Below are 57,671 nucleotides of genomic sequence, written 5' to 3'. Positions count from 1 at the left end.
CGCTTATTCTCCGATAGGCCTTTTACTTTACATATCAATATATCATAACCGCTCTAACTTCGTAACTAATCCAAATAAAAAAAGTGCAAGAAGAATACCCCTATTCTTCTTGCACTTTTTACTATTATCACAGTGATTAAAGCGTTTACAAATTATTTCAAAATAATTAGTAAATCCATTCATTCATTAATTTTGAGTAGTCTACCAATTCTTCTTCTTTAAAGAAAATAGCAATCTCGCGCTCTGCGCTTTCTAAAGAATCAGAACCGTGGATAATGTTTTTCGCAACAGTTACACCGAAATCTCCACGAATTGTTCCAGGAGCCGCTTCATGTGGTCTTGTTTTACCCATCATATTACGAGCTGTATCTACTACACCTTCACCTTGCCATACCATTGCAAATACAGGTCCAGATGTAATAAAGTCTACTAATTCACCAAAGAAAGGTTTTTCCTTATGCTCACCGTAGTGTTGTCCAGCAATTTCCGGAGTGACTTGCATTAATTTTGCACCAACTAATTGAAAGCCCTTTTTCTCAAAACGAGCTACAATTTCCCCAATGAAGGCACGTTGTACACCGTCTGGTTTTACCATTAGAAATGTTTTTTCCATAAAAAATCTCTCCACTTCTGAATTATGTATGTAATTGTATATCCCCACACACATATTAACACCCTTATCACAATTGTGCAATAGTTTTGAAATAGAGAGATTATTTTATTTTTTAGAATAAACACTAAAATTTTCGTTTTCCAATATACTTTGCAACATTTTGTAATGCATACTTTGCTTGCCCACGTGGGAGTGGTTTTATTATTTCCAATGCTTTATGTAAATAACGTTCGCTAAACGCAAATGCTTGATCAATAGCTGTACTATTTTTTACAGCATCAATAATTTCTTTCATTTCACTTGCTGTTGTATTTTCATGTACAGAAGTGATTTTCTTGCGGAGTATTGGATCTTCCATCGCATATAAAGCAGGCAGCGTAATATTTCCTTGTAGTAAGTCACCACCAGCAGGTTTTCCAAGTTTCTCTTCTGTTGAAACGAAATCTAAAATGTCATCAATAATTTGATAAGACATTCCTACGAAATACCCATACCAAAACAAACGATTTACCATATCGCGATTAGCACCAGCAGCAATCGCCCCTAGCTGACAACTCGCAGCAATTAATAATGCTGTTTTTCGCTTTATCCTTCTTAAATACGTTCGTAAATTTTGGTCATAGTTATATTTATCTTTAATTTGTTCAATTTCACCTTTACATACTTCTAAAATTGTATGCGACAGTGCCTGATGCGCCTCTGGAATTTCGATATTTGTTACACATTCAAGAGACTTAGCAAACAGATAGTCTCCTGTATACATTGCAATACGATCTCCCCATTTCGCATTCACAGTCGCACTACCGCGTCGTAAAAACGCTGCATCAATAACGTCATCGTGAACGAGAGAAGCCATATGAATAAGTTCCAACGCAACAGCGACGTGCTTAATTGCGTCTAACTTATAATCCCCGAATTTCCCTGCAAGCAACACGAATACAGGACGAATTCGCTTCCCACCAGCTTCAATGAGTTGTAATGCCGCCTCTTCTACTAATGGCTGTTCAGAAGCAACTGTCTTTTTTAATTCTTTTTCTATTACATTAATATCCGATCGTAAAAAAGAGTACATAAGTTGTAACTTCATATTGTTCACCTTAACCTAAAACTTCTTTTTTCTATTTTGATTCTGGTTTCATACCTAAATGCATCGCTGCTACTCCAAAAGTAAATGGTTTCACTTGTACACGTTCAAGTCCAGCTTCCTCAAACATTTGAGCCAATTCTTTCATCCCTGGGAATGTACTAGCGGATTCTTGAAGCCATGAATATTCTTTATAGCTTTTCGCAAACATCTTTCCAAATAACGGCATGATATATTTAAAGTATAAAATATACCCTTGTCGAAAACCAATCATTGTTGGTTGCGATGTTTCTAGGCAGATTACTTTACCACCTGGTTTTACTACACGTGTCATTTCTTTTAATACGTGTAAATAATCTGGTACGTTACGTAAACCAAATCCAATCGTTACATAATCAAATGTATGATCTTCAAATGGAAGTTCCATTGCATTTCCATGTAGAAGTTCTACTTGCTTTAATTGTAACGCCTCTACCTTTTGTTTACCGACAGATAACATGTTTTCACTGAAGTCTAGGCCAACAACCTTCCCCTGCTCACCTACAGCTCCTGCTAGCGCAATTGTCCAATCCGCTGTCCCGCAGCACACATCAAGCGCTTTACTGCCAGGTTTTACATCCATAATACGCATCGTCTCTTTACGCCATGCTTTATGTCTTTGAAAACTAATTACAGAATTCATCACATCGTATTTATCTGAAATTTTCTCAAATACATCATGTACTCTTTCTTCTTTTGATTGTTGCATGCTCGTACCTTCTTCCAATGTAAAATTGCTTATGTCTTCGATTTATCTCTTAACACAGAATTTATTTCACTTATGTCTGTGTGATCTTCTAAAAATTGATCTTCTTTCTTTCGTAATTCCATCATCCATTCATTAATAACTGTTTCTGCATCAGCTTTATCCCCTAAAGCCTCTTGCACTGCTTGAAAAACAGGTGAATGTTGTTTATCAGCATACAGTTGACATTCTTTTTGGAGACGATTTTTCCCTAATACATACGTTATAAATGGTTTCCAATGTGATAAATGGAAATGATCACATGTTTTTTGAAGGAGCGCAGATTCAATCGTTACTACACTCTCCATTATGTTATCCATCTTGTCATGCGCTTTTTGGTATAGCATAATTTTATGTTCATTAATCTCTTTAATTCCTTCAGCAAGCGCGCGAATTAAAACAATATCACGATTCATAGACAATAAGTAATAATATAGCCCACTATAGTAATCACCTGCAAGTACTGTTAACTGGCGGCGTTTATGCGATTCAATCGCTTCTTCCCCCGCTTTGTTTGATACTCTTTCATGTGTATCAAGCGCAATTTGCACAAGCATAATCGTTACTACATAATGCTCAATTTGTTCTATATGTAAATTTTCACTTTTTAAAGCTCCATATAACAATGCTATTTTCTCTTCATCAATACATGGTTCTTCAATATAGTTTATAAAATAAGGATGGCGTAATTTCTCCATCAATTTCTCTTTTATACCCGCATACCCTCCGTAGATGTCACACACAAAAAATCACCCTTGTTTTCTAATTCATAAAACTTATTATAACACATACATTCTATTTTCTATAACCAAAACTTGGCTACACCTTCCATTGATGTAAGCAATCTTTCTATTCTCACTCTGCCCAACTAACACTATATCATTTATTTACTTGTAAAAAAAAGAAAAGCAGTTTCCCGCTTTTCTTTACTTCGTTTTAATAAAAGATAAAATTTCACTACGCGCTGCAGCATCATTTTCAAGCACACCACGTACTGCCGTCGTTATCGTTTTCGCACCTGGTTTTTTCACACCACGCATCGTCATACACATATGTTCTGCTTCTACTACTACCATTACACCATGCGGCTCTAGTACTTCCATGATAGAATTAGCCACTGTTGATGTAATACGTTCTTGTAGTTGTGGACGACGTGCAATTGTATCTACAGTACGAGCTAATTTACTTAACCCCGTCACCTTTCCGCCTTGCGGAATATATGCAACGTGAGCAACTCCATAGAATGGAACTAGATGATGCTCACACATCGAATAAAATGGTATATCTTTTACTAGTACAAGCTCTTCGTGATCTTCTCCGAATACTTTATGCAAATGCTCTTTTGGATCTTCATGCATCCCCGAGAACACTTCTGCGTACATTTTTGCAACGCGCTTCGGTGTATCAAGTACTCCCTCACGATTTGGGTCATCTCCGATTGCCTCTAAAATAAGGCGTACTGCGTGTTCAATTTGTTCTAAATTAACTTTTGCCATCCGCTAGCCCTCCCGAAAACCTAAAAGTGATACGAACACATTCTAGCATATTTATGTTTTTAAAAGCAAAAAGAAGAGTTCCCAAAAAGGAAACTCTTCTTCCCTGTTAATATGTAAGGATTATTTAACCGCATCTTTTAACGCTTTACCAGGTTTGAATGCAGGTACTTTACTTGCAGCGATTTCAATCTCCTCACCTGTTTGTGGGTTACGACCTTTACGAGCCGCACGCTCACGAACTTCGAAGTTACCGAATCCGATCAATTGTACTTTATCACCTTGTTTTAAAGCTTCTAAGATAGAATCAAAAACAGCGTCTACTGCTTTTGTTGCGTCCTTTTTAGAAAGGGAACTTGCCTCTGCAACAGCATTGATTAAATCTGTCTTGTTCATGCCATTCACCTCCTCCCAAAGATAAGACTGTATAATGATCATAAAATGAGTCTTACTTTCATTTGTAGGCAATTTTTACAAATTCTATACTACAAAGATGTAGATAAATCATTATCAACGCCTATATTATACGATTCTCCTTTATAATTCAATATTTTTAAGGAAATTGTTACTCTTAAAATGTGAAAATCTGATGAAACTTGACAATTTACAACAATGTATTAGATAATGACTGTTTATTTTTCTATTCCATACGTAAAAAATAAAAAAATCCCTCTACAATGAGAGGGATTTTTTCTTATAATATAATCGCAATTAATCCGCCAGATCCTTCATTAATAATTCTTTCTAGTGTTTCTTTTAATTTATATCTAGCATTTTCTGGCATTAAAGATAGTTTTGCTTGAATTCCTTCTCGAACAATAGAGCTAAGCGAACGTCCGAATATATCGGAATTCCAAATTGATAATGGATCATCTTCAAAATCTTGCATTAAATAACGAACTAATTCTTCACTTTGCTTTTCAGTACCAATAATCGGCTCAAACGTCGATTCAACATCTACTTTAATCATATGAATAGATGGAGCTACCGCTTTTAATTTCACACCAAACCTTGAACCGTGACGTATGATTTCCGGCTCATCTAAGCTCATATCAGCTAGTGCAGGTGCTGCTACACCATATCCTGTTTGCTTTACCATACGCAGGGCATCCGCCACTTGATCATATTCTATTTTCGCATGAGATAAGTCGAGCATAAGCTTCAGTAAATGATCTTTCCCTCGAATTTCTACCCCTACTACTTCTTTTAAAATTTGATCGTACAATTCATCTGGCGCATATAAATCAATCTCTGCCACACCTTGCCCCATATCAATGCCAGCTAGACTTGCCCGATCAATAAATTCATATTGACTAAACTGCCAAACGACACGGTCCACATCACGAAGACGTTTTATATCCTTCACAGTCTCTTGAACTGCTTCTTGATAACTTTTGCGTAACCAATGCCCTTCATTTAGCACCATTACCCAACTAGGAAGGTTTACATTCACCTCTAATACTGGGAACTCAAATAACGCTTCTCGAAGTACATTATATACATCTGTTTCTCTTAAACTCTCTACACTCATCGCAATTACTGGTATATCATATTCTTCAGATAAACTTTGGCGTAATTGCTCTGTATCCGGATGATACGGCTGTACAGTATTGATAATCATAATGAAAGGCTTTCCAACTTCTTTTAACTCATTTACAACGCGTTCTTCTGCCTCTATATAATCTCTTCTTGGTATTTCGCCAATCGTTCCATCCGTTGTAATTACAACACCAATTGTTGAATGTTCTTGAATTACTTTGCGCGTGCCGATTTCTGCAGCTTCATGGAATGGAATAGGCTCTTCATACCAAGGAGTATTAATCATACGCGGGCCATTCTCATCTTCATAGCCTTTTGCTCCTGGAACCGTATATCCAACACAATCTACTAATCGAATATTTACTTCAAGTCCTTCATCTACTTCGATAGAAACCGCTTGGTTTGGAACAAACTTCGGTTCCGTCGTCATGATTGTACGACCAGCAGCACTTTGAGGCAGTTCATCCTGCGCTCTTTGGCGGTCAGATTCATTCTCAATGTTCGGAATAACAACAAGTTCCATAAATTTTTTAATGAATGTTGATTTCCCTGTTCGAACAGCTCCTACAACTCCAAAATAAATATCACCGCCTGTGCGTTCCGCAATATCTTTAAAAATATCTACCTTTTCCAAGTGATTCCCTCCCTCAAAATTTTTGGGAATAATTCCGCGTATATAGTCAACTAATACCTTCTCTAACGTTGCCTATAATATCTGATATAATATAATGGTATTCTAGAAGTTCGGACAATATATCAAATAATTTTGTCCAATTTCATATGACTATTTAAAAAATACTTTTTGTTTGCATCACAAGTTGTATAACATAAAAAACCTTTCTTCTAGAACTTATTCGCTAAAAGAAAGGTTCATGACTTATGATTTAAAAAAAATTGGTTCTCCGTCCTTCACCGTATACGGTAAAGAATATGCGGGAACAAATGGGGAGTCTTTCGATAGTATATTTCGAATATCTTCTCCTTCCTTATATTGCCCTTCATTTTTTTTCAACACTTCATATAAGTCGATTCTGTAGTCAACAAATACTTCTCCTTTTTCATTGATTACAAAAGGAAGTCCTTTACCAGAATACGGACTTGTCACTTGCGGTACATCTTTATATCCTAGTTTTTTGTAATCCAATTCATATACCCCGTCTGAAATTACTTTTTTAAACGGTGGATATCGATGTTCATCACGGTACATCCTTAGTTTTAATGATAATTCCTGAATTTGTTCAACCATCCTTATATCAATTAACTTTACGGTCGGATTTGTTTCAACATCTATTAATACGTATTGGTATACCCCTCCACTTTCATACGCATTCCCTGGTGCTTCTTGTATGTAGCGCGGAGCAATTTTTTGAAAATCGATTGGATACTTTTGATAAATAGGTGTACTCATATCACGCGTTTTAATTGGCAATATCCCGCCATTTTGTTCCTTATATGTCGTAATAGCTTTTTGAACAACTTGTAACTGATCTTCATAAGGAACAGCATTTTGTTTCATATTCTCTTTCGGATACATACACCCTGTTAAAACGCTGATGCAACAAAATATTAAAATAATATGGATTTTTTTCACTGACAATCACCTTTTCACGCTAGTATAACTTACTTCTTATGTAACATTTTGAGATACACTCCTCTTACTGCTCCACAGGTCCACTAAATACAACAAGAAAAATAACAATACCCGACACAATCATGAGGGTGTACGCTACTAACGCTGTAATCCCTTTCAGAAATTTATTTTTCATTTTATGCCTACTTAATAAAATAAAAACTACTGCAACAAACATAAATCCCATTGCCCCTAAGGAAAACCACATTTTTATAAGCCCTTCTGACATATATACACCCCTTTACTTTTAATCTATTTTTATACTATTTTAACAAATTAAAATCTTTAAACAAATACAATTCATCATTTTAATGTAAATTTACAAAATTTATGTACAAAAATAAAACCGAAGCGCATTATTTTGCGCTTCGGTTGACCAAATATGCCCTTACCAGCTCTATTCCCATTCTTTCATGGCTATCATATGCAATCTACAATCTCTTTGTTTCTCATAATTTATTTTTTAAACATTTTGCTTAACGAGCCAAAATCTGCTGGCATATTATTGTTAATAATCGCTTTTACAATTTGATCCTCTTGCTCTTTCGGCACCTCACGTCCTGCCATAAGAGCTACTTGATGAATCAATTGACGAAGCACAGTTTCATCACGTAAATTCGCATTTTGTACAGATGACGCTAATTTAAAAATATCCTCTTTGTTCACTTTCGCTTCCTTCTCAATATTATTAAAAATGTTATTATCCATTCTTTTCACCCTCTCCTCAAGTTACACTTCATCCTATGCAAAAATAAAAAAATGGTGAAAAGACCCAATCAAAAAATAAAAAAGCGACAGGAGTACAAATTGTACTTCTGTCGCTTTTATTTAAAGTAAATCAGGTATAGCTTCCACTTCATGTTTTCGAACGCGCCCCATCAATGAGCCTACTGCATCCTTTACATTATTCCCATTGAACAACACGTCATATAAAGCAGCTGTAATCGGCATTTCAACTTCCATCTTCTCTGCCAATTCATGAGCAGCTTTCGTTGTTCTTACGCCTTCTACAACCATCCCCATACTTTCTAACACTTCTTCTAAAGAGTGCCCTTTTCCAAGCATATTTCCAGCGCGCCAATTTCGGCTATGAACACTTGTACAAGTTACTATCAAGTCTCCCATACCAGTTAGACCAGCGAACGTTAAAGGATTTCCGCCCATTTTTCTTCCTAAACGAGCAATTTCCGTTAAACCACGTGTCATTAATGCCGCTTTCGCATTATCACCTAATCCAAGACCATCCGTTATCCCTGCAGCTAATGCGATAATATTTTTTAACGCACCACCAAGCTCAACTCCAACAATATCAGGATTTGTGTATACACGGAAGTAGCTATTCATAAACAAATCTTGTACTTCCTCAGCCGCTTCCATACGCTTCGCTGCCGATGTAACAGTTGTCGCTTGACGTAAGCCGACTTCTTCAGCATGACTCGGTCCAGACAGTACAACAACATCTTTAATCAAGTTCTCTGGAATTTCTTCCTCAATCACTTCCGAAATACGTTTTGACGTACCTGGTTCGATCCCTTTACTTGCATGAATCCACGTAACTGGTTCTGTAACAATTTCTTTCATCTCTTGTAATACATCTCTGTACGCTTTCGTCGGTACTACTAACAGTACTGTATTTACATCTACTAATGCTTCTTCTAAAGAAGAGTAGGCTACGATTGTGCTTGGCAATGTAATTCCTGGAAGATATCGACTATTCTCATGTTTCGCATTAATCTCATCCATAAGTTCAGAACGATTTCCCCAAATACGTACATCATGTCCATTGTCAGCTAATACCATCGCTAACGCTGTTCCCCAGCTACCTGCTCCTATTACTGTGATTTTTGTCATAAAATCACATCCTCTCCATTAGTCTCTTGCTCTAGCGATAATGTGAATCGGTGTTCCTACAAAACCGAACGCTTCACGTAAACGATTCTTTAAGAAGCGCTCATATGAAAAGTGCATTAATTCTGTATCGTTTACAAACACAACAAATGTCGGTGGTTTTACCGCAACCTGTGTCGCATAGAAGATCTTCAGACGGCTACCATTATGAGTCGGCGTTGGATTCATCGCTACAGCATCCATAATTACATCATTTAATACATTCGTTTGTACACGGATACTATGACTTTCATTTACTTCATTAATAACTGGTAACAATGTTTGTGTACGTTTTTTCGTTTTCGCAGATAAGAATACAATCGGTGCATAGTCCAAGAATTGGAAATGAGCACGAATATTTTCTTCAAATGCTTTCATTGTTTTCTCATCTTTTTTCACTGCATCCCATTTGTTTACAACGATAATAACAGCTCGTCCTGAATCATGAGCATATCCAGCAATTTTTTTATCCTGTTCAATAATTCCTTCTTCTCCGTCTAAAACGACTAAAACAACGTCAGAACGTTCAATCGCTCTAAGCGCACGAAGTACACTATATTTTTCTGTGCTTTCGTATACTTTCCCTTTTTTACGCATACCAGCTGTATCGATAATTACATAATCTTGACCATCTTTGCTATATGGTGTATCAACAGCATCACGTGTCGTTCCTGCTATATTACTTACAATTACACGTTCTTGACCAAGAAGTGCATTTACAAGTGATGATTTCCCTACGTTTGGACGTCCAATTAAAGAGAAACGGATTGTTTCATCGTCATACGCTTCTTCTTCAATCTTCGGAAAATGATTTGCAGCTTCATCTAACAAATCACCAAGTCCTAAACCGTGTGTACCTGAAATCGGGAATGGCTCACCGAATCCTAATGCATAGAAATCATAAATGTCACTACGCATTTCTGGATTATCAACCTTATTTACCGCAAGTACAATAGGTTTTTTAGAACGATATAAAATTTTAGCAACTTCTTCATCTGCTGCAGTTACACCATCGCGACCATTCGTCATAAAAATGATAACATCTGCTTCATCAATCGCTACTTCCGCCTGTTGACGAATTTGTGTCAAGAACGGCTCGTCTCCAATATCAATTCCACCTGTATCAATAATGTTAAACTCATGATTTAACCATTCTCCCGCACTATAAATACGGTCTCGCGTTATACCTGGTATATCTTCTACGATTGAAACTCTTTCTCCAACAATTCTATTGAAAATAGTAGATTTTCCTACGTTCGGGCGGCCTACTATTGCTATTACTGGTTTCGGCATATACTTTCATCCTTTCAACTTGCTTCTGTTTATTATGTAAAAAACCCTTCTTTGTGCAAGAAGGGATTTGCATTCCAGAATATTTCTCAACGTATCAAAACACCTCATATTATAACACACGTTGCTAATGTTTCACAATAATATATACATTCTCTTGTAAGCGATGCGCAATACCATCTAATATCGCCTCTAAATTATTTGCAACAAATTCTAGTTCCTCTTTCGTCTCACAAGTAAATAAGGGAGCTCCGCCTGCAAACTTTTCCGGTGTCGTTGTAATTACTGCGAGAATAACACTTTCTAACATCATCTTTTATCTCCCCTTCCTTTCGGGGCTTCCGATGACATATGAACGGCACTTTCTAGCGTTGGCACATTCCCTATGACACCTATCGCTTTCTCGGCATCTTGGTCTTGCGGCAAGACAAAGATGCCAACTCTTCCATCTTCTAAATCACGCTTTGCTAACGGTACAAGTGCTGGTGTACCTGAATCCCTATATATCCCTAGAGCAACAGAGACATCATGTATAATAGCTTGCCGTTGTCCTAAATTTGCAATTGTAACCATCGCATCAATTGATTTCGGTTTTAAAATAAAACCCATTCCATATTTCATAATTTCTTCTTGCCTTGCCGGCAATCCAATATTCATAATATAAATATTATCAATATAAAGCCCCGCTCCTTCAAAGCGAAGCGGTACATGCTCGATATCAACAAGATCATGTAACCTTTTGCCTGACATTAATTTTTTCGCAATAAAAAATGCTATTATAGCCATAATTACTCCAGCAATCCATGAATGGAACCCTATATACGCAAACGTCGTTGCAAACGACGTTAACATCGCCAAATAGTTGCGACTTTCAAAAACTAATGCAATTCCTTCAATGTATGTATTTCCACGCGGTACGAGCTCATATCCATCTAATTGTTGAAGCGTATTTCTTTCCATATTACGCACATCACGAAATTGCGTCGCTGCTAACGTAAGAAATGTAATGGCAGAAAAATCTTTTTTCAAAATAGACGGGATTGCAATCGCTCCTAAAGCTGCGGCAATTAACCCCATCGCAATATGAATAATTTTCCCATGAAGCCTCGTTGGATATTGCCGCGTATCCGTGCGAAGCATTAACACTCTCGTTACCGTCCCTGCTATTACGCCACATAAAATGGCTGGTGTATATTCAGTCATGTATTACCCTCGCCTTTCTTTTACGTGTTTTCCGCTTAAACTGTTCCATGTATACTGATACTTTTGCAATCCAAAATAAAATTGTCATAAACAATGTAGAAACGGCGATGATATCAAAAAACGCTAAACTACCGTAATCATAAGGGAAGTTTAGTTTTCGAAAAATAAGTGTCACTAACAACTCTCCTTGCAACATCCCTATATATAAAGAACATAATCGCAGGAAACGATCTCCATGCAATAAAACTGATGCATACACAAGGGCACCACTTAACAGAAACAACCTATCCACCACAATCCAAATCGGGTCATATACTTCTAACAAATGAAAACTTGTATATAACATTGCAATAATAAGCGCCGAAAGTAAGGTATATATTTTTTTCCAAATAGAATATAGCGTAATCCCTATAAAAGAAATAATACAAAGTAAAAGAGCATTTATTGATACCGTGAATGAAGCAATCGTTACATGTAACGGAGAGCAAATTATAAAAATCAATATACAAGCACTTAACTTCCATCGAATAGATTCCTTTTTCATAAAGAAAGTTACGATAACCCACCCTATCCAAGCTACAAAATAAAAAGTACTCCCATCCATCATTTCACCTCCTATGTTTTCCATTATGGGAACTTTTTATGAAAGTTAATCCCCCTTTCTTTACGCATAGTTTTTTCATATAACAGCAACACTTTTAATAAGGAGGTGCTATTCACAATGGGTAAAGATCGCCAAGAACGAAAACTAAGAGAATCACGCCGCGTTGAATCGGATCGCGACCAATCACTTCAATATCCTGGTGCAACAAGTCTTGATACACCGGAGCAAGCTCGCAAGCAAAATCAGCACTAAACACACAAAAAGACGGTTTCGATATTGTCCGAAACCGTCTTTTTTCATAATTATTTTAATGATTTTTATTTATATTGAAATAATATTTTATATACTAATCTTCCCATGACTTAATTTCACCTTCACCTATTTCCCATAGGAAATTTAAGATCTCTCTAATAATTCAGCATCACCGCTTCTATATTTTTTCATTTTTGCAACCTCATTTTCAATTGCAAATTCCGCCGAATAATATTTTTATATACACTTAATCTTATTAAACGTCTGTTTTTTATAGAATACTAATTCCGTTCCCTACTTTATATTACAAAAAAGAATAAAAAACAAAAAACCAACCGTTCGGTTGGTTTTTTATCTCCTACTATAATGCGTTGTATCAATACCACGCTGCATTAACCAATGATACGTTTCGCCCTTTACAACAAGAGGTACAGATTGCAACTCTTCTATCGTCTTCGCACCAAGAGCTGTCATAATAAATTTTAAATCTGTATGTAAAAGATCAATTTCATCCACTAACTTCTCGATACCATCTTGCATTAAAATACGTAAAAAGTATCCAGCAAATGCGGTTGTATTCGCCCCTAATGCGATTGCCTTCGCCACGTCAAGCGCTGTTTGTATGCCCCCAGATGCAATAAAAGAGAGGTTGTTATTTGTAGAGGTTGCTTCAATAATCGAGGTAGTTGTTTGTATGCCCCAGTTATTAAAATAAGAAAGCATTCGCTGTCTTCTTTCATTTTCAACAGCAGCAAAATTTGTACCACCTTGTCCACCAATATCAATTGCCGTTACACCTATACTCACTAACTGTTGCACTGTTTCCTTACTCATCCCAAATCCAACTTCTTTTACAATGACAGGAATTTTACTCTTTAAAACAATTTGTTCAATCCGCTGAAGTACCCCCGTAAAATCACGATCTCCTTCAGGCATCGTTAACTCTTGTATAACATTTAAATGAACTTGTAGTGCGTTTGCTTCAATCATATCAACGGCACGCTCTGCCTGTTCGACAGTTGCCTCACTACCTAAATTCGCAAAGAAAATCCCATTTGGATTTTTCTTTCTAACGACCTTATAAGAAGCCGCCTCACGCTCATCTTTTAACGCTGCCATTTGCGAACCTACAGCCATAGCGAGATTATGATGTTTCGCTACATATGCTAGTTGCTCATTAATGTGTAACGTTTGCTCTCCTCCACCACCAGTCATCGCATTGATAAAAATCGGCGAACTTAGTGAAAGTTCGCCGATTTTTGTTTCACATGTTATAGTATCATAACTTGAATTTGGCAAGCTTTGATGCACAAAATCAATATCATGAAAGCCATGCGTACGAGACTGACCAGTAGAAAGAGCATATTCAATATGATCTAATTTACGTTTTGCCCTTACCACTCGTACCCCTCTTTATTTCTTTAATTTTTTCAGTTGTTCACCAATAATATCACTTAATTGGAAAGTAGCAGAATCAGCATTTGGCTCATATTTGCTATAGTCTTCTGTTACATTATTTTCTTCAAGTGCTTCTTTTATACTTAAAGAAATACGTTTTTCCGCTACATGTACTTCAAGTACTTTCACTTTTACTTCTTGTCCCATTTCCAATACTTCATTTGGATTTTTCACGTGACGATTTGCAATTTGAGATACGTGCACAAGCCCTTCAACGCCAGGTAAAATTTCAACGAAAGCACCGAATGTAACTAGACGTTTTACTACTCCCTCACGAATATCACCAGCTTTTATTTCACCAGCAACATTTTCCCAAGGTCCCGGCTGAGCTGCTTTAATTGATAAAGAGATACGTTGCGTATCAGCATCAACAGATAGCACCTTTACCTTTACCTTTTGACCTTGCTCTAGCACTTCAGATGGTTGCTCCACACGTTCGTGTGAAATTTGCGAAATGTGAACTAAACCGTCCACACCACCAACGTTAACGAAAGCACCAAAATCCGTTAATCGTTGTACTGTTCCTTCAACAATATCCCCTTCTTTTAACGAAGAGATTGCTTCTTTTTTCTTAGAATCTAGTTCTAATTCTACTACCGCTTTATGCGAAAGGATTACACGATTTTTTTCGCGGTCTAATTCAACAATTTTTACCGCTAATGTTTTTCCTTTATAGTCAGAAAAGTCTTCTACATAATGTACTTCTACAAGTGAAGCTGGGATAAAACCACGAACGCCTAGGTCCACAACTAATCCACCATTCACGATATCTTTTACAGTAACATCAAATACATGACCAGAAGTAAATTTCTCTTGTAATTCTACCCATGCTTTTTCTGCATCAACAGCACGTTTAGATAAAACAAGATCATCTTCTTCTAATTTAATAATTTTCAATTCTAGTGTTTGATCTAATTCTACAACATCGCTTGCTTTTTCAATATGAACGTTAGCTAATTCACTAATTGGAATTACGCCATCTGTTTTGTATCCAACATTTACAAGCACTTGTTTTTCTTCAACCTTCGTTACAGAACCTGTAACAACGTCACCAACTTGTAATTCTTTTGAATCCATAACTTCTTCATTCATTTTCTCTACCATGGAAATACCTCCCTACAGAATTGACAAAGCATTTTTATGTATATACGAAATGAAAACAAATGTTTTCATTTGCATGTTTAAGAATTTATCATCACATACTCTTTTTCAATAGCATTCATAAGAAAATATATTAATCCTATATAAATAGTATACAGCAAAATCATCTTGAAGAAAGTATGTTTTGAAATATAATAGCGAATATATTCTGACAGTTTTGTTCCTCTTTAACTAACTTCTTATAAATCGGCTCATTTGTCAAGGAAAGAGACTCACAATTCACGTATCCTTTACATTTCTATACAAACAAAAAAAGAAAGAGGATAATCCCCTTTCTTTATTTCGCAAATACTCCTGAAACAATACCCATAATTTTTTGGACAACTTCTTCAATTGATAAAGAAGTTGTATCTAATTCCAATGCATCATCAGCCTTTTTTAAAGGAGAAACTTCGCGTTCTGAATCCAATTTATCACGCTGAGCAATTTCTTCTTGTAACTGCTCTAAATTAGAATCGAAACCTTTATTTATATTTTCTAAATGTCTTCTTTCCGCTCTTTCTTCTACAGAAGCAAGCATAAAGATTTTCACTTCAGCATCTGGTAACACATGTGTACCAATATCACGGCCATCCATTACAACGCCGCCTTTTTCCGCTAATTCTTGTTGACGACGAACCATTTCTTCACGAACGAGACGATGCTTTGCCACAATAGATACTCGATTCGTCACATCAGGCGTACGAATAACTTCCGAAACATCTTGTCCATTTAAAAATACAAGTTGTGTATTTTCTCCTTGTTGAAATTCAATATTCACATTTTTTACAACTTCCATTAGCTTTTCTTCATTTTCAATATCCACTTTTTGTTCAAGGGCTGCATATGTAATAGCACGGTACATTGCGCCTGTATCAATATAAACGTAAGAAAGCTTCTTTGCCACAACTTTTGCAACTGTACTTTTCCCAGCAGCTGCTGGACCATCTATAGCAATTGAAATTCGTTTATCCATTGTAACACCTCATTTTTTCACTTATAAAACAAAACGAAAAGCAGGTATTCATCCCTGCTTCTTCTCATTTGCTTCACGTCATTAAATCCTCAATTATTGTAGCATAATCCTTCCTAGAAGAAAACGAAAACTACCTACTCACCTGTAAGATTTCTTCTTTATTTTTCGCGACGACACCTTCATAGTAAACAATTTTAGATAGATATTTTATTGATGACTTATGTATAAATAACAATTGCACAACACAAAGACAAATAAATTGAATTATTAATATACGAATGATAATTTTCTCCACCTTCTTCAAGATATCCACTCCTTCCCACCATATACTTACACATTACATTTCATGATTTTATACAACGTACATAGCGCAATTAAATTTATTGTCATATTCCAAGCACGCTTTTATACATTTTCATTGTCGAATTTACTCAAAACATGTTATGTTCTAAATGTATTTTTCAACTTGAAAGGGGTATAAGCATTGAAAAGAATCCTAGTTTTACACACAGGTGGAACAATTGCAATGGAGGAAGATAAAGAAACTGGGGTCGTACAACCAGGAGAAAAAAATCCTCTTTTAAAATTCATTCCTGATTTAGAAGGCGATGTTGATTTAATCGTTGAAGATGTGTTCCATCTACCATCTCCTCATATGACACCAAGCGAGATGTTACAATTACAAGTCATCATTGATGAAAGAGTAAAACAAGACAACATTCATGGCGTAGTCATTACGCATGGTACGGATACATTAGAAGAAACCGCATATTTCCTAGATTTAACAGTCAAAGCAACTATTCCAATCGTAGTAACAGGCGCAATGCGTTCTAGTAATGAATTAGGTGCTGATGGTCTATATAACTTCTTATCAGCTGTAAAAGTAGCTAGCAGTAATGAAGCTGCAGAAAAAGGTGTTCTAGTCGTATTAAACGACGAAATTCATTGTGCTACAAATGTAACGAAAACACATACAAGTAATGTTGCAACATTCCAAAGTCCACAATATGGACCAATCGGAATGGTAACAAAACGTGGTGTTGTCTTCCATCACGCTTTAGTACATCATGAAACGTATACAGTAAATAACATCTCTAAAAACGTAGTTGTTCTAAAAGCATATGCTGGTATGGATGATACATTGTTAGCAGCAATTGAAAACCTTCCAGTTGACGGAATTGTCATTGAAGCGCTTGGACAAGGTAATTTGCCTCCACGTACACTCCCTAGTTTAGAACGATTAATAAGCAAAGGAATTCCAGTCGTATTAGTTTCACGTTGCTTCAATGGTATCGTTCAAGACGTATATTCATATGAAGGTGGCGGCAAACAATTAAAAGATATGGGCGTTATATTCACATACGGCTTAAACGCTCAAAAAGCACGTATTAAATTACTAGTCGCATTAGAGAATACAAAATCACATGAAACAATCCAAAATATGTTTATGCACGAATAAAAAAGCTGTCGAATTTTTCGACAGCTTCTTTTTATTTTTCTCTCGACGCAATGGTTTGCGCAATCGCATCTCCATGAAATCTACCGTTCTCGATAAATATTTCATTTGCATTATTCCCAGCGGCAATTACACCTGCAATGAAAATATTTTCAGTGTTTGTTTCCATTCTATCCTCTGTATAAATCGGACGCCCAGTTTCTTCATCAATTCGAACGCCCATCTCCGTTAAGAAACTATGATCAGGATGGTAACCCGTCATCGCAAATACAAAATCATTTTGGATTGTAAATGCCCCGTCATCAACGGTATACGTTAATGTATGTTCAGTAATTTCTTTCACATGAGCCCCAAAATGCATTTGAATTGTACCGTTTCGTACTAACGCCTCAAATTCCGGTAAAATCCACGGCTTAATGCTCGGCGAGTACTCACTTCCACGATACAGTACCGTTACACGCGCTCCTGCTTTAACAAGTTCCAACGCAGCGTCTATACTTGAGTTTTTTCCACCTATAACTACTACATCTCGATCAAAATAAGGATGTCCTTCTTTAAAATAGTGAGCTACTTTCTTCAGTTCCTCACCTGGAACATTCATATAATTTGGATTGTCATAATATCCAGTGGCTACAACAATATATTTCGCTATATATATTTCTTTATGTCCGTCACGTTTCGTCGTCTCAACCTTAAAAACTTCTCCATCTTTTTGAACTTTCTCTACTCGTTCGAAAGCATTTATGCGTACAGATTTACGCTTTACTACTTCGCGATAATACGCAAGTGCTTGATTTCGAACTGGCTTACGGTTTTCGGTAATAAAAGCTACTTCACCAATTTCTAATTTTTCACTAGAGGAGAAAAATGTTTGATGAGTTGGATAATTATAAATCGCATTTACAATGTTTCCTTTTTCAATTACTAACGGATTAATCCCTACCTTTTGCAACGAAATTGCTGCTGCTAATCCGCACGGACCGCCTCCAATTATGATAGCTGTTTCTTTCTGCATACTCGGTTCACTCCTAGTCTTCTACCTCTGCACTATTTATAAAAACAAGAAAAAACCTACTTACAACAGTAGGCACCTATCTTTATTGTATTCATTTTTCATACGTTTGTCATCTAAACGAAACGTACATCCGATAGACATCTGCTAAAAACTGTTGAAATCTAATACCTTGTTTCCCTAATACATTTTCAGGATCAATCTTTCTAGCTGGATCAAGTGTTTTATGTGATACGATATCTTTTTTCGGATTCAAGCCAAAGTTTTGACATAAATAAGCATGATACCATGTAAAACGCGTATACGCTTCCCAAAAGTTAACATCACCGCCATAACAAAGTTCCACACCAATGGCAGCCTTATTCGCATCATAACCATATAAGTCATTATCCGTCGACACACCATATCGAACATGATACGCAACTTCATTTATAGGAACAATTTCCAATATTGTTTTGTCATCTATAAATGTATGCGCCGAAGCTTTCGGTTGTATTTCATTAAAGTAATCCCGATTTCCTATTGCATTGCTACCAGGATTCCCTGTATCATGACTTACAATAAACCTTACTTTAGAAAGAGGAATTCCCGGTCGTGAACTTCCATATCCAATATAGTTACGCTCTATAGGAAACATCGCCATTACTACCAACTCCCGCTTTAGAAAATTACCTTACTTCCTTATATATGTATTCGGTAGGAATGTCCTTATCGCATATTTCTTACACGAAGAGAAAATCGAAAATATTTGATGTGAACACCATAAATAACAAAATACTTACAGCGACTCCATAAAAACCGTAAAACCAAACACAATCTTCTTTCGTATCTAAGCCGAAAAATTCATTTACTGATTGTAATAATGTGCCACGCTTACTTTGTTTGTTTCGTAATACTTCCACTCGTTCTACAACATCTGCTGGCATCATAAATCTTTGGTCTACTGTCATTTTCATCATTTATCTCTCCTTAAAATCACTTCCGTTTTGTTTATCTAAGGAGAGTATAGCACGTTTGTTCGTATGGAACAAGCGTTCTTTTATTTTTTTATTTTATTTTTCAACAAGCCAAGTAATAATCGTGAATATAACAGCGATAATCGGCCCTACTACAACCAAACCAAATATTAAAAACAATAAGCCTTCTGCGAACATCCGAACGACACTTGTTTTTCGGGCTTTCATCGTTCTTGAGAGTTCTCCCTCTAACCTCTTAACCTTTTCTTCTAATTGTTCTACTCGTTCCATCATTTCATTTTCCATATACAACACCTCACACTAATACTCCAACAAAAAAACGTGATTCCCTCGAAAGGAATCACGTTTTTTCACGATATAATATTATACCCAACCTCTGAAGCGACTTGCTTCAGCCATTTTACGAACACCAACCATATAAGCTGCTAAGCGCATGTTCACTTTACGAACTTGTGCTGTTTCATAAATAGAATCAAATGATCTTACCATTACTTTTTCTAAGCGTTGTTCTACTTCTTCTTCTGTCCAGTAGTAACCTTGGTTATTTTGTACCCACTCAAAGTAAGATACTGTAACTCCACCAGCACTTGCTAATACGTCTGGAACAAGTAAAATTCCGCGATCTGTTAAAATTTTAGTTGCTTCTAAAGTTGTTGGACCGTTTGCAGCTTCAACAACAATTTTTGCTTTAATATTATTAGCATTTTCTTCTGTAATTTGGTTCTCAATTGCAGCTGGAACTAAAATATCGCAATCAAGTTCTAACAATTCTTTGTTTGAAATTGTATTATTAAATAGTTTTGTTACTGTACCGAAGCTATCACGACGGTCTAATAAATAATCAATATCTAATCCATTTGGATCATGTAATGCACCGTAAGCATCTGAAATTGCAATTACTTTCGCACCTGCATCATGCATAAATTTAGCTAAGAAGCTACCCGCATTACCGAACCCTTGAACAACAACACGCGCACCTTTAATATCAATGTCGCGTTTTTTTGCAGCTTCGCGAATACAAATTGTTACACCTTTCGCTGTTGCTGTTTCACGTCCATGTGATCCACCTAATACAAGTGGCTTACCTGTAATAAATCCTGGTGAATTAAATTCATCAATACGGCTATACTCATCCATCATCCATGCCATAATTTGAGAGTTTGTAAATACGTCTGGAGCCGGAATATCTTTTGTAGGACCAACGATTTGGCTAATTGCTCGTACATAACCGCGGCTTAGTCTTTCTAATTCACGGAATGACATTTCACGTGGGTCACAGATAATTCCACCTTTACCTCCACCATACGGTAAATCAACAATACCACATTTTAAACTCATCCAGATCGAAAGTGCTTTCACTTCATTTTCTGTTACATTCGGATGGAAGCGAATTCCACCTTTCGTTGGACCAACAGCATCATTATGTTGCGCACGATATCCTGTAAATATTTTAACAGTCCCGTCATCCATACGAACTGGTATTTTCACTGTCATCATACGAATTGGTTCTTTTAATAATTCATATACTTCGTTTGGATAACCCAATTTTTCTAATGCTTCACTAATAACAATTTGTGTCGAATTCAATAGTTCAAAATGTTGTTCCCTTTGTTGTTGTGTTTTTGTTTGAGTTCCCTTTTCGGCTACCATAGTAAGTAAACCCCCTGTAATTTCACTTGTTTAGTAAACCTTCATTGCCTAGTATACACCGTTAAATTTGGAATGCAATAGAAAACGCTAACAAATATATACAACTTATTTCGTATTGCAAGCGTTTTCACTATTATTATAGTCCTTTTATTGCTTTTAGAAAAGTAAAATACTTAAATATTTAAATATTTTTTATCTCACTCGAATACAGCGTCGCGAAACGGTATATTTAATTAAGAAAACGTTTGTTTAAATATTTATAATTGACCCTAGCCTTACTCCTCTTATCCAAATAAAATACAAAACCCCAGCTATGTTATATTAGCTGAGGTTTTGCTTTTTCACAAAGTAATTGTATACTTGTTCAATTGCTTGAGAAGCCATTAATTCTTTACCATACTCCATTACACGGTAAATGGTTGCCGTAGACGGATTACCGTATTCTGCTAAAATAGCTATAAAATCCGCCTTCAATAATTGTATTTGCTCTTCTTCTTCCATCCAAAGATAGAAACGCCCATCCCACGTATATAACTTTCCGCCAGTTACACCAAGGTTATATAAGCGATTCGACAGGTTAATTACGTCGTCTAGTGTAGCAAACTCATAAAGTATGTGCTCGCTCTCATCTAGAGTCACTTGCATTTCAATAAACTCGTCACGGAACTCATCATCTGTATCCACTTCTTGATTTTCCTTCGTTACTATTACAACCATGCCTTGTGCTTGTAGAGAAAATACTTCAACTGCAATCGGACCATCTGCTTCAAATCCTAATTCTTTATTTGCTTCTTGCATCATATCACGAAATAGTTGCTGTACTTTCGGTGCATTTCTCCATAAATCCTCTTTCGTTAATCCTCGTTCAGATAAATCATCAAATGTTAGGAAAATTTTTATCTTATTATAATTTAATCGTTCCAGCCTCATCTCATACCCTCCCTACGTAACCATTGAATCTAATTTTTATTATATGAAATAGAAAATAGATGGTTCTTTCCGAACAACTATTCTAACATTTTTAACCATTCATCCCATTCTTCTTTCGTATCGCCGATTAGGATTGTTTGAATGTTCAACTGATCTCGAGCGCTTATTTCCCCTATAACTCCAGCAGAAAGGTTTCCATTTTTTTCTTGCAATAAATCCCCAACATTCATCGCCCTTTTCAGTTCTAGGCCATTTTCAAAAGAGACAAATAAATATTTTGGCTGTATTTGCTCAACCGCTAATAACATGCCATCTCCCTCTAAACTTGTCCTAATATGTATCGCCTCATATCCTTTTAAACGTAAATACATTGAGAAAATAAATCCTTTCAACGCATTATTTTCTAACACAATTACTTTGTGTATGGAAGAAAACGTTGAAGCATTATGATACACCATTCCTAGACGAGTTTGTAAAAATGATACGGCATATTGGAATTGCGTCATTGCAATCTCATTGTTATTTTTTAGTGTCAACAATTTGTTTGTCACTTGAAGAATAATACCGGTGATAACTTTTTCTGTTGAATAAATACTAAAAGCCTCATTTATTAATGCAGAAGTTGTAATTTCATCAAATTCTAACAAAGCTTGTAGTAAATCGTCCACTAAAACAACTTCTTTATCGTAATGTATTTCTTTTTGGGCATTACTCTGCAAACGATTCCCTTCTAATAACTGCACTGCTTGTCCAATCATCATACCGGAAGAAACCTTCTCCATTAACCATTTCAAAATTCGAATATGCTCTTCTGTATATAATCGATGCCCAGCTTGATTCCGCTTTGGGGCAATAATCTGATATCGCCTTTCCCATGCACGAAGCGTACTCGGTTGAACTCCAATAATATTCGAAACAGCTTTTATATTATATTTTCCATTTAGAGTTGGCATCATTTCCCTCCACATAACGTAATAATATGTGTTTGAGCAGGTGCTCGAAAACGAAGTGGAATCAATGTTGTTCCGTATCCATTACTAACAAAGAGAGTCGTATTTGAATGATTATATACGCCACCTTTTAAATATTTTTCAGATGGGAATAATCGAATCTGTCCTCCATGTGTATGTCCACTTAACACAAGTGAAATTTGTTCTTTTCCAGACATTTTTTTTATTATATCAGGGTTGTGACTAATTAAAATACGAAATCCCTCTTCTTTACAATCAGCCAATGCTAAGTCTAAACGATCACGTTCCAATCCAACATCATCTACACCGAGTAAGCAAATTTTCTCTCCTAACTCAGATTCAAATACAACTCTTGTATTATCTAAAACTTTCACATTATTTTCTAATAGCAACGCATCTAATTCATGGTATTCAATCTCATAGTCATTATTTCCCCATACAAAATATACAGGAGCTATCGCTCTTAACTTTTGAATATTTGCAGAGATTTTTGATAAAGGTACGCCCTTTTCCGCTAAATCACCACCAATAATAACGAGATCTACTTTTCCCTTTATTCGCTCAATTAACGAATCTGAAACGACTCTTCTATGAATATCAGAAATAAAAAACATATTCATCTGTTGAAAACTTTGCGGAAATTCTTTAAATTCTAAAGTATGTTCCAATACCGTATTACGCATCGCTTCTTTATACATTACAAGAAGAAATATTATACCTATACATATGAGAGTACTTAATATTGTAATCCATATCATATTTTTACTCCCTACTCATAAAGATAATCCTCAGTTTTTATAACAAGCTACGAATTGCTTAATTTACTAGCTCTCTTGTTTTACGGACTTATCTTTTATCGGAATTTTTAATTCTTGACCTGCACTCACTTCATCTTCTTCTAAGTTATTATACTTTTTAATAACTTCAATCCCACTTTCATCTGAAAAATATTGCTTCGCTATACTTTCTAAAGTTTCTCCCTTTTTCACAGTATGCGTTACCACCTTCTCAGATTGTTTCTGAGTTTCAGATTTGGCTGAATCAAAAAAAATTACTTCAAACGCACTTTTACCAGCATTACTACTATCACTTTTCACCTGAATATATTTATCCGTATACCATAAAATACTAATTGGTAGTAATATGAATAGACACGTTAATACTCGGACAAAAATGTGATTCATTTTAAACTTTTGCTTTTTCTCTTTATTTCTATGAAGTTCACTTCGCGGCGGTAAACTTTCATCTTCTTCCACTTGCTCAACTTCTAATTCCTCTTCAAAATCAGGAATTCGTTTCCTCATGTTGTTCACCACCACCTTCCATTTATTTTCTTAGTTGGAGTCCCATTATAAAATCAACAAGAAAGTGTGCAAAGATTGTTATAAATAAATTCCCTGTCCATTCAAATACATAACCAAAGACAAAACTAATAAAACAGACGAAACAAAACAAAAATGGCTTTGTTATATACCGAATATGTAACACTGCAAATACTAAACTTGCTATTATAATTCCGAAATGAGTCTGCATTACACCTCTAAATAAAAATTCTTCTGCAAAGCCAATAACGAACGTAATAACGAGTAAATGCATAACTGACATTCCTTGAAACATCTTATCATTAATACCACCATCATCAAACCAAGACTCTGGAAATACTCGCATTGCAACATAATCTAATAACACAATACCAATCGCTAATAAACTACCTACTATAAGTATTCGTACAGGTTCCCACTTCCAAAGACTAAAAACTTCTTTTGTATCTCGAAATAATATATATGCTAGCAAACAACCAATACCAATAATAATTAGCTGTGTTATATACAGATTCAGCCTTATTTCTTTCGGACTCATATCTTCAACATTATGCCTTTGAATGTTCATCATTCCTCCATCTTTTCTAGGCCGAAAAGCTTTTGTAACTCTGTTTCCCAATTATAGTCGAAATCGGATTGTTGCGCTCGTCTTTTTTTATACTCCGTTTTTGTAATACCACAATAATCGCAGCAATTTTTCAACTCTGTCTCTTTTCTATAACCGAACTGTTGAAGTACATATTCACGCCTACATCCTTTAACTTGTATCCATGACTTCATGTTTTCTAGCTCACTATATTTATTACGCAATCTTATTTCTACTTCAGCTATTAATCTGTTCATGATTTCATCTGACAAGCTCTCTAATATTAGTTTTCGCCGTTGTATGATCCCAAGCCGTTCGAGATGATAGCGGATGAAACGCCAATATTGTTCATTAAATCTTGCTGCATTATAACAAATTTCTTCTACATCTTCTATTGGTAATTCTTTCGTTTGAAACATTCTTTCTTGTAGTAAAGAAAATAAAAATTGTATTTGCGACTTACTTGGCAATTCATCTTCAATAATTGAAATTGGCAAATCGTGATCCAACGGACTACATAATAAAAAGGCTATACTCGGTTCGCCATCTCTTCCAGCTCTTCCGATTTCTTGTAAGTAGGAAGCTATATTAGTCGGATAATGGAAATGAATAATATATCTCGTATTCGACTTATTTACTCCCATACCAAAAGCACTTGTGCATATTACAATTTGCAATTGGTCATTCATAAATTGCTGCTGAATTAACATACGCTCTTCATGTTCCATACCACCATGATAAAAAGCCACACCAGTACAGCCTTTTCCTCTTAAATATTCCGTTAAACGTTCTGTCCATGCTCTACTTGAACAATATACAATCCCAGGCCCCTGTAAATACATCACATGTTCCAAAAGTGCTTCTTTCTTCTCTTCTATCGTCTCTACAAATTGCACTTCCATTGCAATATTTGGACGATCAATAGAGTATGCATGCTGCGAGACATTCTTTAAACTTAAACTCTCTGCTATATCTTGCAGTACATCCTTTGTCGCTGTCGCTGTTAATGCTAGTACCGTAGGAGATCCAATGTTCTCGATTACTACGTTTAATTTTTTATAATCCGGTCTAAAATCATACCCCCACTGCGAAATACAATGGGCCTCATCCACAACAAACATTGAAATATGAATTTTCTTCAATTCTCTTATTAATAAATCCGATTGCAACATTTCTGGAGACACAAAAATAAATTTATAAAAAGCCAATTTTTTCATCGCTTCTCTTTTTTCACTTAATGTCCGAAAACTATTAAATGCAATCACTCGATTTTTCACAACATACTTTAATTGTGTAACTTGATCTTCCATTAAAGATAATAGTGGTGATACAACAAGCACTGTTCCTTCTTGCATTAGCCCTGGGAGTTGATAGCACATAGATTTCCCTCTTCCAGTCGGAAGCATCGCTATAACATCTTTTCCTTCTAATAAGTCTGTAATAACTTCTTTTTGTCCTTGACGAAATTCAGAATATCCAAACCACTTATATAAATATTCCTCAAGTTTCATTTATACCCTCCATCCGTGCCAATACAAGACGGACTTCAAAATAAGATATCTCTTCCCCAACCGCTTGTTTCAAGACACGTAACTTACGTGTTTGTAATGTCTCAATTACTTCTTTTACTTTATCTATTTTGTCTTTCTCCATAAACATCTCAATTGAAAATTCTTTTTCTCGTAAAGCGATTTCTACAAAATGATCTTCTATCGTTGCAACCTTCAAATTCCGAATTGTTGCTATTTCTTCCAGAAAGCGTCCTTGTCTCCAAAGATTATATGTTTTTTTCGTAGATATGCTAAATAAATCAGCCTTCTCATTTGGATAAGATATAATTTCAGCTAATAACGGAAACTCACTTTCTTTATTACGAACTTCTTGAATAATGAAATGAATTGTACCCCAAAATAAAAAATACACTCGAAATACATCTTGTTTCGTAATTTCTGCTAATTGTTGCAACGTACAACCGATGCGTTTATAACCCGTTAAGCGATATGTTACGATTGTCGCCTCTAATGGTTTATTTTTTTGTAAAAGAGTATACATCTCCTTCCACAACCTTTTAGCCAATTCACTTCTCATATATGGTATTCCAGTGAGAAAACGTTTCACCCACATCATTATTTCTGTATCTTGCTGAATTGGAATAAATTTCGTATTCACCTGTTGTAAATTCGAAATGGTTTGAACGATTAATGATAATCTCTTCCAAAATGTTTCACCTATCTCACCATAGTGTAAACCATGTAAACACGTCGGAAAAGCAAAGTCATCTTTCCATTTTTTTAATTGCATGTTACCAGCAGTCGTTACTACGTATGTATTTTCATGTATAGATTGAACTAAATCCGTTTGTAACAACTTTGCAACTTCTTGATCATAATCAGCTCTATTCAATGATTTATAAATCCCAAACAAAAAAGAAATTTGAAACATATTCCCATCTTGTAATGTTTGCGATGACCTCTTTCCTTTTAATAAATAATAAATAGAAGAAACGGTCCTTTCGCCATTCAATTGTTTTAAACAATACAATAAAGTATATTGTAGTTGCATTACCGCTTCCCCTTTCCAATTTAACTTAATTCTTTTTCAATATGATTACAACGTCTACTGTTACTCATTAACCTTATCATATTGGTACCATATGCTTGTACATACTCTATTGTACCAAACGAAATAACATTTACGTATTTTGAAAATCTTATGACATAATTCAAAAATAAGTTGACACTCTAATTGATAAGCATTATCATTATAATTTTATGTTGAAAAGTTTTACAAACCGTTTTACAATAAGGTTATAATTTTTATGGCGAGCTTTTCACATACATATTATCAGGAGGGAAAAAAGATGGCAAAATATACAATCGTTGATAAAGATACTTGTATCGCATGTGGTGCTTGCGGCGCTGCTGCACCAGACATTTATGACTATGATGATGAAGGTATTGCATTTGTAACATTAGATGATAACCAAGGTATCGTTGAAATTCCAGATGTATTAATTGAAGATATGATGGACGCATTCGAAGGTTGTCCAACTGACTCAATTAAAGTTGCTGACGAATCATTTGACGGCGACGCTTTAAAATTCGAATAGTCTTTTATTAACTTCAAAAAATGCCCCTCATATTGATGAGGGGCATTTTTTGTTCCCTATTTTCATTCTACTTAACAAAAAACCATTAGTAGTTTCACACTACTAATGGTTTTATTTTATATGTTATGCATTTTTCATTTTTGCAAACACCCATACTTTCAGGCGTGAGAATAATGCTACAAATACAATTGTTACTACAATTCCTTTAATTAAATTAAACGGTAAGATCGCTGTTACAACAGTCGTTCTTATAGCCTCACTAGACATAGCAGGTGCATTTAAAAACCAAGTGTAAGCTGGGAATATGATGATATAGTTTAATACACTCATAATTAGCGCCATTGTAATTGTCCCTAACATTAGTCCTGTCGTTAAACTCTTTACAGTACGATACTTTCTAAATAAGAAAGCTGCTGGTCCAATAAATAAACATCCTGCAATAAAGTTTGCAATTTCTCCAACTGGCACTCCTACTAAACTACCTTGAATCCCGTAATGTAAAATATTCTTTATTCCCTCTACAATTATCCCCGCAATTGGTCCAAAAATAATTGCAGCAATTAGAGCTGGCACATCACTAAAATCAATTTTTAAAAATGGCGGAAGCCCTGGGAACGGGAAATCCAACATCATTAGTAAATATGCAATACTACTTAGCATTGCTACACTCACCATCTTTACTACACTGTTTTTTTGTTTCATCGTTCTCTCTCCTTTTCCATCGATCATCTCATGGAAAGTGGAAAGGTTCTGCTATGCCTATTTTTTCATAGAATGAAAAAAACCTTTGTGTTTTACACAAAGGGAGAATTTAAGGCACATCAAACAGACGTTCAAATTCCTATCTTTTTTGAACGCTTGAACCTCCATCTTCTCCCATCCAGACTATACTGTCGGCTTTGGAATCACACCAAATCCTGCCTTAACGGCTCGCGGGCTTAGAACGAAATCATAAATAGTTCATCACCGCCGGTCGGGATTTTCACCCTGCCCCGAAGATAGACCGATATTCTATTTTCCCCTTCATTATACAACAACCTAATAACATTGTGAACTAAAAAATTGTAACTTATTTAAAATTAGTTATTTATTTTTTATAACCTATTAATAATTGCAAAATATTTTACAATACACCCCATATTTTTTATTATTAGGCATTTCTCTTTTGAATTCCCTAGTCATATATAATGAAAAGTGATAAGATGTTGAATTGTTAAGATAAGAACATTTTCTGAGTTATGGAGGAAATGTCATGAAGAAAGATAAAAGACACTCTATTCGAGAAGCAATGAAAAAAAACTTAAGAAAAGAATACTTTTACTTAAAAAAAGAATTACTTTTCTACTGTCCAATTGATTTAGGCACATTCTCAAGCGAGACATACTATGCTGCTTTCGATGAAGATGGCATCAGTATTTATCAGTATGATAAAAAAACAGAAAGTAAATTAAAATTGTGCGAGCGTCATCCATGGAAGAGTTGGAATAAAGTGAAGGTTGATCACTATTTGACAACTTCTCAATTTATTTTTCAAGGTAAGCGTAACTGGATATTATCCCTTTTCCAAAAAGGAAAAGAAGCTCAAAAAATTATCGAAAAGCATACATCTTTACAAACAGAAGTTGTTTCTCGCTCTTTCTTAAAAAAACTTCCTGGTTTTCGTTCTAATACACCGTTGAATAAATACATCGGCAGCATTTGTTACACTGCACTTATTGCATTTTTATTAAAATGGATGATTCCATTTCAAGCACCACAAATCGCCCTGTACTCTCTTTCGATTGGTTGTATGCTTCTTGGCTTACTTTGTTTGACAATCGGTTTAATTGAACCGACTATTGTACTGTTTCGAACAAAAGAAAAAACAAGAACAAAAGTTTTTTACTTATATAGCTACTTAGCTATTTCTGGATTTATATGTGTCTTTATTTTTTGGTAAAAGAAGAGCTAGTTAAACTAGCTCTTCTTTACTTTACGTATAATTGTTGATTTGGATAAATTCGCTCTTGCTGCAATCCATTTTTTGCTTTTATTTCCTTAAGTGTCATACTAAATTTCCGTGCAATATTAACTAAAGTATCCCCTTTTTGTACGACATATAATGAGGAAGAAACAACTTCATTTTTTTGTTCATTTAAAACAAGTAATGGATTCATCGCATTCTTTTTCGCCATCGTCCAGCTTCCTTGATGAAGTTCTAAATGTAAATGTGCACCTCGTGATTCTCCTGTGTTTCCTACTTCTCCAATTATTTCTCCTTTTGAAATATAATCCCCTTGAACTACGTGTCTCTTATTTAAATGTGCATACACAGCCTCATATTCTCCATGTTTAATAAATACAACGTTCCCATAACTATTTGAATAATAAGACTTTGTCACCTTACCATCTTGAATAGCTGCCACAGGTGCTCCGATCGGTGCAGCTATATCAATACCGTAGTGTTTTCCATGCCTTGTCCCAAAATAATCACTTATCTGTCCTTCCACAGGCCATGTCCATCGATTTTCTTCTGCGTAAACATGTAATTGAGATAAAAACAGTACAGTCAATAACATGACGCTACATTTTAACACTTTCATATACATCCTCCGTTTTCTAATTACCACCATACCTTCTCTATTTTGGTATATTACAGAAAAAAGTATACAAAAAAAAGAAAGTGAATTACTCCACTTCCTTCTCTTTCTTATCACGAAAAACTAATGCGCTACGGTTATACTCCACATCTTTTACTTGTAATCGAGTATTTATTACTCTAGCTACTGCAAACAAATAATCAGATAATCTATTTACATACTTTAGAACAACTTCATTTATTTCCACTTCTTTTTTCAACGACACGATAGAGCGCTCTGCTCTTCTTACAACAGTACGTGCAATATGAATGGTAGCCGATGCCTCGCTACCACCTGGCAAAATAAAGCGTTCTAATGGTGGCGCTTCTTCTATATACAAATCAATCCTTCTTTCTAAGCTTTCGACCATTTCGATCGTTACTTTATAAGGGATTTTCTCCTCCACTATCGCCAAATCTCCCCCGCAATCAAATAGTTCATGTTGAATATTTTCAAGTTCATTGTAAATATCTCCAAATGCCCCGCCTTGTAGCTTAGTCATCGCATATCCAATATGAGAATTCGCCTCATCTATCGTGCCATATGCTTCTACACGAATATTATCTTTATCCACCCTGCCACCTATTACACTTGTTTTCCCTTTATCTCCTGTTTTCGTATATAATTTCATTTCTTCACAGCACCTCTCTCGTTATTCTTAATTCGACTAAGATAGAAAAAAGTTCTACTATAATTTATTTAATTGATTTTACAAAAAAATAAAAAACAGTAGAACTTTATTTATTATTAACTTTAAAAACATATATCTAAATTATACGATTCGGCAAATATACAGAGAATATAGTTCCTTCTCCAACAACACTTGAGACAGAAATTTTCCCATCATGGCCTTGAACAATATTTTTAGCAATCGCAAGCCCGAGTCCTGTTCCACCCTTTTTCCCGCGTGTTCTTGCTTTATCAGCTTTGTAAAAACGATCAAACAAGAATGGAATATCTTCTTCTGGAATACCAGCACCTGAATCTTGCACTTCGAAAGTAAGACCATTATTTTCCGTATGAATTACAAGTGCAACATGTCCACCTGCATTCGTATGACGAATTGCATTATCAATTAAATTCGTCAACACCTGTTCCATACGGTCTGCATCAAACGGATATTGTTCAATTGGACTTTGGAAATCTACTGTTAGTTCAACTTCTTTATCCTTTGCAATCCCTTGGAATTTACGGCCAATCTTTTCGACAAATGGATGAATATCTACTTCACCAATATGTAACTCTACGTGGCCACTTTCCATACGAGCTAAATCTAATAATTCATTTACAAGTTTACCTAAACGAACGGATTCATCATAAATGATTTGAACAAACTCATTAATTTCCTCTTTCGTTTGCACAATATCATCTAAAATCGCTTCACTATACCCTTGAAGCATGACCATTGGTGTACGAAGTTCATGTGATACATTGGCAATAAAGTCTTGACGCATCTTCTCTAGACGGCGTTCTTCCGTCATATCACGCAACACTGCTACAGCCCCACGAATTTTCGTTTGATTGTAAAGCGGCGTCATAAGAACTACGTAGTTACCTTTTTGCAAATTAATTTCAACAACTTGTTGTTGCTCACTTTCTACAACGCGATGGAATAGTTCCACAAGTTCAGAAGGTAGTTTTTTACTTAGCTCTATCTCTTTTTCTTCTTGCCAAACTTGTAAGAAATTTTCAGCCGGTGGATTAATAACTACGACTTCACCTTCTTGATTTAACGTAATAACTCCATCTGCCATACTACTCAAAATACTAGCTAACTGTTCTTTTTCTTGCTGCAAAGCATTCATATTAAACTTCAACTGTTTACCCATTTGATTTAAGGCCGTTGCAAGCTCACCAATTTCATCCTGAGATACCATAGGAGCCTTTGCATCAAACTTCCCACGTGCCACCTCAAAAGCAACCTCACGCATTTTACGAAGCGGTGCGGTAATTCGAGTAGATAAGAAGAACGCAAAGAAGGTTGTTAATATAATCGCAATCCCAGCCGATAAGAAAATAAAATCAGTCGTTCTCTCCATACCTTGTATTGGTACTTGTAAAGATTCATATACGAACACTGCACTTTGATTTTTTGATTGCACCGGTTTTCCGACAATCATAATATCATTTTCAGTATTTTTATTCTTCCTACTATTAGAAGCTTTTCTTATGTTGTTTTTAATTTCTTTTTTATCTTTAAAAACAGCAGCTAATTCTTTATCTTCTTTTAAATCATCTATTGTTAGCGTAACTAATCCTTCTTGTTTCGGAGAAGATGAAATCTCCTTACCATCTTCTACAATAATGATTCTTGAAAGTGGGTCAGAGAATTTATACGCGATATTCTCAATCGTTTTTACATCGGCACCTTCTTCAATTAACTCTGAAACACTTGTTGCAACTTTCTGAAGCCTAGCTTCACTCATATCAACATAATACGTTCTAAAAAACTGTGAAAGTAAAATCGCAACAAATCCAAGAACAAACGAAACGAGAAGTAATATGGTCATCCATAACTTCCCTACTACACTTCTCCAAAGCATCAGTCGTTCACAACCTCAAACTTGTAACCTACGCCCCAAACGGTAACAATCATCTTCGCAGCATCTGGTGATTTTTTACTTAATTTCTCACGTAAACGCTTTACATGCGTATCCACTGTACGTAAATCTCCGAAGAATTCATATTGCCATACTTCTTTCAACAATTGCTCTCGATCGAATACCTTATCAGGAGCTTTCGCTAAGAATAATAGTAATTCATATTCTTTCGGCGTTAAGTTCACTTCATTACCATCTGCAGTAACACGATGTGCATCGTTATCAATTGTTAAGTGCGGGAACACAGTAACATCTTTCGTCGTTGTATCTTGTGTAAAGAATGTTGTTGGTACAGCACGACGTAACACCGCTTTCACACGAAGCACTACTTCACGTGGGCTAAATGGTTTTACAATATAATCATCCGTTCCAACTTCAAATCCTTGTACCCGATTTACTTCTTCACCTTTTGCCGTCAACATAATAATTGGTGTCGCTTTTTTCTCACGAACCCCTTTGCACACTTCGATACCATCTTTACCAGGCATCATAAGATCCAATAAGATTAAATCATAATCATTTTGCAACGCCATTTCTAAAGCTGTATCACCATTATCTGCTTCCTCAATAGTGTATTGCTCTCTTTCTAAGTACATTTTCAATAAACGACGAATGCGATCCTCATCGTCTACAATTAAAATTCTAAATTCATTTTCCATTTCTACCCGCTGCATATTTTCACATCAGCGGTTCACACCTACCCTTCTACACTATTATGTTGCGCTATTCTCGGTTATTTAAGCACTCCTCTAAATGTTTCACTTCCCACTATTATGCTTCACAAGAATAATAAAGTTTGTTCAATTTTTTTCCAAAACTATGTATTTTATTTGAACAGTATATTATGTCCTCGACATCATTTTACAAAATCAACCGCTACTTTGTCATGTTTTTCTCAAAAAAGAAGAAAATTTGACAAAAATAAAATAGGAAAGTGACATACACTCTCCTATTTTATTTCTCTATGCATATGAATGTAAACCCGCAATGATTAAGTTCACTACAATAAAGTTAAACATAATGATCGCAAAACCAATTACTGCAAGCCACGCTGATTTTTCCCCATGCCATCCTTTAGATAATCGTAAATGTAATACTGCCGCATAAAAGAGCCACGTTATAAGTGCCCAAACCTCTTTCGGATCCCACCCCCAAAAACGCGTCCATGCTATTTGAGCCCAAATCATCGCAAAAATTAGCGCACCTAATGTGAAAACTGGGAATCCAATTGCAATAGATCGATATCCAATTTCATCTAATAAATCACTATTCGTATTCTTTACTAGTGGCTGAAGTGCCGCTGATACTCGTTTACGTAAAACAAGTCTTAATACAACATAAAGTAGTGTTCCAACTATTACTGACCAAATAACAGTATTTAATTTTTTCGCATTTACAATCGCTGGAACTTCGACTGTCGGTTCTAATTTATTTTCTGTCAGTAACTTCCCTTCATGTGGTCCAACTAAAGCTGGGAGATTATACTTCATCTCGACTTGTTGTTCATTTTTATCAATCCATTGAAACTTAGCTTCATATTTCATACTGGAGAATACTGTCGTTACCGCAATAAATCCAACTGTACAAACAAGTGTGAACACTACCGTTTCTAACCAAAATGTACGTTTACTTCTCGTTGATTGATCTACATTTTTCAATAAATACATAACGCCCGTAATAAAACTAATTGCTAAAATTGCTTGTCCTGCTGCTGCAGTCGTCACGTGAATGTGTAACCAGTTACTTTTTAAAGATGGGATAAGCGGGGATATTTCCCTCGGGAACATACTTGCATAGGCAATTAATAAAAGAGCAACTGGTAATGCAAATAGTCCAATTATACTTACGCGGTACATAAAATACATTACAATAAATGCTCCGACAAGCATCATACCGAAAAACGTACCGAATTCGAAAAAGTTACTAACTGGCGCATGACCTGATGCAATCCACCTTGTAACAAAATATACTGTTTGTGCTATAAATCCTAAAATTGTAATCGTTATTCCTACATTTGCCCATTTATGACCCTTTTCTTTAATTGCTCCCCCAAAAAATAGAGTTGCTATTAAATATAAAATAAATGCGGTAAAGAGAAAGTTACTACTTATTTGCACCATATCGTTTCCCCACCTTAACTAATTTTTTTATCAATTACTTTATCATTTGGCTGTGGAATTGCTGTACCTTCTAGTATTCTTTCAATATCTTTCTTTAAACCGAACCAATTTTTATTCGTATGTCCTGCAATCCACCATTCATCATTAACACGTTGTATCCAAATACGGCGATGATTCCAATACATACCTTGAATGACACCAACCATAAATATAAATCCTCCAATACCAAGAATCCAAAGCGTTAAATCTTTCCTAACCGTTAGAGCTGTCGCATTTTGCATTTCAACACCTGCAAATGACATTTTATATTTGTTGTTTCCATCTGCTTCTATATTTTGCTGAATACCAACGAAACTCACTTCACCATCTGGCGTCTCAGGCGTAAACATTTTAAATACGAATGCAGGGTTGTTTGGTAATTTTGTTTTTGTATTCGGTTTTCCATTCTCATCAAAATAAAAATCTGGAAAATAGCTTAATAGTTCTAAAGAATAACCATTTCCTAAATCGTATTTTTCTGTAGGATTCGCTAAATCTACTTTAATTGGTCCCCACTTTTGATTATTTTCTTTGTTTTGCAAGTGGAAGGACATACTTTTAAATTCACTTTCTTTATAATCCACTTGATACACTGCAAATTGATCAAATTTCAATGGCTCATTCACGCGAATTTCCGCTTCTTTTACTTTTTCTAATTTCGGTTTTTGCCCTGCTATATTTTCGCCTACCGCTTTATATAATACTGCATTCGTTTGGAAGTTTTTCGCAATCATTTTATCCCCAACACGGTCTATCGCTTCATCAAAAACTTCCTTATCCTTACTTTTATCATAAACTTCTTTTATAAACTTCTCATTTTTTAAATAGTATTGACCATCCGTCCCTGGTACTTCTTTCGTTTCACCATCACGTAACCAAAGAGCTTCGTCTACGTACATACTCGGTAAAAAACGAAGCATCGCACCGAATAAAAAGATAATAAGGCCGATATGATTTACATATGGACCCCAACGTGAGAAACGTCCCTTTTCCGCTAAAACGTTTCCGTCTTCCACTTTCACGTTATAGTTTCTTTTCTTTAAATTCTTTTGCACTCTTTCCAAGTCGCCATCTTGCGGAGTACCAGTCCCGTATAATCTTTGTCTCTTTAAAAAGCTAGGATGTCTTTTTACCCCTTGTTTTTTTAAAGCTTTATAAAGGGGAATAACACGGTCTAAACTACATATCACAAGTGAAGTACCGATAGAAGCAATTAAAATCATGTACCACCATGAACCGTATAAATTATTAAATCCTAATTGATAGTATAATTGCCCTAAAAATCCGTATTCCTGTTTATAATATTCAGCTGGTGCAATTCCTGGCGTTATGTACATTTCTTGCGGAAAAATTGTTCCTATCGCTGATGCAGCTAAAGTTATTACGATTAGCCATACACCTACTTTTACAGAAGAGAAAAAGCTCCAAATTTTATCGACTATCGTTTTTGTTTGCGTGAGAGATCTCCGCGCACTCCCCTCATAGCGCATATCCAATAGTTTTACATTTTCATTGCTTTCAAATGGTTTCCCACAAGCTTCACAAAAAATGGTTCCTATCGGATTAACATGTCCACACTCACATTTAATTTCTTTCAACACTCTCACCGCCCCTGTATCTATATGTACTATTGTATATTCTAACCTCAAGTTACCGCAATACTCAGAATTTTTAAATCAGAGGCGCTATAGACATGCACCTCTTATGTAAAGGCTTTCTTTATTACGGAGTAATTTTCTTTAAATAGCCTTCTAACTGTTCTTTCGTTTGTTCACCTATAATTTGCTCCACTACTTTTCCATCTTTATCAATCAAAAAGCTTGTCGGTAATGGACCTACTCCATATGTGCCTATGATTTTTGTTCCTTTATCAATGGCAACTGGGAATTTCAAATCATATTGTTTCACAAAATTCTTAACAGCAATATCTGTTTCATCTGCATCTAACGCAATAATTTCAACGCCTTTTTCTTTATACTTTGGATATAATTCATTCATATAAGGCATTTCTTTTTCACAAGGTTTACACCAAGTTCCCCAAAAGTTTAAAAATACACCTTTACCCTTTAAGTCCTTTAATTCAATTTTCTTTCCTTCCAAATCCGTCACAACAAAATTAGGTGCTTCTTTCCCAATTTGCATTTTCTCTTTATCAGTGAAAAACCCTTGATAAAGGGTAAATCCTACAGCACCGCTTAAAATGAGCAGGATGATAACACGAAATAATAAGCGATTTTTCTTCATCTTGTCTCCCCTCTCCTCGGTAAATGGTATGTATTCTTTTCTGTAAATGTTATATTGAATAAATCACCAGCAGAGCACTCCACTGGTGAAATTTTAACTCTATAGCTTATCTTGGCTTTGTAGAAGCAAGCGCGCGTAATTGTTTTACCTCATGTGGTGTCAATTCTCTTGCATCACCAGGTCGCAAACTACCCACTTCTAAAAAGGCATAACGTTCACGTTTTAATTTCACTACTTTACAGTCTAACGCTTCAAACATACGACGTACTTGACGGTTACGACCTTCGTGAATTGTTAATTGTACAATCGCCATCTCTTTACGCTTGTCCCAAGAAATAATTTTCACATTTGCTGGTGCTGTCTTCCCGTCTTCTAATGTAACACCTCGTTCTAACATGCGAATTTTCTCACCTGTTAATGGCCCTTTTATTTTTGCAACATATGTTTTTTCAACTTTATATCTCGGGTGCATTAATACATTAGCGAAGTCCCCATCGTTTGTCATTAATAATACGCCAGACGTATCATAATCTAAGCGTCCGATTGGGAATAAACGTTGTGTAATTTCAGGGAAAAAGTCTGTTACAACATTTCTTCCTTTATCATCTGATACACTTGAAATTACGCCAGTTGGTTTATATAGTAAAAAATAAACAGGTTCTTCTTTTTCAAGAGGGATGTTATTTACTTCTACTTTATCTTGAGGAGTTACCTTTGTTCCTAACTCCTTCACTATTTTTCCATTAACTTTCACTTTTCCTTGCTGAATTAATTCCTCAGCCTTTCTTCTCGATGCAATACCTGCTTGTGCAATCACTTTTTGTAATCGTTCCATTTCTTTTTTTCACCTCGAATTTATCTTACCTTACATTAGAAAGACTTGGCAACCGCATACGTTTTACGACTGTTCGCCTCGTCTCACTTAAACAACATAGCGATGATATTAAACATATAAAGGGCAAATCATGTTTTTATCCTTTATTATTGTCCATATTTTTCATATTTCTCACAATAAAAGTTCATCATTTTGTCAAAAATACTGCATAAAAAAACCACTATTAAGCTACACCTTAATAGTGGTCGTATACGTATTATAAGCGAAATAGCCTAAAAAATGAATAGTATTACTGAAACAATAAAGAAACAAACACAATTGAGCAAATAATCCCGATTAAATCTGCAAAAAGCCCTACTTTTAATGCATCCCCCATTTTTCTAATCCCAACAGCTCCGAAGTATACTGTTAAAATATAAAAAGTCGTATCTGTACTCCCTTGCATCGTAGAAGCTAATCTCCCAATAAACGAATCTGGTCCATATGTTGCAATTAAATCAGTCGTAATACTTAAACCAGCAGAACCCGAAATTGGACGTATAAGCGCAAGTGGAACGATTTCTGCTGGGACATGAATTAAATCTAACATTGGCTTCATTACAGATATCATCGCATCTAAAGCACCTGATGCCCGAAAAATAGAAATGGATACAAGCATTCCAACCATAAACGGTAAAATGGAAACTGCAATTTGAATCCCTTCTTTTCCTCCCTCAACGAACGATTCATACGTTGGGACTTTCTTTATCGTGCCATATAAAAGGATAAAACCAATTACACAAGGGATTACCCATAATGAAATTGTATTTACAATACTCATTTTTTCCGCCCCTTTCTACTCCTTCTTCGGTAAAAATAGCGGTCAATCCAAATTGCCCCAATCATAGAGAGCACTTGTGCAATGAATGTTACCCCAACAATTTCAGTAGGATTTGCTGATTCATAAGTCATTCGAATCGAAATGACGGTAGTAGGAATTAAAGTAATAGCTGATGTATTTAATGCTAGAAACGTCACCATAGAGCGACTGGCCGAATCCTTCCCTCCATTTAATTCTTTCAGTTGTTCCATCGCTTTAATACCAAGAGGAGTTGCTGCATTACCTAGTCCAAAAAAGTTCGCCATCATATTCGATAGAATAAATCCCATTGACGGATGATCCTTCGGTATTTCTGGAAACAACCTTTTTACTATCGGCATAAAAAGTGTAACTAACTTTTTTAACAACCCTGCTTCCTCTGCAATTTTCATTAAGCCAAGCCAAAATACTAAAACGCTAATAAGTCCTATGCAAATCGTTACCGCATCTTTTGACCCGTCAAATACAGCTTTCGTTACTTCTTCCATCGTTCCGTTTATCATGGCATACACAATCCCTATGACCGCCATCGCTGCCCAGACGAGATTAACCATCGTTCCCAACACCTATCATGTAAGAAAAAATTTCCTTCACATTGTTCCAATACATACCCGTTGCAGCTACTAACTTCCGTTTACTATAAAATAAATTCCGTTCTCCGACTTTTTCATTACCAACATAAATGTCTGTCTTCCCAACCTTTACTCCATCCGTAAGTTTTGCACTTTTATCGAGTTCAACTTTTAATACTACGTTCTTTTTTTCTTCTTCAGTTAACGGTACCGAAAAACTATTTTTCGTATAAACATGATTGGCATATTTCTTTTCATTTATTTCAGCAAGCGCTCCTTGTCCTAAAACTTTTGTTTGCTTAAAACGTTCAAACCCTTTGTCAAATAGATTCATATGATCATCCCAATCACTAGAAGCACTCAAAGTTACGACAATTAAATCTAGTCCATCTTTTGATGCCGTTGTAACAAGCGTTCGTCCTGCTTTTTTCGTAAAACCTGTTTTCCCACCTGTTGCAAATTCATAATAGGATGTCACAAGCTTATGTTTATTTTTCCACGGATAATCCCATGAATTTGATTTATACGTTTTTGTGCCAAAAATTTTCTTAAAGGTCTCGTTCCCCATTGCATATTTCGTTAACAGTGCCATATCATAAGCCGAAGAATAATGAGAGCCATCTCCATCCAAACCATGAGGATTTGAGAAGTGAGTATCTTTCATTCCAATTTGTTTCGCCTTTTCATTCATTAAATATACGAACCCCTCTATACTCCCTCCTACATTTTCAGCAATTACTTGCGCTGCGTCATTACCTGATCTAAGCATAAGTCCGTATACTAAATCCTCTAGCTTCACTTTCTGTCCAGGTTTTAAATAAATCGCCGATCCTTCCACCCTGACTGCTTCATTACTAACTGATACCATTTCTTTCATTTTTCCTGATTCAGCAGCTAACAAGGCTGTCATAATTTTTGTTATACTAGCAATTTTTTGTGGCTCATGTTCTGCTTTTCCGTATAATACACGACCAGAACTTTGCTCCATTAATACAGCATTTCGAGCGCTAACATTACTGTTCATCTTTGCATATGTAGGAATCGGCATAACGCTTGCGTACATAATAAGAAGCGTAATGATTACACAAATTCGTCTCATATTTCCTCCCACGTCCTTTTGGCACTTTTTGTACAAGTGTATGCTTGGCCTTTTAAAATATGAACGAAATCTTCCTTCTGCCCCCATTAAAAAAGACGCAAAGAATTTGCGTCTAATATGGTGTCCATTCAATTTGTTTCGCAGTTTCAAATCTTTTTTCTACATCAGGCCAATTCACAACATTCCACCAGTTTTTAATATATTCATCTTTTCGATTTTGGTATTGTAAATAATACGCATGTTCCCATACATCTAGTACAAGGAGCGGTATCGTATCCCATTGTGTAAACAATTGATGAAGTGTACTCTGCAAAATTTCTAACCTTCCAGATCGGGGGACCCAAACGAGAATCGCCCAGCCCGAACCTTCTACTTTAGAGGCTGCTTCCGTAAAATGTTTTTGAAAACGTAAAAAGCTCCCAAAATCTTGTTCAATTTGTTGTGAAAAATCCCCTCTTGGACTTCCACCACCATCTTTTTTCATGTTATTCCAAAATATCGTGTGTAAATAATGTCCTGATCCATGAAAAGCCGCTTCTCGTTCCCAATGCTTAATTAAATCAAATTGATTGGTTTTTCTCGCTTCCTCCATCATCTTCTCTGCTTTATTTAACCCTTCTACATAACTACGATGATGTTTATCATGGTGTAACATCATAATTTCTCTAGAAATATACGGCTCTAACGCATTATATGGATAAGGTAATGGCGGGAGTGTATGCCCTCCAATTGGAACAGCTCGTTCACTATCCCCTCTTTCATATAGTTCATATTCCTCTTCTTGCATAAATACTTCCTGCAGATGATGTTGAATATGTTCTACATCATCGCTTATTTCATACATAAACTCCGCATCCGTTTCGTACTCATGCTCTTTCATACGCTCTAATAATGTCTGAATTTTATAAGCAAGCATATGGACATCATACACTTCCATTGCGCGGCTATCTAATACGTGAAGAACACTTTCACACCAACTTTCTACTTCATGAAAGTAATCTGTAAATACACCTTGCTGACTCATGTTACACCTCCTTATTGCTATCCACTTAAATATATTCAATGAAAATCCCTTATATAACTGTACAAAAGGAAAAGAAGCTAAGTCTCCTTAGCTTCTTTTCCTTAATTAGTATTTGTGTAACATCTTCGTTTGGTAATCTGTCTCATAATATTCTAGTTCTTCACGCATCAATTGAAATTTACCTTCTAAATTCTTCATCACTTGCTCTATAGATGAAGGTGGTGTTTGTTGAAAAACGATAGAATTTTTTCCTGTATATGCAGATCGACTATTTTCATACCAATGATCACTCTTCGGGGAAAAAAACTCTGCAATAACTTGATGATATATCTTATATAAAATTTTTTCAGCTGCTGTTTTTCGAAATGGCTGGCTATTCAGCAAAACAAAACATGCATCATGTCCTTCTTCGCAAAAAACGAGAAGACGTCTCATTGATGCTAATAACCCTTTATAATATTGCTCGTTCCCAGCTGGTGTCTCTTCTAATAAAAAAGGCAACGTATGATAATTTACATAATTGGTTATCAAAGTAATCGCATCTTCTAAAAATATAGAAACTTGTTCTGTTTGATTTTCAACCATCAAATTAGACATTTCTTCCCTCTCCCTTTCCATTTCACGCTATTTCTATTCTTTTATTTTTATGTAATTCAGCCAATATTTCTTGTACTTTCAACACTGTTCTCTCATCAAAATATTGTTGAAATTCTTCTATATTATTTAAATATAAACGTTTTTGCGCACGGAGCTCCTTATCTTTCACTAAACAACATATCGCTACAATATCCCGTAAATATATGTCTTGTTCTTCTACTTTACACACTGGATTTCCTTCAAAAGGAGTAATTTCTTGTATAACTTCTTCAAAATAGCGAACGTATAAAACTGAAAAAGTTTTCTCTTTATCATTTAATATATATGTCACTTCAGATCTGTTAAAAAAATCTTCTGATGTATTAGGTTTTGCTTTCTCTAACTCATGCCCCGCATAACCTATTATAATCATATACTTCCCCTCTCTTCCTTCTTTCACTCCATTTTAACTTAACTTTCTGATAAACGAAATATTCTTTTAAATATACCTATATAAAAAATAGCTTACCTATACAGGAATTTACCTTTTTATTTTTCTTGAAGTTTGTCATAATAATATTATTGTCTCAGTTTTCTTATACAAGGAGAGTTGTATTTATGTCGTTTTCATGGAAACGTTTCTTACAAATCGGGAAAATTATCTTCCCATTTGTTGTATTAACAGTTGTATTCTTTCAAGCAAAAAAAGAATTAGCGGGCATTTCTTTTTTAGAAGCGATTGATACAATTAAAAACATTCCAACTGGAGGAGTCTTTTTAGCAATTACACTTGGTGCATTCGCTGTATCAACGATGTTCTTTTATGATTATGTTATGCTTCGTTACTTAAAAGCTGATATACCTGTCCAAAAGATTTTCCGTATCTCATGGATTGCGAATACTTTAAATGGTTTTATTGGATTTGGTGGCCTCGTTGGAGCTGGTGTACGAACAATGCTTTATCGTCCATACATAAAAGAAAATGGCAATCTTATTAAAAGTATTGCCTGGATGACGACTGCCTTTATTAACGGATTAGCCATACTTTCATTCCTCGGTCTTATCGGAATATTAGACACAAGATTTATTTTGCATGAAAAACCGTGGTTATGGCCTGTCCTTATCTTCTTTGCCCTTTTCGTCCCTATATACATCGGCTTTTCTAAACTTAAAAATAGAAAAACAACGCAAACCGAAGGACAAGAAGAGGAAGAGAAAAATCCAACTGTTTTATACTCATTAGTTTCATTAGTCGAATGGGTATCTGCTGGTATCGTTATGTACGTCATTTTAATACTGTTTGGAATTGAAGTTGACTTTCAAAAGTTTTTAGGTGTATATGTAATTGCTGCCTTAGCTGGCGTCGTTAGTCTTGTCCCTGGTGGGCTTGGTTCATTTGACCTTGTCTTCTTAACTGGACTAGGACAATACGGCATTGATACAGGTGTTTTACTGCCTGCTATGTTATTATATCGCCTCGTCTATTACATTTTACCATTCTGCCTTGGTCTCATTTTTGCGGCTTTCGAAATGACAGGAGTGGCCATTAAAAAGTTTGAAGATAAACCTTTTATTGCGCCTGCATTAGAAACCACTGGCGTTATATGGACTTTGCAGCGTGACTTTCTAGGGAAATTAGGTTCATGGGCATCTGCTGCTTTAACAGTATTTGCTGGCTTAATGGTTATTTTATCGACTATTTTACCAACAAGTATAAACCGGGCACACGCCTTACATATTTTAGCTCCAAAGCATCTGATTCAGTTTTCTTTTAGCTTATCGCTAACATTCGGTATTCTCCTTCTAATCCTTTCAAGGGGAATATATTACGGAACAAAACGTTCTTATTATATGACAATTATTTCTTTAATTGGAGCCGCTATCTTTAATACGCTAAAAGGAATTGATATTGAAGAAACATTTATTTTGTTAATCGTACTCGCTGTATTATATATGCTTCGTAAAAGATTCGTACGCGAGAAAATGGAAGTCTCACTTTCTGATATCGTAAAAGTTTTTATATTCTTACTTGTAACGTTATATTTATATAAAAACTTAGGTATTTTATTTGCAGGTGCAAAAGAAGCTTTTAAACCTGATTTCGTCGTTCGTAATATTACCCAAGTGAAACGAAGTGCATTAGCAGCTGCCTTTTTCGTTCCTACTTTTTTACTAATTGGCTCACTCATTGCCAATCGTTATCGAAATGAATTTCCCGGGCAACCAGCAAATGATAAAAGGTTACAAAACTTCTTAGATGAACACGGTGGAAATGTACTTAGTCATTTAGGTTATTTAGGAGATAAACAATTCTTCTTTAGCAGTGATGGGAAAGCGCTCCTTCTCTTCTCCATAACTGGAAAACGTCTTGTTGTATTAGGTGATCCAATTGGTGACCCTTCCTCCTATCGTAATGTGTTGCAAGAGTTTTTAGCTGAAGCTGATCGATTTGGATACATTTGTGTATTTTATCAAATCGAAAGTAAATGGATGAGTTTATATCATGATTTTGGTTATAACTTCTTTAAACTTGGTGAAGAAGCTGTCGTTGATTTAAATACATTTACAATAACAGGAAAGAAACGCGCTGGTATGCGAGCGACTTTCAATCGTTTTGAAAGAGAAGGCTATACATTCTCTATTCATCAGCCGCCATTCTCAGACGAATTATTCGAAGAGTTACGGAAAGTTTCTGATGCATGGCTCGGTGGAAAAAAAGAGAAAGGTTTTTCACTCGGATACTTCGATCGTGAATATATTAGCCGTGCTCCTATCGCTACATTATCTGATGCGGATGGAAAGATTATCGCATTCACAACCTTTATGCCCGTATATCAAAACGGATCATTGTCTGTTGATTTAATGCGCTATTATCCAGATGCACCTAGTGGAATTATGGACGCAATTTTCATCCACTTATTCCAATGGGCAAAAGAAAATGAATATCACTCCTTTAATATTGGTATGGCGCCACTTTCCAATGTTGGGTTATCAACACAATCATTTTGGTCTGAAAGAGTTGCTGCTGCAATCTTTAATAACGTTCGTTATACGTATAGTTTCAGCGGATTACGACATTTTAAAGAGAAATACAAACCAGCATGGAGCGGTAAATATTTAGCATTTAGGAAGAATCATTCTTTACCAATTACGATGCTCTCTGTAACAAAACTAATAGGAAAAAGAAAAAACAGCTAAAAATTTAGCTGTTTTTTCTTTTTTGAACTTGTACGATAAAATCCTTCTCATATTTCTTACCATTTATATAAAAAGTTCCCCACAGTTTATACGTGCCCTGGGCAGGAAATGTAATACGATACTGTAATTGCTCATCCGTATCAACAGGCATAGCGTATAAAAAGTTTTCCCTCGTTTCATCTACGATATAAAGAGTTTCCTCTTCTCCTCTCTCTGAATGTAATTTCAATTTTTCACCCTTTTTTGCTTGAAACTGAAATGTTAACGTCACCGGCTCATTCGGATGTAATGCACCGAATAAAAGAGAAACTTCATGCTCTCCAATTTTTTTTGTAAGTACACTATCGACTGGCAGGTTCACCTTCTTCTTATTTTTTTCTTCTTTTTCTCTCCCAAAATCTGTCTTCGCGAATGATTCTACTGACTTATTTTTGTCTTCATATAAAAATATTGTATACGCTTCACCTTTCGCTATTTTGGAAGATAACTTATATGATCCATTCCCTGCAAATGTAGGTTTAATCTGTTGTATATGTTTTAACTGTTCATCTACAATAACTGCCCGAATTTGATCATTTACACCACGAACCTCATTATTCTTTTTATTTAGTAATTGAAACAAAATATCTACTTTATCATTTCCTTTTCCATTTGATACATCCCATTTTACTTCTTGAACATCTCCTACCGTCTCTACGGTTTCCTGATACTTTTTTATGTAAAATCCTCCCGCCACAATAAGTACCAAAGCTACAAGTCCAATGACAAGATTTTTCAAAAAATCACCTACCATTTTTATTGTCTCTGTTTATACAAAACTTCTTTCATATATATTCTAGATTATGATTTATGAAATCCTCCTCTTTTGCACATATTACAAATAATTAAAAAGATTTTAATTGAACGGATTCGTAGTGTATAATGCAAATGATATTGATTTCTATCAATACATTATAAGGAGGACTTTTCATGAGTGTACATATTGAAGCAAAACAAGGCGAAATCGCTGAATCTATTCTATTACCTGGTGATCCATTACGCGCAAAATATATCGCTGAAACATTTCTAGAGGACGTTACTTGCTATAATAACGTGCGTGGTATGTTAGGTTTCACTGGAACTTATAAAGGAAAACGTGTATCTGTTCAAGGTACAGGTATGGGTGTTCCTTCTATTTCTATTTATGTAAACGAACTAATCCAAAGCTACGGAGTTAAAAATTTAATTCGTGTTGGGACTTGCGGTGCAATTCAAAAGGACGTAAAAGTACGTGACGTTATTATTGCAATGACAGCTTGTACTGATTCGAATATGAACCGTTTAACATTCCCAGGTTTTGATTTTGCACCAGCTGCAAACTTTGACCTTTTAAAGAAAGCTTACGATGCAGGAACTGAAAAAGGATTACACGTTCGTGTTGGTAACGTTTTAACAGCAGATGTTTTTTATCGTGAAAGCATGGACATGGTTAAAAAACTTGCAGATTACGGTGTATTAGCAGTAGAGATGGAAACAACTGCTCTTTACACATTAGCAGCGAAATATGGTGTAAATGCATTATCTGTATTAACAGTAAGCGATCACATCTTCACTGGTGAAGAAACAACATCTGAAGAACGTCAAACTACATTTAACGAGATGATTGAAATCGCTTTAGATGCAGCAATTCAACAATAATACATTAAAGAACTCGTCATACGTCTGTCGAGTTCTTTTTATGTGACTTTTTATAAAAAACTACTTTAGAAAGAGACAGATTTCTCCCTCTACTTTCTTGTCACGTTTGTTATAATAAAGTGAAATCATTTACAGTATTTCTCATAAGAGGTGAAGCAGTGAAAAACAGAAGTATCGTCTTTAAACTATTTTTATTAACATCAACATTATTTACAATCATATTCCTCCTCTTTTTCCTAGGACAGTCTCTATTTTTAGAGAAATTTTATATTAATAAAAAAGTAAAAACCGTTCAAACTGCCTTTGAAAAATTCGTAGATAATTACGAAAAAAGCGGCAAAAGTTATGAGGAAATTAGAAAACTAAAACAAGAATTTCATGATAAAACAAATGCTGAAATGCAATTTTTAGATTCTAATGGCATTATTAAAAGTGACACCAATTACTACATTGATGTAATTGGTCCTAACGATACAACGTATTCCATTCCACTCAACAATATTTTAACACCTGAAGAATATAATAAATTTGAAAATTTAGGTTTAAAAAAAGATGGAATAATATCCGTCTTTGGATTCTTACACGGTAATATAATCACACCAATTTCATTAAAAACAAATTATAATCAGTGGAGCAATGGAAATATTACTTCCGATATGCAATTAATTGGTGAAAATCCATCTAAAAACAGACTTACAAACCGATATAAACAACAAGGATTTACTACGGTGGACTTTGAGGGTGTAATATCTAAATTACAGCTTCCTTCCAAGGCTGAGGTCCGTCTTGCAAATGATTTTGAAACATTACAAGCTGTTCAATCCTTTGCAAACACTATTAGACAAGGGATTTTCAATTCAAATCAACTAATCATATATCCCATAGATGCTGGCGAAAACTTAAAAAATCGTATCTTTGTAAAACCTATTATTGAAAACGGAAAAATTACAGAGTACGCCTTTGCGATAGTATCTTTGCAACCTGTTAATGAAGCGATGCTCGTTTTAAAAGATTATTATGTCTATGCCTTAATTATTGTGTTTCTCGTGATTATTTTATTATCCTTCTACTATTCAAAAATTATTGTGAAACCATTAATTAAGATTAATCGCGTTACAAAGAAAATGGCTAATTTTGATTTTAGCGAGAAACTACCTGTTACAGCAGACGATGAAATTGGCGGACTTTCCGGCAGTATCAATACATTATCTGTAAACTTAAAAGACAGAATTGATCGATTAAATGTTGCCAATACAAAATTACAACAAGATATTGAACGTGAACGTCAATTAGAGAAGACGAGGAAAGAATTCATTTCTGGTGTATCCCACGAATTAAAAACACCACTTAGTGTAATTAGAAGTTTCGCAGAAGGGATTCAAGATGGTGTTAGTAAAGATACAACGTATTATACAGATGTTATTTTAGAAGAAACAGAAAATATGAACAGACTTATTGTTGAAATGTTAGAATTAGCAAAACTAGAATCGGGTACGTACAAACTAGAAATGACAACATTCTCAATCGGTGAATTAATTCAGCAAGTCCATACAAAGTTATTATTTAGCATGGAGGAAAAGCAGTTACAAGTGGACGTCGATGCAGACACTTCTATATTTGTTAAAGCGAATCGTAGTCGTATTGAGCAAGTAGTTGTGAACTTACTTAGCAATGCAATTCGCTATACGCCCGATGGAGAAAGAATAAAAGTCTCTGTTATAGAAACCGAAGATACAGTAAAAGTCGAAATCGAGAATACAGGAAATCCTATCCCAGAAGAAAGTCTTGAAAAAATTTGGGATCGATTCTATCGTTTAGATGCATCACGTAGTCGTCATACTGGTGGTACCGGTCTCGGGTTATCTATTGTAAAAAACATTTTAGATCTCCATCATGCCAAGTACGGTGTATATAATACGAATAATAGCGTTGTATTCTATTTTAATTTACCAAATGTAAAAGAAGTCAAATAATTTGTCTTAATTTCACTAGGAGTTCACATGAAATTCACACTCTCCCTTTATAGTAAGAAACAAGTTAATCCTTTCCTTACACATATAAAAGAGGAGAGTGCGTGAAATGAAACAAGCAGGACAACCTATTCAAAGTGAAAAACAATTAGAAACTATCAAAAATATACTTTTACAATCTTCGAAACGTGATGGCTTATTATTCGTATTAGCCGTAAATTCTGGCTTAAAAGTAAGCGAAATCTTACAATTAAAAGTTAGCGATGTCATCGATGAAAACGAAAATGTTCGCCATTCCATTTTATTTTACAATGAAAAAGTAAAGAAACATAAATGGTTTGCTGTAAATGAAGACTTACAGCACGCAATCGAAGACTACATGAAAGAACGTAAAACTTGGAAACGCAATGAGCCATTATTAAAGTCTCAAAAAGGAACAAAATCTATTACGAGACAACATGCATGGTACATTTTAAACAAAGCTGCAAAAGAAGTTGGATTAGAAGGGATTAGCTCACATACACTTCGAAAAACTTGGGGCTATTGTGCATACAAATCAGGTGTTGACATTGCATTTTTACAACACTTCTTTGATCATAGTACTCCATCAAAAACTTTAAAGTATATCGGTATCGCTTAATACCTCTTATACATAAAAAAGGTTACCATTTAAAAAATGGTAACCTTTTTTATGTATCATATTCTCTTTTCTTTTCTTGTCTCTCTTATATTGTAGTGGTACTCTAATAATAAGGGGGAGAAATTATGAACACACTTACAATTGAATTACCGCAAGAAACGGCTGAAAAACTCGATTTATTAAAACAAGCTTATGAAAAGAAAACAGGTGCTAGCATTTCTGAGAGCACTCTCGTTCAAACACTTATCTCAAAAGAATTTATCCAAGCGATAACTCCTTTTGATTTACAACAATTTATTAATGGAAAAGAACAGCATTAATGCTGTTCTTTTTTTATTGCTATTTAAAATACAAAAAAATTTTACTTATTTTCCGAAAAACCATTGACAATGATAATGATAACCATTATCATTTATTATGAAGCCAACAATTGATGAATCAACCAAACGCTCAGTAACATTGTTACCCCTCTTTTTCATATAGAAAGGCACTGTACATTCCCCCTGTTTGTACAGTGCCTTTCTTTTTTTATCATCGCTCAAATAAATTTAATTGCTCAGGCTTTGGCTCACCATATGTAATGTTCATCATTTTCATAAGTTGTTTCGCATTATCCGCTGCATCCCCGCCCGAATTATTATTAAATAATACGTATATGTCCTTTGTCTTCTTTTTTAGTTGCTCTAGTCGTTCTACCCATTCTTCCAATTCTTTATTGTTGTAGCGATATAAACAGCGAACCGCCCTCCAATTTTCCCCTTTATCCAGCCAGCCATGAACGTTTCGACCATGAAAGCGGATTAATGTTATATCCGAATCCGTCGCCTCTAATACGAGTGGAACCGAACCAATTCCCGCTTGCGGTTCATCACAAATTGTATGAATCCATTTTTCTTTCTCTAAAAATTGTAGCGTTTTATCTCTCATTTCTGGATAAAACCATGTTTGATTTCGAAACTCTATCGCACATGGTAAACCTTCCATTTTCTCTTTCGTATATCGAAGGAAATCTACATTTTTCTTTTTGCAATCAAACCATGGTGGATATTGAAATAAAATTATTTTTAATTTATTCGCTTCTATTAAAGGAAGAATCGATTGTTTATACACATCAAACATCTCATCAAACGTAGAAAAAGGAGTTTCTCCTTTCATATGCCCTGTCATTCCTTGATACGCTTTTACGACAAAAGAAAAGTCTGTCGGTGTTTCCATCGCCCATTTCGTATAATTTCGTGCCGGTTGCATCGCATAAAATGAACTATCCACTTCGACAATAGGAAAATGTTCACTGTATGTTCGTAATTTATTTTTATTTTCATAGGGATCTATATATAAAGAATCATGATCTCCCCACCCTGTCACTCCAATGAAAAACAATCATATTCCTCCCTTTCAGTTTTCATCTTATATTCATTCTACTGATTTCCCAATCATCTTGGACAATCAAATTCATTAAGTAACTCTTTCTTTAAGAGTATCCGTATAAAAATATGATATACTAAATGGAAGAATTTTTAAATTGAGGGGTTATTTATTTATGCTTCCAACCGATGATATTTTATCTCATGAAAAACGAATAGAAGAACTAGAAAATAAAGTACGTTTTTATGAAGAACTTGTGAATCAATTGCCGCATCATTTCACATATAAAAATCCACATATTGGTTTGCAAATAAAGAAAACAAGAACAAATCATTCCATTCAAAACATACGAAAAGAGAATAAAGAAGCTGATTTTCAACTTACTTGCGATTCATTATTTTTATTTGAACAACTTGAAAAACACTTTGTTCATATTTTTGATGCTTTTTCACATCATGTAACCTTTATTGATAATAAAGGGAATATTACATTATGTAATCAAGCTGCTGCAGATGATTTTGGTGTAATACGAAACGAAATAATTGGAAAGCCAATTCAACAATTACTTAACTTACCTGAAGAAAAAATTAAAGCTATTGAAACCTTAAAAACAGGAACCGAAATATATAATGAAGAGGTTTTAGACAAAAACTATGGCATTATTAATAATCGAATTATTCGCGATTATAATGGAGAGATTTTTAGAGTTATTAGCGTTTTTCATTATTTAAACACAGAACGTGATGCAGAGAAATTTTCATTAGCAGGACGAATTGCCGCCGGGATTGCACATGAAGTACGCAACCCACTTACAACAGTACGGGGATACTTACAGTTTTTACAAGAGAGTGTATCTCCATCCAATAAAGAATTATTTAAACACTTACTTATTCCTGAATTAGATCGTGCAAATAGTATTATTACAAAATTTTTATCTATATCGAAAACACGCGAATTTAAAAGAGAACCGTTTCCCATTAATACATTTTTACGTGAATATATTCAACAGCTACTAGCAAGTGAGGTCTTTTTGCATAACATTTCAATTGATTATAATTTTTCTAATGAATTAGATGATATTTTAGTCCATATTGATCGCCATGAACTTGTTCAAGTGTTTTTAAACCTATTTCAAAACGCCGTTGATGCTCAAGGTGAAAAACCTCTTTCTATTCAAATCACTAGTTATCGCCTAGATAACTTCGTTCGGATTACTTTCACAGATAATGGAACTGGTATTCCTCCAGCTATTCAAGAATATATCTTTGATCCATTCTTCTCAACAAAAGATTCAGGAACAGGACTGGGCCTATCAGTAACGAAGAAAATTATTCAAAATCATAACGGTACATTAAAAATGACTAGTAATCAAGCCGGTACAACTTTCATTATTTCAATTCCAATTTTACCCAAAACAACCCTTGAAAGGTTGAATGAATACAAATGAGGTATTCCTCCACAAACCGCATGCCAATTGTTAGATATTCTCAACAATTGACATGCTTTTTTATGTTGAACTAATCTTCTTTAATTTCTATAAATCTTTCTCCATAACTTAATTGTTTTTGCTCGGTAGGCAAACTTCTTATTTTTTTAGAAATAGTAGTTTGTCCATCACGAATTTAGTATAAATCTCATCTTAATATATAGTAACGACTATTGATTCTATGAAAGAAAGGAATGAAAAGATAAACAATATAAATAAAGGAAAAGTATTTTATGGTAATGATTGTTGCGAAGTCAGAGCCTGTAGTCATATTAACATCTCTAAGTCCGAACTTACAGAATTCGTTAGACTTCTTCAAGCACTTGGTCAAGCTATTCAAGCTGTCTTTCAAACCCCTTCTCAAAATAATATAGATAATCTAATCGATGCCCTAAATAATCTACAAAAGTTCCTCAATTGCTTAGATTTATCTCCGGCACAAAAACAAATCGGAAGTTCTATTATCGCTAATCTATTAACTATTTTAAGAACAACACCTTTCTCATGCGGAGCATTGTACGTTGAGCTACAAAGCTTGCTAAGTTATTTAAAGTAGATTGTTGTACTATCGACAAATTAGTTAAACTCATAACAGAGATCCAAACTATTCCTAGTTCAATACGGATCAGATTGCCTTGGAGGAGGTGCTAGTAGGACTCAAGGGGCTTCTGGTGCCCAAGGACCGGCGGGCTCTCAAGGGCCAGCAGGCTCTCAAGGTGCTACTGGTCCAGCGGGTGTACTCCAATTCCTGTACCTATCGCGTCCATCGGAAACTCCAACGTACAAACTATATTTCCTGGAACAAACATCCAATTCAATCAAGTTTTTGAATTAAATAATATCACTTTCAACGATACTGCAGATACTTTAACAGTTTTAGAAACAGGCATATATGATATTAATTTCTCAGCGTCTACAACTTTCCCAGGCTCTTCACCGTTTGGATTCGGTATTTCCTTCAATGGTCAACCACCTACTCGTAATTTTTCAACTAACGTTATCGGTAGTGCTGTTTCTTTCTCTACAATCATTACTTTACAAGCTGGTACAACAATCGCTGTACAACCTACAGCGAATACTATTTCTATTCCTAACACAGGTGATACAACAGCGACACTATCTGTTTTCCGAATTTACTAATTTTCACTAAATAAGCGTATTTATAATAATATGCATCATTTGACTGTAAATTAAATTTCTCTTTTTATATAGAAAGGAGCACTTATTTGGGAGGATAAGTGCTCCTTCTTTACGTTTCTTTACCTCAAATTTACTCTATCTTAATCCTCATTTTGTATGATAAATAGTGAAGTCAAAGATATGAAAGAGGGATGAAAATGAGAGTTATGTCACTGATACGCATCTGGGTTGCTCTTATGGTATGCATTATTTTATGTGTAGGATTTTTTTTAACTCTAAAATATTCCACTATATCAAAAGCAGAGAGAAAAACAGTTCCATACAAGCTTTTGTATACAAAACAAAGTAACATCCCTTATTCCAATGCAGCAAATAATGAAAAAAAGGTTATAAAAGGAATGCTTATTACGAAAGCTTCTAGTTACGAAACGCTACTTCAAATTGCTGAAACGATTAAAGATCAGTATATAAATAAAGAAATTGATGAAATCACGCTTTCTATCCATAATGAAAATAATGGTAGTTATGAAGAAGAATTACCTTACGAACCTACTAGTAAAGGCAAAATCATTATCACATATGATTCTCAATCCTCTGGCAGTACGAACATTATACTAAACGAGTAATATCATTTCCCAATTGGTATGGGCTAATCATTAGCGGTGAATAAACATCCCTTAATGATTGAAGTTTCACTTTATTTTTCATACGAAAAAGAGGCGGATTTCGTTATTCGCCTCTTTCTTCTTTTACCAAAGTGATGGAATCCACTCTTTCACTTTATCAAACCACTCTTGCTGCTCTTGTTTTCTTTGTTGTTCCTGTTCTTTCCTTCTCTTCTCTTCTTCTTTTCTTCGTTTTTCCTCTTCGATTGTTTGCAATTGTTTTTTGTAGTCAGCCTCTGGTATTAGCGATAACTGGAATGCTTTTTGAGCTGGATTTGCATTTGCTTTTTTCATGATATCCCGGAACATCGTCGTCGTAATTTGACTCCCCCCTGGAACATAATGCTCGCTATCTGTTTTATCATATCCTACCCAAATTGCACCTACTAAATCTGGCGTATATCCAACAAACCATGAATCCTTTGCACCATTGCTTGGACCATTTACAATTTGAGTAGTACCTGTCTTACCCGCTGTATCAACATTATTAACTTTCGCTTTTTCACCTGTTCCCTTTTCGACAACACCTTTTAATAAATATGTCATCTTCTGAGCAATTTTTTCACTCGTCACCCGCGTCTCTTTCTTATACCATTTCCCAATCGTTTCACCTTCAGCGTTTTGAATTTCTCTAATTGCATGAGCCTCCACTTGAACACCATCATTTGCAAATGTACTATATGCTTGGGCCATTACAAATGGAGATGTACCTACATGCATTCCGCCTAAAGCAATCGGATACGTACGATCTTCTGGCACTATTGGAATACCAAATCTCTCTAAAGATTTCAATCCTTTATCTAATCCTATTTGTTCTAACAGCCAAACTGCTGAAACATTATACGACTTTGCCACCGCTTCATACATTGTCACATTACCATGGAAGGTAAGATCACTATTTTTCGGTTCGTATTCTTTAATACTAAATGGTTCATCTTTTAATATATCGTATACTTCATACCCTTGTTCTAACGCTGGTACATATACAGCAAGAGGCTTTAACGTTGAACCTGGTTGCCTTTTTAATTGAGTAGCATGGTTAAATTGTAAAAACTGATACGGCCCTCTGCCTCCAACTAAAGCTGGAACACCACCAGTTTTTGGATTCACAAGGACCACTCCTGTTTGCATGAGCTGATCTGAACCACTATCTTTAAAATAGTTATCATTATTCACAACATCTTCTACAGCTTGTTGTTTTTTCGAATCAAGCTCTGTATAAATACGATAACCACCTGCTAAAATCTCATTTTGTGTTAATTCGTACTTGTCCATTGCTTCTCTAACAATATAGTCTACATATTGAGAATATTTACCTTTGTATTTATCATCAACACCACGTTTTAATACAAGACCGGACTCTTTTTCTTTATTGTACTGTTCTTCAGAAATATACCCTTGCTCTTTCATTAAACTTAATACGACATTACGTCGTTCAATTGATTTATTAAAGTTTTTATAAGGCGAATACGCAGACGGCGCTTTAATCAAGCCCGCAATCGTTGCAGCTTCTGAAATTGATAAATCTTTTACATCTTTATCAAAATAAGATTTAGCTGCTCTTTTTATACCCCAAGCCCCTTCACCAAAATAAATTTGATTCATATACATTTCAATAATTTCATCTTTTGTATAAGTACGTTCTATTTTTTTAGTTAGAAAATATTCTTTTATTTTACGTGAGAACGTGCGGTCTTGTGTCAAAAATACATTTTTCGCAAGTTGTTGTGTAATTGTACTTCCCCCTGCTACAACTTCTCCTGCTGTAATATTTTTAAAAACCGCACTTATAATTCCACTATAGTAAATACCGTGATGGTTAAAAAACTCCTTATCTTCTACTGCAACAATTGCCTGAACCATAATGTTAGGAATATCTTTCCTTTTTACGCCTTCTGTTTTGGAAGAAGCCAATTTAGTCGCAACTTCATTGTTTGCATCGTAAATTAAAGTCGGTTGCGGAACAGCTTGTTTTAATTCAGATATGTCTTGAATGGAAATTATTATATTTATAGCAATAAATAGAGTGACGAGTAAACTGCCCAATACAATTAATGAATTGCGTAGTTTCTTCCTCTTATTAAACCACTCAAGCGTTTTTTTAAAGTGAGTGTTCTTCAATTTCATTCGTTCACTTCCTTCGTTTGTTTACACTCTTCTTTTCAAAAGGAAGAATATACCTCCTTTTAAATTTATTATAATAACGTAGTCCTTCCTATAGTGTAAAGCTTTTCTTTCACATTCATACTTTTTGCAAGAAAAGGACATTCTACAAGTAAGATATTCAATATCGATTATTAATATTATTAATACAACAATGAGAGTTATGTTAAGTTTTTGTAAACTTTTCGATAAAATGTTTTAAAAAACGACAGTTTTTTGTTAGAATTGACTAGCCAATATATTTTACATATATTACTTTTGTGGGGGTAACTAATAATGGTCTTTAAATCAAAAAAAGATAAATTTTCTGAAATGTTAATGAATGTTTCTGAAAATTTAAAAGAAGGCGCGCAATTTTTCGTGGAGTATAAAATTAAAAATGCTAGCGATTTAAAAGAGTTTTCTATGCGCATGAAAGAATATGAGTCAAAAGGTGACTCATTTATTCACGAAATCATTATGGAGCTAAACAAAGCGTTTATTACTCCTATTGAACGTGAGGACATCCTACAACTTGCAATGAGTATGGATGATGTATTAGACGGATTAGATCACAGTGCTGGTCTGTTCGAAATGTATTCTATTACAGAAGCTGATGAATACATGATTAAATTCGTAGAAGCAATTAATCAATGTGCAATTGAAATTGCAAACTCTGTTGAACTACTGTCTAAAAAGAAGTTGGTCGACATTCGTACGAACGCGATTAAGATTAAGGATTACGAATCACAATGCGATGATATTCGTCGTCATGCGATTAAACACTTATTCTCTCGTGAAAAAGATCCGATTAAGATTATTCAATACAAAGAGAT

61 protein-coding genes, 1 pseudogene and 1 riboswitch (1 of these 63 only partly in view) are annotated in these 57,671 nt (G+C 35.0%); of the genes and pseudogenes, 13 read left to right on the top strand and 49 right to left on the bottom strand.

The annotated features are described in order from the left end of the window. Positions 1–166: 166 nt before the first annotated feature. The 15 genes from ndk to JDS81_RS04820 form a co-directional block, all read right to left on the bottom strand. Positions 167–613 carry a nucleoside-diphosphate kinase gene (gene ndk / locus JDS81_RS04890; protein WP_000415890.1) on the bottom strand — a complete coding sequence of 149 codons (447 nt, stop codon included), beginning with the start codon at positions 611–613 and terminating at the stop codon, positions 167–169. Positions 614–737: 124 nt separating this feature from the next. Further along, the gene (gene hepT / locus JDS81_RS04885) at positions 738–1,700 is read right to left on the bottom strand and encodes a heptaprenyl diphosphate synthase component II (RefSeq protein WP_000776088.1); all 963 of its coding nucleotides are present in this window, start codon (positions 1,698–1,700) and stop codon (positions 738–740) included. 31 nt (positions 1,701–1,731) lie between these two features. Next, positions 1,732–2,445, bottom strand: coding sequence for a 2-heptaprenyl-1,4-naphthoquinone methyltransferase (gene menG, locus JDS81_RS04880; RefSeq protein WP_001187664.1), 714 nt, complete (start codon positions 2,443–2,445; stop codon positions 1,732–1,734). A gap of 29 nt (positions 2,446–2,474) precedes the next feature. Continuing rightward, a complete protein-coding gene (locus tag JDS81_RS04875) occupies positions 2,475–3,224 on the bottom strand; it encodes a heptaprenyl diphosphate synthase component 1 (RefSeq protein ID WP_000332836.1) in 750 nt (249 codons plus the stop codon). 183 nt (positions 3,225–3,407) lie between these two features. Then, positions 3,408–3,977 (bottom strand): GTP cyclohydrolase I FolE, encoded by a 570-nt coding sequence (folE, locus tag JDS81_RS04870; RefSeq protein WP_001151479.1) that lies wholly within the window; start codon positions 3,975–3,977, stop codon positions 3,408–3,410. Positions 3,978–4,097: 120 nt separating this feature from the next. Next, positions 4,098–4,370: an HU family DNA-binding protein gene (locus tag JDS81_RS04865; RefSeq protein ID WP_001043860.1), complete on the bottom strand. Its 273-nt coding sequence runs from the start codon at positions 4,368–4,370 to the stop codon at positions 4,098–4,100. Between the two features lie 298 nt (positions 4,371–4,668). After that, positions 4,669–6,147 carry a stage IV sporulation protein A gene (gene spoIVA / locus JDS81_RS04860; RefSeq protein WP_000416518.1) on the bottom strand — a complete coding sequence of 493 codons (1,479 nt, stop codon included), beginning with the start codon at positions 6,145–6,147 and terminating at the stop codon, positions 4,669–4,671. 243 nt (positions 6,148–6,390) lie between these two features. After that, the gene (locus JDS81_RS04855) at positions 6,391–7,104 is read right to left on the bottom strand and encodes a hypothetical protein (protein WP_097954482.1); all 714 of its coding nucleotides are present in this window, start codon (positions 7,102–7,104) and stop codon (positions 6,391–6,393) included. 64 nt (positions 7,105–7,168) lie between these two features. Further along, positions 7,169–7,372, bottom strand: a complete 204-nt coding sequence (locus JDS81_RS04850) for a DUF2768 domain-containing protein (protein ID WP_001289001.1) — start codon at positions 7,370–7,372, stop codon at positions 7,169–7,171. A gap of 227 nt (positions 7,373–7,599) precedes the next feature. Continuing rightward, positions 7,600–7,851 carry a stage VI sporulation protein F gene (locus tag JDS81_RS04845; protein ID WP_000369753.1) on the bottom strand — a complete coding sequence of 84 codons (252 nt, stop codon included), beginning with the start codon at positions 7,849–7,851 and terminating at the stop codon, positions 7,600–7,602. A 120-nt stretch (positions 7,852–7,971) separates the two neighbouring features. Further along, positions 7,972–8,994 carry an NAD(P)H-dependent glycerol-3-phosphate dehydrogenase gene (locus tag JDS81_RS04840; protein ID WP_000161759.1) on the bottom strand — a complete coding sequence of 341 codons (1,023 nt, stop codon included), beginning with the start codon at positions 8,992–8,994 and terminating at the stop codon, positions 7,972–7,974. 18 nt (positions 8,995–9,012) lie between these two features. Then, positions 9,013–10,323 carry a ribosome biogenesis GTPase Der gene (gene der / locus JDS81_RS04835; RefSeq protein ID WP_001125887.1) on the bottom strand — a complete coding sequence of 437 codons (1,311 nt, stop codon included), beginning with the start codon at positions 10,321–10,323 and terminating at the stop codon, positions 9,013–9,015. Between the two features lie 124 nt (positions 10,324–10,447). Beyond that, positions 10,448–10,633: a capping complex subunit for YIEGIA gene (locus JDS81_RS04830; protein WP_000979055.1), complete on the bottom strand. Its 186-nt coding sequence runs from the start codon at positions 10,631–10,633 to the stop codon at positions 10,448–10,450. Continuing rightward, positions 10,630–11,523: a YIEGIA family protein gene (locus JDS81_RS04825; RefSeq protein ID WP_097954481.1), complete on the bottom strand. Its 894-nt coding sequence runs from the start codon at positions 11,521–11,523 to the stop codon at positions 10,630–10,632. The genes JDS81_RS04830 and JDS81_RS04825 overlap by 4 nt, the downstream gene beginning before the upstream one ends. After that, entirely contained in the window at positions 11,516–12,127 is a 612-nt protein-coding gene (locus tag JDS81_RS04820; protein ID WP_000349114.1) for a YphA family membrane protein, read from the bottom strand. The genes JDS81_RS04825 and JDS81_RS04820 overlap by 8 nt, the downstream gene beginning before the upstream one ends. A gap of 117 nt (positions 12,128–12,244) precedes the next feature. Here JDS81_RS04820 and JDS81_RS04815 point away from each other — a divergent pair, with 117 nt between their 5' ends. After that, complete coding sequence (locus JDS81_RS04815) at positions 12,245–12,379, top strand: YpzI family protein (protein ID WP_000513901.1); 135 nt, start codon at positions 12,245–12,247, stop codon at positions 12,377–12,379. A gap of 351 nt (positions 12,380–12,730) precedes the next feature. Here JDS81_RS04815 and JDS81_RS04810 read toward each other — a convergent pair whose 3' ends face one another. The 4 genes from JDS81_RS04810 to JDS81_RS04795 form a co-directional block, all read right to left on the bottom strand. Further along, positions 12,731–13,780, bottom strand: coding sequence for a type 2 isopentenyl-diphosphate Delta-isomerase (locus JDS81_RS04810; RefSeq protein ID WP_097954480.1), 1,050 nt, complete (start codon positions 13,778–13,780; stop codon positions 12,731–12,733). Between the two features lie 12 nt (positions 13,781–13,792). Then, a complete protein-coding gene (gene rpsA, locus JDS81_RS04805; RefSeq protein WP_000229553.1) occupies positions 13,793–14,941 on the bottom strand; it encodes a 30S ribosomal protein S1 in 1,149 nt (382 codons plus the stop codon). Positions 14,942–15,275: 334 nt separating this feature from the next. Then, positions 15,276–15,953 carry a (d)CMP kinase gene (cmk, locus tag JDS81_RS04800; RefSeq protein WP_000361259.1) on the bottom strand — a complete coding sequence of 226 codons (678 nt, stop codon included), beginning with the start codon at positions 15,951–15,953 and terminating at the stop codon, positions 15,276–15,278. A 130-nt stretch (positions 15,954–16,083) separates the two neighbouring features. After that, entirely contained in the window at positions 16,084–16,257 is a 174-nt protein-coding gene (locus JDS81_RS04795) for a DUF5359 family protein (RefSeq protein ID WP_000754950.1), read from the bottom strand. Positions 16,258–16,437: 180 nt separating this feature from the next. On the opposite strand from JDS81_RS04795, the gene ansA reads away from it, so the two are divergent. Beyond that, complete coding sequence (gene ansA / locus JDS81_RS04790) at positions 16,438–17,412, top strand: asparaginase (protein WP_000822002.1); 975 nt, start codon at positions 16,438–16,440, stop codon at positions 17,410–17,412. Positions 17,413–17,443: 31 nt separating this feature from the next. On the opposite strand, the gene JDS81_RS04785 is transcribed toward ansA, so the two are convergent. From JDS81_RS04785 to JDS81_RS04730, 12 genes are all read right to left on the bottom strand, one after another. Continuing rightward, positions 17,444–18,424: a YpdA family putative bacillithiol disulfide reductase gene (locus JDS81_RS04785; RefSeq protein ID WP_001168501.1), complete on the bottom strand. Its 981-nt coding sequence runs from the start codon at positions 18,422–18,424 to the stop codon at positions 17,444–17,446. 109 nt (positions 18,425–18,533) lie between these two features. Beyond that, positions 18,534–19,064, bottom strand: a complete 531-nt coding sequence (locus tag JDS81_RS04780; protein ID WP_001240652.1) for a peptidoglycan recognition protein family protein — start codon at positions 19,062–19,064, stop codon at positions 18,534–18,536. Positions 19,065–19,143: 79 nt separating this feature from the next. Beyond that, complete coding sequence (locus JDS81_RS04775) at positions 19,144–19,380, bottom strand: DUF3961 domain-containing protein (RefSeq protein ID WP_015000291.1); 237 nt, start codon at positions 19,378–19,380, stop codon at positions 19,144–19,146. A 93-nt stretch (positions 19,381–19,473) separates the two neighbouring features. Beyond that, on the bottom strand, positions 19,474–19,683 hold the full coding sequence (locus JDS81_RS04770) for a hypothetical protein (protein WP_097954479.1): 210 nt from the start codon (positions 19,681–19,683) through the stop codon (positions 19,474–19,476). Between the two features lie 78 nt (positions 19,684–19,761). After that, positions 19,762–21,048, bottom strand: a complete 1,287-nt coding sequence (gudB, locus tag JDS81_RS04765) for an NAD-specific glutamate dehydrogenase (RefSeq protein ID WP_000225171.1) — start codon at positions 21,046–21,048, stop codon at positions 19,762–19,764. Between the two features lie 321 nt (positions 21,049–21,369). Then, positions 21,370–21,978, bottom strand: coding sequence for a genetic competence negative regulator (locus tag JDS81_RS04760; RefSeq protein WP_001235404.1), 609 nt, complete (start codon positions 21,976–21,978; stop codon positions 21,370–21,372). A gap of 77 nt (positions 21,979–22,055) precedes the next feature. Next, entirely contained in the window at positions 22,056–22,931 is an 876-nt protein-coding gene (locus JDS81_RS04755) for a MerR family transcriptional regulator (RefSeq protein ID WP_142316340.1), read from the bottom strand. Then, a complete protein-coding gene (locus tag JDS81_RS04750) occupies positions 22,931–23,707 on the bottom strand; it encodes a metallophosphoesterase (protein WP_000637912.1) in 777 nt (258 codons plus the stop codon). The genes JDS81_RS04755 and JDS81_RS04750 overlap by 1 nt, the downstream gene beginning before the upstream one ends. A 66-nt stretch (positions 23,708–23,773) precedes the next feature. Further along, on the bottom strand, positions 23,774–24,253 hold the full coding sequence (locus JDS81_RS04745; RefSeq protein ID WP_001231536.1) for a LysM peptidoglycan-binding domain-containing protein: 480 nt from the start codon (positions 24,251–24,253) through the stop codon (positions 23,774–23,776). Between the two features lie 22 nt (positions 24,254–24,275). After that, positions 24,276–24,839 carry a CPBP family intramembrane glutamic endopeptidase gene (locus tag JDS81_RS04740; RefSeq protein WP_001025774.1) on the bottom strand — a complete coding sequence of 188 codons (564 nt, stop codon included), beginning with the start codon at positions 24,837–24,839 and terminating at the stop codon, positions 24,276–24,278. After that, positions 24,839–26,368, bottom strand: a complete 1,530-nt coding sequence (locus JDS81_RS04735; RefSeq protein WP_000762984.1) for a RecQ family ATP-dependent DNA helicase — start codon at positions 26,366–26,368, stop codon at positions 24,839–24,841. Before JDS81_RS04735 ends, JDS81_RS04740 begins: the two co-directional genes overlap by 1 nt. After that, a complete protein-coding gene (locus JDS81_RS04730; protein ID WP_097954477.1) occupies positions 26,358–27,419 on the bottom strand; it encodes a YpbB family protein in 1,062 nt (353 codons plus the stop codon). The genes JDS81_RS04735 and JDS81_RS04730 overlap by 11 nt, the downstream gene beginning before the upstream one ends. A gap of 298 nt (positions 27,420–27,717) precedes the next feature. Here JDS81_RS04730 and JDS81_RS04725 point away from each other — a divergent pair, with 298 nt between their 5' ends. Then, positions 27,718–27,966: a ferredoxin gene (locus tag JDS81_RS04725; protein WP_001151993.1), complete on the top strand. Its 249-nt coding sequence runs from the start codon at positions 27,718–27,720 to the stop codon at positions 27,964–27,966. Between the two features lie 123 nt (positions 27,967–28,089). Here JDS81_RS04725 and JDS81_RS04720 read toward each other — a convergent pair whose 3' ends face one another. Further along, the gene (locus tag JDS81_RS04720; RefSeq protein ID WP_000810844.1) at positions 28,090–28,668 is read right to left on the bottom strand and encodes an ECF transporter S component; all 579 of its coding nucleotides are present in this window, start codon (positions 28,666–28,668) and stop codon (positions 28,090–28,092) included. Between the two features lie 162 nt (positions 28,669–28,830). Continuing rightward, positions 28,831–28,970, bottom strand: a riboswitch (FMN riboswitch). A gap of 248 nt (positions 28,971–29,218) precedes the next feature. Here JDS81_RS04720 and JDS81_RS04715 point away from each other — a divergent pair. Continuing rightward, entirely contained in the window at positions 29,219–29,905 is a 687-nt protein-coding gene (locus JDS81_RS04715; protein ID WP_097954476.1) for a hypothetical protein, read from the top strand. A gap of 28 nt (positions 29,906–29,933) precedes the next feature. Here JDS81_RS04715 and JDS81_RS04710 read toward each other — a convergent pair whose 3' ends face one another. The 14 genes from JDS81_RS04710 to JDS81_RS04645 all read right to left on the bottom strand — a co-directional run bounded on the left by JDS81_RS04710 (position 29,934) and on the right by JDS81_RS04645 (position 42,985). After that, a complete protein-coding gene (locus JDS81_RS04710; protein WP_097954475.1) occupies positions 29,934–30,548 on the bottom strand; it encodes a peptidoglycan DD-metalloendopeptidase family protein in 615 nt (204 codons plus the stop codon). 85 nt (positions 30,549–30,633) lie between these two features. Continuing rightward, positions 30,634–31,215, bottom strand: a complete 582-nt coding sequence (locus tag JDS81_RS04705; RefSeq protein WP_000781255.1) for a cob(I)yrinic acid a,c-diamide adenosyltransferase — start codon at positions 31,213–31,215, stop codon at positions 30,634–30,636. A 136-nt stretch (positions 31,216–31,351) separates the two neighbouring features. Next, positions 31,352–33,127, bottom strand: a complete 1,776-nt coding sequence (resE, locus tag JDS81_RS04700) for a sensor histidine kinase ResE (RefSeq protein WP_097954474.1) — start codon at positions 33,125–33,127, stop codon at positions 31,352–31,354. Beyond that, a complete protein-coding gene (gene resD / locus JDS81_RS04695; RefSeq protein WP_000426665.1) occupies positions 33,127–33,843 on the bottom strand; it encodes a DNA-binding response regulator ResD in 717 nt (238 codons plus the stop codon). The genes resE and resD overlap by 1 nt, the downstream gene beginning before the upstream one ends. Before the next feature lie 303 nt (positions 33,844–34,146). After that, positions 34,147–35,304, bottom strand: coding sequence for a cytochrome c biogenesis protein ResC (resC, locus tag JDS81_RS04690; protein ID WP_000250078.1), 1,158 nt, complete (start codon positions 35,302–35,304; stop codon positions 34,147–34,149). A 14-nt stretch (positions 35,305–35,318) separates the two neighbouring features. Then, positions 35,319–36,944, bottom strand: coding sequence for a cytochrome c biogenesis protein ResB (gene resB / locus JDS81_RS04685; protein WP_000910514.1), 1,626 nt, complete (start codon positions 36,942–36,944; stop codon positions 35,319–35,321). A gap of 121 nt (positions 36,945–37,065) precedes the next feature. Then, positions 37,066–37,587 carry a thiol-disulfide oxidoreductase ResA gene (gene resA, locus JDS81_RS04680; protein ID WP_000742208.1) on the bottom strand — a complete coding sequence of 174 codons (522 nt, stop codon included), beginning with the start codon at positions 37,585–37,587 and terminating at the stop codon, positions 37,066–37,068. Between the two features lie 106 nt (positions 37,588–37,693). Then, positions 37,694–38,422 (bottom strand): 23S rRNA pseudouridine(2605) synthase RluB, encoded by a 729-nt coding sequence (gene rluB, locus JDS81_RS04675; RefSeq protein ID WP_000440550.1) that lies wholly within the window; start codon positions 38,420–38,422, stop codon positions 37,694–37,696. Positions 38,423–38,711: 289 nt separating this feature from the next. Beyond that, complete coding sequence (gene spmB / locus JDS81_RS04670) at positions 38,712–39,242, bottom strand: spore maturation protein SpmB (RefSeq protein WP_000029515.1); 531 nt, start codon at positions 39,240–39,242, stop codon at positions 38,712–38,714. Beyond that, complete coding sequence (gene spmA, locus JDS81_RS04665) at positions 39,239–39,835, bottom strand: spore maturation protein SpmA (RefSeq protein WP_000247802.1); 597 nt, start codon at positions 39,833–39,835, stop codon at positions 39,239–39,241. Before spmA ends, spmB begins: the two co-directional genes overlap by 4 nt. After that, positions 39,828–40,952, bottom strand: a complete 1,125-nt coding sequence (dacB, locus tag JDS81_RS04660) for a D-alanyl-D-alanine carboxypeptidase DacB (RefSeq protein WP_001252633.1) — start codon at positions 40,950–40,952, stop codon at positions 39,828–39,830. Before dacB ends, spmA begins: the two co-directional genes overlap by 8 nt. A 112-nt stretch (positions 40,953–41,064) precedes the next feature. Further along, a complete protein-coding gene (locus JDS81_RS04655) occupies positions 41,065–41,976 on the bottom strand; it encodes a superoxide dismutase (protein ID WP_097954473.1) in 912 nt (303 codons plus the stop codon). Positions 41,977–42,081: 105 nt separating this feature from the next. Beyond that, positions 42,082–42,573: a YpuI family protein gene (locus tag JDS81_RS04650; protein WP_000067560.1), complete on the bottom strand. Its 492-nt coding sequence runs from the start codon at positions 42,571–42,573 to the stop codon at positions 42,082–42,084. 22 nt (positions 42,574–42,595) lie between these two features. Then, on the bottom strand, positions 42,596–42,985 hold the full coding sequence (locus tag JDS81_RS04645; protein ID WP_000583780.1) for a hypothetical protein: 390 nt from the start codon (positions 42,983–42,985) through the stop codon (positions 42,596–42,598). 185 nt (positions 42,986–43,170) lie between these two features. Between JDS81_RS04645 and mprF the strand changes: the two genes are divergently transcribed. Beyond that, entirely contained in the window at positions 43,171–45,750 is a 2,580-nt protein-coding gene (mprF, locus tag JDS81_RS04640; protein WP_097954472.1) for a bifunctional lysylphosphatidylglycerol flippase/synthetase MprF, read from the top strand. A 4-nt stretch (positions 45,751–45,754) separates the two neighbouring features. On the opposite strand, the gene JDS81_RS04635 is transcribed toward mprF, so the two are convergent. Beyond that, positions 45,755–46,543 carry a hypothetical protein gene (locus tag JDS81_RS04635; protein ID WP_142312454.1) on the bottom strand — a complete coding sequence of 263 codons (789 nt, stop codon included), beginning with the start codon at positions 46,541–46,543 and terminating at the stop codon, positions 45,755–45,757. Positions 46,544–46,719: 176 nt separating this feature from the next. Here JDS81_RS04635 and deoD point away from each other — a divergent pair, with 176 nt between their 5' ends. The 4 genes from deoD to JDS81_RS04615 all read left to right on the top strand — a co-directional run bounded on the left by deoD (position 46,720) and on the right by JDS81_RS04615 (position 50,357). Further along, positions 46,720–47,427 carry a purine-nucleoside phosphorylase gene (gene deoD, locus JDS81_RS04630; RefSeq protein ID WP_000110704.1) on the top strand — a complete coding sequence of 236 codons (708 nt, stop codon included), beginning with the start codon at positions 46,720–46,722 and terminating at the stop codon, positions 47,425–47,427. Between the two features lie 158 nt (positions 47,428–47,585). Continuing rightward, positions 47,586–49,400, top strand: coding sequence for a sensor histidine kinase (locus tag JDS81_RS04625; protein ID WP_097954471.1), 1,815 nt, complete (start codon positions 47,586–47,588; stop codon positions 49,398–49,400). A 106-nt stretch (positions 49,401–49,506) separates the two neighbouring features. Continuing rightward, complete coding sequence (locus JDS81_RS04620; RefSeq protein WP_000806240.1) at positions 49,507–50,037, top strand: tyrosine-type recombinase/integrase; 531 nt, start codon at positions 49,507–49,509, stop codon at positions 50,035–50,037. Between the two features lie 125 nt (positions 50,038–50,162). Then, the gene (locus JDS81_RS04615) at positions 50,163–50,357 is read left to right on the top strand and encodes a DUF3924 domain-containing protein (RefSeq protein ID WP_001094863.1); all 195 of its coding nucleotides are present in this window, start codon (positions 50,163–50,165) and stop codon (positions 50,355–50,357) included. A 211-nt stretch (positions 50,358–50,568) separates the two neighbouring features. On the opposite strand, the gene JDS81_RS04610 is transcribed toward JDS81_RS04615, so the two are convergent. Continuing rightward, positions 50,569–51,417: a DUF72 domain-containing protein gene (locus JDS81_RS04610; protein WP_000465099.1), complete on the bottom strand. Its 849-nt coding sequence runs from the start codon at positions 51,415–51,417 to the stop codon at positions 50,569–50,571. A gap of 160 nt (positions 51,418–51,577) precedes the next feature. Here JDS81_RS04610 and JDS81_RS04605 point away from each other — a divergent pair, with 160 nt between their 5' ends. The 3 genes and pseudogenes from JDS81_RS04605 (at position 51,578) to JDS81_RS04595 (ending at position 54,654) form a co-directional block, all read left to right on the top strand. Further along, complete coding sequence (locus tag JDS81_RS04605) at positions 51,578–52,849, top strand: PAS domain-containing sensor histidine kinase (RefSeq protein WP_097954470.1); 1,272 nt, start codon at positions 51,578–51,580, stop codon at positions 52,847–52,849. A 220-nt stretch (positions 52,850–53,069) separates the two neighbouring features. Then, positions 53,070–54,028: pseudogene (locus tag JDS81_RS04600) on the top strand (Gly-Xaa-Xaa repeat protein). 197 nt (positions 54,029–54,225) lie between these two features. Further along, entirely contained in the window at positions 54,226–54,654 is a 429-nt protein-coding gene (locus JDS81_RS04595) for a hypothetical protein (protein WP_097954469.1), read from the top strand. A gap of 123 nt (positions 54,655–54,777) precedes the next feature. Here JDS81_RS04595 and JDS81_RS04590 read toward each other — a convergent pair whose 3' ends face one another. Next, entirely contained in the window at positions 54,778–56,820 is a 2,043-nt protein-coding gene (locus JDS81_RS04590) for a transglycosylase domain-containing protein (RefSeq protein ID WP_000769258.1), read from the bottom strand. 312 nt (positions 56,821–57,132) lie between these two features. On the opposite strand from JDS81_RS04590, the gene JDS81_RS04585 reads away from it, so the two are divergent. Beyond that, positions 57,133–57,671: the 5' portion of a DUF47 domain-containing protein gene (locus tag JDS81_RS04585; protein WP_000231446.1), read on the top strand. It continues 82 nt past the right edge of the window; 539 of the gene's 621 nt are visible here — the first part of the coding sequence; it begins with the start codon at positions 57,133–57,135; its stop codon lies beyond the right edge, outside the window.

The sequence above is a fragment of the Bacillus cereus group sp. N31 genome, assembly GCF_016483245.1.
GTDB lineage: Bacteria > Bacillota > Bacilli > Bacillales > Bacillaceae_G > Bacillus_A > Bacillus_A toyonensis.
Note: the sequence above shows the minus strand (reverse complement) of the source record. Positions and strands in the feature narration are given on the sequence as shown.

What these genes read in the sequence shown, in the direction of transcription:
- menG (WP_001187664.1), bottom strand. Translation starts at nt 2,445, where the DNA reads ATGCAACAATCAAAAGAAGAAAGAGTACATGATGTATTTGAGAAAATT.
- JDS81_RS04725 (WP_001151993.1), top strand. Translation starts at nt 27,718, where the DNA reads ATGGCAAAATATACAATCGTTGATAAAGATACTTGTATCGCATGTGGT.
- JDS81_RS04850 (WP_001289001.1), bottom strand. Translation starts at nt 7,372, where the DNA reads ATGTCAGAAGGGCTTATAAAAATGTGGTTTTCCTTAGGGGCAATGGGA.
- JDS81_RS04595 (WP_097954469.1), top strand. Translation starts at nt 54,226, where the DNA reads ATGAGAGTTATGTCACTGATACGCATCTGGGTTGCTCTTATGGTATGC.
- rluB (WP_000440550.1), bottom strand. Translation starts at nt 38,422, where the DNA reads ATGGAACGATTACAAAAAGTGATTGCACAAGCAGGTATTGCATCGAGA.
- hepT (WP_000776088.1), bottom strand. Translation starts at nt 1,700, where the DNA reads ATGAAGTTACAACTTATGTACTCTTTTTTACGATCGGATATTAATGTA.
- cmk (WP_000361259.1), bottom strand. Translation starts at nt 15,953, where the DNA reads ATGGATAAACGAATTTCAATTGCTATAGATGGTCCAGCAGCTGCTGGG.
- mprF (WP_097954472.1), top strand. Translation starts at nt 43,171, where the DNA reads ATGTCGTTTTCATGGAAACGTTTCTTACAAATCGGGAAAATTATCTTC.
- spmB (WP_000029515.1), bottom strand. Translation starts at nt 39,242, where the DNA reads ATGAGTATTGTAAATACAATTTCATTATGGGTAATCCCTTGTGTAATT.
- JDS81_RS04650 (WP_000067560.1), bottom strand. Translation starts at nt 42,573, where the DNA reads ATGTCTAATTTGATGGTTGAAAATCAAACAGAACAAGTTTCTATATTT.
- JDS81_RS04655 (WP_097954473.1), bottom strand. Translation starts at nt 41,976, where the DNA reads ATGAGTCAGCAAGGTGTATTTACAGATTACTTTCATGAAGTAGAAAGT.
- JDS81_RS04620 (WP_000806240.1), top strand. Translation starts at nt 49,507, where the DNA reads ATGAAACAAGCAGGACAACCTATTCAAAGTGAAAAACAATTAGAAACT.
- JDS81_RS04770 (WP_097954479.1), bottom strand. Translation starts at nt 19,683, where the DNA reads ATGGAAAATGAAATGATGGAACGAGTAGAACAATTAGAAGAAAAGGTT.
- JDS81_RS04705 (WP_000781255.1), bottom strand. Translation starts at nt 31,215, where the DNA reads ATGAAATTATATACGAAAACAGGAGATAAAGGGAAAACAAGTGTAATA.
- JDS81_RS04710 (WP_097954475.1), bottom strand. Translation starts at nt 30,548, where the DNA reads ATGAAAGTGTTAAAATGTAGCGTCATGTTATTGACTGTACTGTTTTTA.
- JDS81_RS04825 (WP_097954481.1), bottom strand. Translation starts at nt 11,523, where the DNA reads ATGACTGAATATACACCAGCCATTTTATGTGGCGTAATAGCAGGGACG.
- JDS81_RS04780 (WP_001240652.1), bottom strand. Translation starts at nt 19,064, where the DNA reads ATGGCGATGTTTCCTATAGAGCGTAACTATATTGGATATGGAAGTTCA.
- JDS81_RS04815 (WP_000513901.1), top strand. Translation starts at nt 12,245, where the DNA reads ATGGGTAAAGATCGCCAAGAACGAAAACTAAGAGAATCACGCCGCGTT.
- JDS81_RS04820 (WP_000349114.1), bottom strand. Translation starts at nt 12,127, where the DNA reads ATGGATGGGAGTACTTTTTATTTTGTAGCTTGGATAGGGTGGGTTATC.
- JDS81_RS04605 (WP_097954470.1), top strand. Translation starts at nt 51,578, where the DNA reads ATGCTTCCAACCGATGATATTTTATCTCATGAAAAACGAATAGAAGAA.
- JDS81_RS04775 (WP_015000291.1), bottom strand. Translation starts at nt 19,380, where the DNA reads ATGATGAAAATGACAGTAGACCAAAGATTTATGATGCCAGCAGATGTT.
- resE (WP_097954474.1), bottom strand. Translation starts at nt 33,127, where the DNA reads ATGCTTTGGAGAAGTGTAGTAGGGAAGTTATGGATGACCATATTACTT.
- deoD (WP_000110704.1), top strand. Translation starts at nt 46,720, where the DNA reads ATGAGTGTACATATTGAAGCAAAACAAGGCGAAATCGCTGAATCTATT.
- JDS81_RS04735 (WP_000762984.1), bottom strand. Translation starts at nt 26,368, where the DNA reads ATGAAACTTGAGGAATATTTATATAAGTGGTTTGGATATTCTGAATTT.
- resD (WP_000426665.1), bottom strand. Translation starts at nt 33,843, where the DNA reads ATGGAAAATGAATTTAGAATTTTAATTGTAGACGATGAGGATCGCATT.
- JDS81_RS04750 (WP_000637912.1), bottom strand. Translation starts at nt 23,707, where the DNA reads ATGATATGGATTACAATATTAAGTACTCTCATATGTATAGGTATAATA.
- rpsA (WP_000229553.1), bottom strand. Translation starts at nt 14,941, where the DNA reads ATGGTAGAGAAAATGAATGAAGAAGTTATGGATTCAAAAGAATTACAA.
- folE (WP_001151479.1), bottom strand. Translation starts at nt 3,977, where the DNA reads ATGGCAAAAGTTAATTTAGAACAAATTGAACACGCAGTACGCCTTATT.
- JDS81_RS04865 (WP_001043860.1), bottom strand. Translation starts at nt 4,370, where the DNA reads ATGAACAAGACAGATTTAATCAATGCTGTTGCAGAGGCAAGTTCCCTT.
- der (WP_001125887.1), bottom strand. Translation starts at nt 10,323, where the DNA reads ATGCCGAAACCAGTAATAGCAATAGTAGGCCGCCCGAACGTAGGAAAA.
- JDS81_RS04755 (WP_142316340.1), bottom strand. Translation starts at nt 22,931, where the DNA reads ATGCCAACTCTAAATGGAAAATATAATATAAAAGCTGTTTCGAATATT.
- JDS81_RS04615 (WP_001094863.1), top strand. Translation starts at nt 50,163, where the DNA reads ATGAACACACTTACAATTGAATTACCGCAAGAAACGGCTGAAAAACTC.
- JDS81_RS04645 (WP_000583780.1), bottom strand. Translation starts at nt 42,985, where the DNA reads ATGATTATAATAGGTTATGCGGGGCATGAGTTAGAGAAAGCAAAACCT.
- dacB (WP_001252633.1), bottom strand. Translation starts at nt 40,952, where the DNA reads ATGAGACGAATTTGTGTAATCATTACGCTTCTTATTATGTACGCAAGC.
- JDS81_RS04590 (WP_000769258.1), bottom strand. Translation starts at nt 56,820, where the DNA reads ATGAAATTGAAGAACACTCACTTTAAAAAAACGCTTGAGTGGTTTAAT.
- JDS81_RS04830 (WP_000979055.1), bottom strand. Translation starts at nt 10,633, where the DNA reads ATGATGTTAGAAAGTGTTATTCTCGCAGTAATTACAACGACACCGGAA.
- JDS81_RS04760 (WP_001235404.1), bottom strand. Translation starts at nt 21,978, where the DNA reads ATGAGGCTGGAACGATTAAATTATAATAAGATAAAAATTTTCCTAACA.
- resA (WP_000742208.1), bottom strand. Translation starts at nt 37,587, where the DNA reads ATGAAGAAAAATCGCTTATTATTTCGTGTTATCATCCTGCTCATTTTA.
- spmA (WP_000247802.1), bottom strand. Translation starts at nt 39,835, where the DNA reads ATGGTTAATCTCGTCTGGGCAGCGATGGCGGTCATAGGGATTGTGTAT.
- JDS81_RS04715 (WP_097954476.1), top strand. Translation starts at nt 29,219, where the DNA reads ATGAAGAAAGATAAAAGACACTCTATTCGAGAAGCAATGAAAAAAAAC.
- JDS81_RS04845 (WP_000369753.1), bottom strand. Translation starts at nt 7,851, where the DNA reads ATGGATAATAACATTTTTAATAATATTGAGAAGGAAGCGAAAGTGAAC.
- JDS81_RS04740 (WP_001025774.1), bottom strand. Translation starts at nt 24,839, where the DNA reads ATGAACATTCAAAGGCATAATGTTGAAGATATGAGTCCGAAAGAAATA.
- resC (WP_000250078.1), bottom strand. Translation starts at nt 35,304, where the DNA reads ATGGTGCAAATAAGTAGTAACTTTCTCTTTACCGCATTTATTTTATAT.
- JDS81_RS04745 (WP_001231536.1), bottom strand. Translation starts at nt 24,253, where the DNA reads ATGAGGAAACGAATTCCTGATTTTGAAGAGGAATTAGAAGTTGAGCAA.
- JDS81_RS04840 (WP_000161759.1), bottom strand. Translation starts at nt 8,994, where the DNA reads ATGACAAAAATCACAGTAATAGGAGCAGGTAGCTGGGGAACAGCGTTA.
- JDS81_RS04635 (WP_142312454.1), bottom strand. Translation starts at nt 46,543, where the DNA reads ATGGTAGGTGATTTTTTGAAAAATCTTGTCATTGGACTTGTAGCTTTG.
- JDS81_RS04730 (WP_097954477.1), bottom strand. Translation starts at nt 27,419, where the DNA reads ATGCAACTACAATATACTTTATTGTATTGTTTAAAACAATTGAATGGC.
- gudB (WP_000225171.1), bottom strand. Translation starts at nt 21,048, where the DNA reads ATGGTAGCCGAAAAGGGAACTCAAACAAAAACACAACAACAAAGGGAA.
- JDS81_RS04785 (WP_001168501.1), bottom strand. Translation starts at nt 18,424, where the DNA reads ATGCAGAAAGAAACAGCTATCATAATTGGAGGCGGTCCGTGCGGATTA.
- ndk (WP_000415890.1), bottom strand. Translation starts at nt 613, where the DNA reads ATGGAAAAAACATTTCTAATGGTAAAACCAGACGGTGTACAACGTGCC.
- JDS81_RS04720 (WP_000810844.1), bottom strand. Translation starts at nt 28,668, where the DNA reads ATGAAACAAAAAAACAGTGTAGTAAAGATGGTGAGTGTAGCAATGCTA.